The 56,380-nt window shown below is 66.3% G+C and carries 55 protein-coding genes (1 of these 55 cut by a window edge); 27 read left to right on the top strand and 28 right to left on the bottom strand.

All coding sequences use genetic code 11. The features are described 5' to 3' along the window. From alr to rpsF, 6 genes are all read right to left on the bottom strand, one after another. On the bottom strand, positions 1-1,017 hold the 5' portion of the coding sequence (alr, locus tag A3OK_RS0113340) for an alanine racemase (protein ID WP_081631249.1). 93 nt of this gene lie to the left of the window's left edge; 1,017 of the gene's 1,110 nt are visible here — the first part of the coding sequence; the start codon lies at positions 1,015-1,017; its stop codon lies off the left edge, out of view. Positions 1,018-1,157: 140 nt separating this feature from the next. After that, a complete protein-coding gene (locus A3OK_RS0113335) occupies positions 1,158-2,645 on the bottom strand; it encodes a replicative DNA helicase (RefSeq protein WP_019905379.1) in 1,488 nt (495 codons plus the stop codon). A 307-nt stretch (positions 2,646-2,952) separates the two neighbouring features. After that, the gene (gene rplI, locus A3OK_RS0113330) at positions 2,953-3,516 is read right to left on the bottom strand and encodes a 50S ribosomal protein L9 (RefSeq protein WP_019905378.1); all 564 of its coding nucleotides are present in this window, start codon (positions 3,514-3,516) and stop codon (positions 2,953-2,955) included. 69 nt (positions 3,517-3,585) lie between these two features. After that, the gene (locus A3OK_RS0113325) at positions 3,586-4,632 is read right to left on the bottom strand and encodes a DUF2232 domain-containing protein (protein ID WP_019905377.1); all 1,047 of its coding nucleotides are present in this window, start codon (positions 4,630-4,632) and stop codon (positions 3,586-3,588) included. Positions 4,633-4,825: 193 nt separating this feature from the next. Next, positions 4,826-5,107, bottom strand: a complete 282-nt coding sequence (gene rpsR, locus A3OK_RS0113320; protein ID WP_018045049.1) for a 30S ribosomal protein S18 — start codon at positions 5,105-5,107, stop codon at positions 4,826-4,828. A 3-nt stretch (positions 5,108-5,110) separates the two neighbouring features. Beyond that, positions 5,111-5,578, bottom strand: coding sequence for a 30S ribosomal protein S6 (gene rpsF, locus A3OK_RS0113315; protein ID WP_019905376.1), 468 nt, complete (start codon positions 5,576-5,578; stop codon positions 5,111-5,113). Positions 5,579-5,931: 353 nt separating this feature from the next. Here rpsF and A3OK_RS0113305 point away from each other — a divergent pair, with 353 nt between their 5' ends. Next, complete coding sequence (locus A3OK_RS0113305; protein ID WP_019905374.1) at positions 5,932-7,728, top strand: methanol/ethanol family PQQ-dependent dehydrogenase; 1,797 nt, start codon at positions 5,932-5,934, stop codon at positions 7,726-7,728. Positions 7,729-7,732: 4 nt separating this feature from the next. Here the strand turns inward: A3OK_RS0113305 and A3OK_RS0113300 are convergent, their stop codons facing one another. The 3 genes from A3OK_RS0113300 to A3OK_RS0113290 form a co-directional block, all read right to left on the bottom strand. Next, positions 7,733-8,398, bottom strand: coding sequence for an MgtC/SapB family protein (locus A3OK_RS0113300; RefSeq protein ID WP_019905373.1), 666 nt, complete (start codon positions 8,396-8,398; stop codon positions 7,733-7,735). Between the two features lie 134 nt (positions 8,399-8,532). Then, the gene (locus tag A3OK_RS0113295; protein ID WP_026597240.1) at positions 8,533-8,796 is read right to left on the bottom strand and encodes a PepSY domain-containing protein; all 264 of its coding nucleotides are present in this window, start codon (positions 8,794-8,796) and stop codon (positions 8,533-8,535) included. Positions 8,797-8,867: 71 nt separating this feature from the next. After that, on the bottom strand, positions 8,868-9,242 hold the full coding sequence (locus tag A3OK_RS0113290; protein WP_019905371.1) for a PH domain-containing protein: 375 nt from the start codon (positions 9,240-9,242) through the stop codon (positions 8,868-8,870). Between the two features lie 112 nt (positions 9,243-9,354). On the opposite strand from A3OK_RS0113290, the gene A3OK_RS0113285 reads away from it, so the two are divergent. The 14 genes from A3OK_RS0113285 to dxr all read left to right on the top strand — a co-directional run bounded on the left by A3OK_RS0113285 (position 9,355) and on the right by dxr (position 22,438). After that, positions 9,355-10,125: a pyridoxine 5'-phosphate synthase gene (locus tag A3OK_RS0113285; protein ID WP_026597239.1), complete on the top strand. Its 771-nt coding sequence runs from the start codon at positions 9,355-9,357 to the stop codon at positions 10,123-10,125. Beyond that, entirely contained in the window at positions 10,122-10,589 is a 468-nt protein-coding gene (gene acpS / locus A3OK_RS0113280; protein WP_019905369.1) for a holo-ACP synthase, read from the top strand. Before A3OK_RS0113285 ends, acpS begins: the two co-directional genes overlap by 4 nt. Before the next feature lie 60 nt (positions 10,590-10,649). Next, complete coding sequence (gene lepB, locus A3OK_RS0113275) at positions 10,650-11,450, top strand: signal peptidase I (RefSeq protein ID WP_019905368.1); 801 nt, start codon at positions 10,650-10,652, stop codon at positions 11,448-11,450. Positions 11,451-11,461: 11 nt separating this feature from the next. Further along, positions 11,462-12,274, top strand: a complete 813-nt coding sequence (gene rnc, locus A3OK_RS0113270; RefSeq protein WP_019905367.1) for a ribonuclease III — start codon at positions 11,462-11,464, stop codon at positions 12,272-12,274. Next, positions 12,267-13,256, top strand: coding sequence for a GTPase Era (era, locus tag A3OK_RS0113265; protein ID WP_019905366.1), 990 nt, complete (start codon positions 12,267-12,269; stop codon positions 13,254-13,256). Before rnc ends, era begins: the two co-directional genes overlap by 8 nt. A 359-nt stretch (positions 13,257-13,615) precedes the next feature. Beyond that, positions 13,616-14,539, top strand: coding sequence for a methyltransferase (locus A3OK_RS0113260; RefSeq protein WP_019905365.1), 924 nt, complete (start codon positions 13,616-13,618; stop codon positions 14,537-14,539). A 28-nt stretch (positions 14,540-14,567) separates the two neighbouring features. Next, complete coding sequence (locus A3OK_RS0113255) at positions 14,568-15,317, top strand: 16S rRNA pseudouridine(516) synthase (RefSeq protein ID WP_019905364.1); 750 nt, start codon at positions 14,568-14,570, stop codon at positions 15,315-15,317. A gap of 324 nt (positions 15,318-15,641) precedes the next feature. After that, entirely contained in the window at positions 15,642-16,706 is a 1,065-nt protein-coding gene (locus A3OK_RS0113250; RefSeq protein WP_019905363.1) for a 30S ribosomal protein S2, read from the top strand. Positions 16,707-16,828: 122 nt separating this feature from the next. Continuing rightward, positions 16,829-17,752 (top strand): translation elongation factor Ts, encoded by a 924-nt coding sequence (gene tsf / locus A3OK_RS0113245; protein ID WP_019905362.1) that lies wholly within the window; start codon positions 16,829-16,831, stop codon positions 17,750-17,752. 204 nt (positions 17,753-17,956) lie between these two features. Next, on the top strand, positions 17,957-18,679 hold the full coding sequence (gene pyrH / locus A3OK_RS0113240) for a UMP kinase (RefSeq protein ID WP_019905361.1): 723 nt from the start codon (positions 17,957-17,959) through the stop codon (positions 18,677-18,679). Between the two features lie 232 nt (positions 18,680-18,911). After that, a complete protein-coding gene (gene frr, locus A3OK_RS0113230) occupies positions 18,912-19,475 on the top strand; it encodes a ribosome recycling factor (RefSeq protein WP_019905359.1) in 564 nt (187 codons plus the stop codon). Positions 19,476-19,543: 68 nt separating this feature from the next. Beyond that, positions 19,544-20,389 (top strand): isoprenyl transferase, encoded by an 846-nt coding sequence (locus A3OK_RS0113225; RefSeq protein ID WP_019905358.1) that lies wholly within the window; start codon positions 19,544-19,546, stop codon positions 20,387-20,389. Continuing rightward, on the top strand, positions 20,389-21,255 hold the full coding sequence (locus A3OK_RS0113220) for a phosphatidate cytidylyltransferase (protein WP_019905357.1): 867 nt from the start codon (positions 20,389-20,391) through the stop codon (positions 21,253-21,255). Before A3OK_RS0113225 ends, A3OK_RS0113220 begins: the two co-directional genes overlap by 1 nt. Before the next feature lie 13 nt (positions 21,256-21,268). Continuing rightward, positions 21,269-22,438 carry a 1-deoxy-D-xylulose-5-phosphate reductoisomerase gene (dxr, locus tag A3OK_RS0113215; RefSeq protein ID WP_019905356.1) on the top strand — a complete coding sequence of 390 codons (1,170 nt, stop codon included), beginning with the start codon at positions 21,269-21,271 and terminating at the stop codon, positions 22,436-22,438. A 7-nt stretch (positions 22,439-22,445) separates the two neighbouring features. Here the strand turns inward: dxr and A3OK_RS0113210 are convergent, their stop codons facing one another. From A3OK_RS0113210 to A3OK_RS0113200, 3 genes are all read right to left on the bottom strand, one after another. Then, on the bottom strand, positions 22,446-22,925 hold the full coding sequence (locus A3OK_RS0113210) for a DUF2269 domain-containing protein (RefSeq protein WP_019905355.1): 480 nt from the start codon (positions 22,923-22,925) through the stop codon (positions 22,446-22,448). 5 nt (positions 22,926-22,930) lie between these two features. Continuing rightward, complete coding sequence (locus tag A3OK_RS0113205; RefSeq protein WP_019905354.1) at positions 22,931-24,229, bottom strand: SDR family oxidoreductase; 1,299 nt, start codon at positions 24,227-24,229, stop codon at positions 22,931-22,933. Positions 24,230-24,320: 91 nt separating this feature from the next. Continuing rightward, positions 24,321-25,010 (bottom strand): TetR/AcrR family transcriptional regulator, encoded by a 690-nt coding sequence (locus tag A3OK_RS0113200; RefSeq protein WP_019905353.1) that lies wholly within the window; start codon positions 25,008-25,010, stop codon positions 24,321-24,323. Positions 25,011-25,099: 89 nt separating this feature from the next. On the opposite strand from A3OK_RS0113200, the gene A3OK_RS0113195 reads away from it, so the two are divergent. The 9 genes from A3OK_RS0113195 (at position 25,100) to lpxB (ending at position 36,778) form a co-directional block, all read left to right on the top strand. Then, a complete protein-coding gene (locus A3OK_RS0113195) occupies positions 25,100-26,317 on the top strand; it encodes an HlyD family secretion protein (protein ID WP_019905352.1) in 1,218 nt (405 codons plus the stop codon). A gap of 9 nt (positions 26,318-26,326) precedes the next feature. Further along, positions 26,327-27,898, top strand: a complete 1,572-nt coding sequence (locus tag A3OK_RS0113190) for a DHA2 family efflux MFS transporter permease subunit (RefSeq protein ID WP_019905351.1) — start codon at positions 26,327-26,329, stop codon at positions 27,896-27,898. Positions 27,899-28,079: 181 nt separating this feature from the next. Continuing rightward, the gene (gene rseP, locus A3OK_RS0113185; RefSeq protein ID WP_019905350.1) at positions 28,080-29,240 is read left to right on the top strand and encodes an RIP metalloprotease RseP; all 1,161 of its coding nucleotides are present in this window, start codon (positions 28,080-28,082) and stop codon (positions 29,238-29,240) included. 352 nt (positions 29,241-29,592) lie between these two features. Beyond that, entirely contained in the window at positions 29,593-32,175 is a 2,583-nt protein-coding gene (gene bamA / locus A3OK_RS0113180; protein WP_019905349.1) for an outer membrane protein assembly factor BamA, read from the top strand. Positions 32,176-32,223: 48 nt separating this feature from the next. Next, entirely contained in the window at positions 32,224-33,288 is a 1,065-nt protein-coding gene (gene lpxD, locus A3OK_RS0113175) for a UDP-3-O-(3-hydroxymyristoyl)glucosamine N-acyltransferase (protein WP_019905348.1), read from the top strand. Between the two features lie 148 nt (positions 33,289-33,436). Next, positions 33,437-33,901, top strand: coding sequence for a 3-hydroxyacyl-ACP dehydratase FabZ (gene fabZ / locus A3OK_RS0113170; protein WP_026597236.1), 465 nt, complete (start codon positions 33,437-33,439; stop codon positions 33,899-33,901). A gap of 5 nt (positions 33,902-33,906) precedes the next feature. After that, a complete protein-coding gene (gene lpxA / locus A3OK_RS0113165; protein WP_026597235.1) occupies positions 33,907-34,710 on the top strand; it encodes an acyl-ACP--UDP-N-acetylglucosamine O-acyltransferase in 804 nt (267 codons plus the stop codon). Then, on the top strand, positions 34,707-35,591 hold the full coding sequence (gene lpxI, locus A3OK_RS0113160) for a UDP-2,3-diacylglucosamine diphosphatase LpxI (RefSeq protein WP_019905345.1): 885 nt from the start codon (positions 34,707-34,709) through the stop codon (positions 35,589-35,591). Before lpxA ends, lpxI begins: the two co-directional genes overlap by 4 nt. Continuing rightward, positions 35,588-36,778 carry a lipid-A-disaccharide synthase gene (lpxB, locus tag A3OK_RS0113155; protein WP_019905344.1) on the top strand — a complete coding sequence of 397 codons (1,191 nt, stop codon included), beginning with the start codon at positions 35,588-35,590 and terminating at the stop codon, positions 36,776-36,778. The genes lpxI and lpxB overlap by 4 nt, the downstream gene beginning before the upstream one ends. Here lpxB and A3OK_RS0113150 read toward each other — a convergent pair. Further along, entirely contained in the window at positions 36,756-37,022 is a 267-nt protein-coding gene (locus A3OK_RS0113150; RefSeq protein ID WP_019905343.1) for a hypothetical protein, read from the bottom strand. The genes lpxB and A3OK_RS0113150 overlap by 23 nt on opposite strands. Before the next feature lie 175 nt (positions 37,023-37,197). Continuing rightward, the gene (locus A3OK_RS24730; RefSeq protein WP_019905342.1) at positions 37,198-37,962 is read right to left on the bottom strand and encodes a cold-shock protein; all 765 of its coding nucleotides are present in this window, start codon (positions 37,960-37,962) and stop codon (positions 37,198-37,200) included. 393 nt (positions 37,963-38,355) lie between these two features. Here A3OK_RS24730 and A3OK_RS0113140 point away from each other — a divergent pair, with 393 nt between their 5' ends. The 3 genes from A3OK_RS0113140 to A3OK_RS0113130 all read left to right on the top strand — a co-directional run bounded on the left by A3OK_RS0113140 (position 38,356) and on the right by A3OK_RS0113130 (position 40,755). Beyond that, entirely contained in the window at positions 38,356-38,826 is a 471-nt protein-coding gene (locus tag A3OK_RS0113140; protein ID WP_019905341.1) for a response regulator, read from the top strand. Positions 38,827-38,935: 109 nt separating this feature from the next. Continuing rightward, on the top strand, positions 38,936-40,042 hold the full coding sequence (locus tag A3OK_RS0113135; RefSeq protein WP_026597233.1) for a Ppx/GppA phosphatase family protein: 1,107 nt from the start codon (positions 38,936-38,938) through the stop codon (positions 40,040-40,042). Further along, a complete protein-coding gene (locus tag A3OK_RS0113130) occupies positions 40,039-40,755 on the top strand; it encodes an RlmE family RNA methyltransferase (protein ID WP_026597232.1) in 717 nt (238 codons plus the stop codon). The genes A3OK_RS0113135 and A3OK_RS0113130 overlap by 4 nt, the downstream gene beginning before the upstream one ends. A 10-nt stretch (positions 40,756-40,765) precedes the next feature. Here A3OK_RS0113130 and A3OK_RS0113125 read toward each other — a convergent pair whose 3' ends face one another. From A3OK_RS0113125 to coxB, 14 genes are all read right to left on the bottom strand, one after another. Further along, positions 40,766-41,722: a hypothetical protein gene (locus tag A3OK_RS0113125; RefSeq protein WP_019905338.1), complete on the bottom strand. Its 957-nt coding sequence runs from the start codon at positions 41,720-41,722 to the stop codon at positions 40,766-40,768. A 76-nt stretch (positions 41,723-41,798) separates the two neighbouring features. Continuing rightward, a complete protein-coding gene (locus A3OK_RS0113120) occupies positions 41,799-42,176 on the bottom strand; it encodes a hypothetical protein (RefSeq protein WP_019905337.1) in 378 nt (125 codons plus the stop codon). Positions 42,177-42,290: 114 nt separating this feature from the next. Next, positions 42,291-45,116: an EAL domain-containing protein gene (locus tag A3OK_RS0113115; protein WP_245259432.1), complete on the bottom strand. Its 2,826-nt coding sequence runs from the start codon at positions 45,114-45,116 to the stop codon at positions 42,291-42,293. A 395-nt stretch (positions 45,117-45,511) separates the two neighbouring features. Beyond that, positions 45,512-46,807: a pitrilysin family protein gene (locus A3OK_RS0113110; RefSeq protein WP_019905335.1), complete on the bottom strand. Its 1,296-nt coding sequence runs from the start codon at positions 46,805-46,807 to the stop codon at positions 45,512-45,514. A gap of 6 nt (positions 46,808-46,813) precedes the next feature. Continuing rightward, a complete protein-coding gene (thrC, locus tag A3OK_RS0113105) occupies positions 46,814-48,226 on the bottom strand; it encodes a threonine synthase (protein WP_019905334.1) in 1,413 nt (470 codons plus the stop codon). Positions 48,227-48,533: 307 nt separating this feature from the next. After that, complete coding sequence (locus A3OK_RS0113100) at positions 48,534-48,968, bottom strand: DUF4864 domain-containing protein (protein ID WP_019905333.1); 435 nt, start codon at positions 48,966-48,968, stop codon at positions 48,534-48,536. A gap of 112 nt (positions 48,969-49,080) precedes the next feature. After that, entirely contained in the window at positions 49,081-49,857 is a 777-nt protein-coding gene (locus A3OK_RS22735) for an SURF1 family protein (protein ID WP_019905332.1), read from the bottom strand. Next, on the bottom strand, positions 49,857-50,228 hold the full coding sequence (locus A3OK_RS0113090) for a DUF983 domain-containing protein (protein ID WP_196805487.1): 372 nt from the start codon (positions 50,226-50,228) through the stop codon (positions 49,857-49,859). The genes A3OK_RS22735 and A3OK_RS0113090 overlap by 1 nt, the downstream gene beginning before the upstream one ends. 163 nt (positions 50,229-50,391) lie before the next feature. Continuing rightward, positions 50,392-51,243, bottom strand: a complete 852-nt coding sequence (locus A3OK_RS0113085; RefSeq protein ID WP_019905330.1) for a cytochrome c oxidase subunit 3 — start codon at positions 51,241-51,243, stop codon at positions 50,392-50,394. 163 nt (positions 51,244-51,406) lie between these two features. Next, positions 51,407-52,024 (bottom strand): cytochrome c oxidase assembly protein, encoded by a 618-nt coding sequence (locus A3OK_RS0113080; protein ID WP_196805486.1) that lies wholly within the window; start codon positions 52,022-52,024, stop codon positions 51,407-51,409. Positions 52,025-52,077: 53 nt separating this feature from the next. Then, positions 52,078-52,251 carry a hypothetical protein gene (locus A3OK_RS24330; protein WP_019905328.1) on the bottom strand — a complete coding sequence of 58 codons (174 nt, stop codon included), beginning with the start codon at positions 52,249-52,251 and terminating at the stop codon, positions 52,078-52,080. Then, a complete protein-coding gene (locus A3OK_RS0113070) occupies positions 52,248-53,210 on the bottom strand; it encodes a heme o synthase (RefSeq protein WP_019905327.1) in 963 nt (320 codons plus the stop codon). The genes A3OK_RS24330 and A3OK_RS0113070 overlap by 4 nt, the downstream gene beginning before the upstream one ends. Positions 53,211-53,381: 171 nt before the next feature. Next, the gene (ctaD, locus tag A3OK_RS0113065; protein WP_019905326.1) at positions 53,382-55,010 is read right to left on the bottom strand and encodes a cytochrome c oxidase subunit I; all 1,629 of its coding nucleotides are present in this window, start codon (positions 55,008-55,010) and stop codon (positions 53,382-53,384) included. 109 nt (positions 55,011-55,119) lie between these two features. Further along, entirely contained in the window at positions 55,120-55,971 is an 852-nt protein-coding gene (coxB, locus tag A3OK_RS0113060) for a cytochrome c oxidase subunit II (RefSeq protein WP_026597230.1), read from the bottom strand. Positions 55,972-56,380: the final 409 nt, after the last annotated feature.

Genomic DNA, 56,380 nt, shown 5'->3' with positions numbered 1-56,380 from the left:
GTCCACATCAAGGGCATCGCCGATCAGGATGGCGGGTTCGCCGCGTCGGGCGGCCGGCGCATCGGTGACGTCGAGGATGATGAGGTCCATCGAGATCAGGCCGACGATAGGGCAGGGCACCCCGCCGACGAGGGCATGGCCGCGCCCGCTCGCCGCGCGCGGATAGCCGTCGGCATAGCCGACCGAGAGAGTGGCGAGCCGTCTCGGGCCGGCTGCGGTCCAGTACGCGTTGTAGCCGGCGCTATCCCCGGCCTCCACGTCGCGGACCTGGGCGATCAACGCTTCGAGGCGGATAACCGGCCGCATCGGGTTCGGCCGACCGGGGGTCGGGTTGCCGCCGAAGATGGCGTAGCCCGGCCTGAGCAGGTCGTTGGCGATGCCTGCGCCGAGATAGCAGCCGGAGGAATTGGCGAGGGAGCCCGGAATGCCCGGATAAGCGCGAAGAACCCGCCCGAACGCCTCGCATTGGCGCCGGTTGACCGCCTCGTCCGGCCGTTCGGCACTGACGAGGTGACTCATCAGCAGGTCGATCTCGGCACGCGCCAGGATGGGGTCGCCGGCGAGCGCCAGGGCTTCGCTCACGGTGAGACCGAGCCGGTTCATCCCCGTATCGACATGGAGGGCGGCGGCGAGCGGCCGGCCGGCTTCCGCACCGAGGGCCGCCCATTCGTCGAGCTCCTCGCGTGATCCGAGCACCGGACGCAGATCGTGCGCGATCAGGGCCGGCCCGCCGCCGGGGATCAGGCCGTTCAGGACGTAGATGACGGCGTCCGGCAGGACCGACCGGGCGATGATTGCCTCGCTGGCATGGGCGACGAAGAACGTCCGGCAGCCGGCCCGCCACAGGACCGGTGCGACCTCGGCGAGGCCGCAGCCATAGGCATCGGCCTTCACCACGGCGGCGCAGGGAATGTGAGGCGCCTGCGCGCCGAGCCGGCGCCAGTTCTCGGCGATGGCCGAGAGATCGATGGTGAGGCGTGCGCCGTAAGCGGCGGCCTCCGCGTCGATGATCGCCATCGCATTGTCTCGCTTGAGCGCGGTGATCGGTCTTTCCCCGCCGGATATGTGGTGTCGAGAGGCCGCGCGATAGCACGGGCGCTTCCGCACGGTCGATTCGGCTGGCAGGCAAGCGACCTTCGTGCCGGACGAGATGCCGGTCACATCCGGGCGGGCATGCGATCCTCGCTCGCCAGATCCGAGAATCGCGTGATGTTGGCGTCGAACTGCAATTCCACAGTGCCGGTGGGGCCATGGCGTTGCTTGCCGAGGATGACTTCGGCCTTGCCGTGAACGCGGTTCATCTCCGCCTCCCAGGCGAAGAACTCCTCGGTACCTTCGCGCGGCTTCTTGTTGTTGACGTAGTATTCCTCGCGGAACACGAACATCACCACGTCGGCATCCTGCTCGATTGAGCCGGATTCGCGCAGGTCCGAGAGCTGTGGCCGCTTGTCCTCACGGTTCTCGACCTGACGCGAGAGCTGCGACAGGCCGATGATCGGCACCGCCAGCTCTTTCGCCAGCGCCTTCATGCCGGTGGTGATCTCGGTCATCTCCTGCACGCGGTTGTCGCTGCGCTTTCCCGAGCCGGAGAGCAGCTGCAGGTAGTCGATGATCAGGAGGTCGAGGCCCTTCTGCCGCTTCAATCGCCGGGCGCGGGCGGCGAGCTGCGCGATGGAGATGCCGCCGGTCTGATCGATGTAGAACGGGATCGTCTGCATGTCGCGGGCGGCATCGGTGATCTTGTAGAAATCCTCCGGCCGGATGTCGCCGCGGCGGATCTTGTAGGACGGCACGCCCGATTGCTCGGCGATGATACGGGTGGCGAGCTGCTCGGCCGACATTTCGAGGGAGAAGAACCCGACGATGCCGCCGTTCTTGGTCTCGATCCGCCCGTCGGGCTGCTTCTCGCCCCGGTAGGCCTTGGCGACATTGAAGGCGATATTGGTCACCAGCGAGGTCTTGCCCATGGCCGGGCGGCCCGCGAGGATGATCAGATCCGACGGTTGCAGCCCGCCCATCTTGGCGTCGAGATCAGCGAGCCCGGTGGCGATGCCCGAGAGCTTGCCTTCGCGTTGGTAGGCCTTGGCCGCCATGTCCACGGCGGTGGTGAGTGCATCCGAGAATTTCTGGAAGCCGCCATCGTATTTGCCCGATTCGGCGAGCTCGTAGAGCCGGCGCTCGGTCCCCTCGATCTGGTCCCGGGGCGAGGATTCCACCGGCGCCTCGTAGGCACCGTTGACGAGGTCCTCACCGATGGTGATCAGCCGGCGGCGGATGGCGAGGTCGTAGATGGTGCGGCCGTAATCGCCCGCATTGATGACGGTTGTGGCCTCGGCCGCGAGGCGCGCGAGGTATTGCATCACCGTCTGGCCGCCGAGATCGGCATCGCCGAGATAGGTCTTGAGCGTGATCGGGGTCGCGAGCTTGCCGACCTTGATCAGCGAGGCGGCGACCTCGAAGATCTTGCGGTGGACATCCTCCATGAAGTGCTCGGGCAGGAGGAAGTCCGAGATCCGGTAATAGGCGTCGTTGTTGACGAGGATCGCGCCGAGAAGCGCCTGCTCCGCGTCGATGTTATGCGGCGCGACGCGGAATTCCTGCGTGACGCTCTGGAGGTTTGCCGTCAGGGCGTTGGGCAGGGCCATGGGCTGACTCGAGGCTCCGACTTCTTCGACACCGCGCGGCGATCGTCGCCGCGCCACTCCGTTATCCAGCGACCATGACCCAGGCATGGTTAGCCAAGCCTTAGCCGATTCGCGCGTCGCGTCCTCCGCGTCTCCAGCGCGACCACCTTAGGACGGAGTGGTCGGGTCAGAGGAAGCGCGCGCCGGTTGCGAAACGAAAAACGCCTGCCACCCCTCGCGGGATGACAGGCGCCATGCTGGAACAAATGTAGAACCAGTCAACCCCCGAGGGCGACGATCCCCGTTGTCCACCGCTCTCGCGGGCAGCTTATTCGCGGTCGTCGCCGGCTTCGGCCAGGGCCGCACCGACTTCCAGGCCGAGATCGTCGAGGTTGAACGCCTCGCGCTCGGTGGTCGATTCGCCGCGGGCCTGACGCTCAGCCTCTTCGGGGCTACGCGCGACGTTGACGGTGATGGTCACCTCGACTTCGGGGTGCAGCACCACCGGCACGGTGTGCAGGCCGAGCGTCTTGATCGGCTGGTTGAGGGCGAACTGGTCGCGATTGACCGTGAAGCCCTCGGCGGTGACGACTTCCGCGAGATCGCGGGTGGAGACCGAACCGTAGAGGACGCCGGTCTCGCCCGACTGGCGGATCAGGACGAAGCTCTTGCCCTCGAGGGTCTCGGCGACGGCCTGCGCCTCGGTCTTGCGCTCCAGGTTGCGGACTTCGAGCTGCGCGCGCTGCGTCTCGAAATGCTTCTTGTTGCCGGCGGTGGCGCGAAGGGCCTTGCCACGGGCGAGGAGGAAGTTGCGGGCGTAACCCGGCTTCACGTTCACGGTCTCGCCCATCTGGCCAAGCTTGGCGACGCGCTCGAGGAGGATGACTTCCATGATCTCAGTCCTTGTTGAAGTGGTTGGGGTGAAGGGAAAGTCCCGCCCGCGAGACGCGGAAAACGGGGATCAGGCTCGTCCGGCGTCCTCCTTGGAACGGCGCCGGTTGAAGGCGGTGTCGGCGAGGCCGAACATCGTCAGGGCCAGCAGGGCGACGCCCTGCGTGAAGAACAGGATCAGGTAGAGCCCGAACAGCAGGGCGAGGCGGCCGGGCCGGCCACGGCTGCGGTCGTGGAACGCGGCGAGCCCCTGAATGGCGAAGGCCGCCGTCAACGCGCCGATGAGGGCTATTCCGAGCACGCCCGGATAACCGGGTACCAATGCGAGGACGAAAGCCCCTGCGAGAATGCCGAGAACGGGGCGCGGCATCGTCGTGGACGGGATGTCCGGCCAGGGCCGGGGCAGGCGGCCGGAGATCCGGACGATCCGCGCGGCGGCCCAGAGATAGAAGGTCAGGAGGACGGCGAGGCCCTGCGTCGCCAGTCCGGGGGCGATCGCCGCGATGGCGTCCGCGACCGCGTTCTGTTGGTCGGTGCCGGATTCGGCGGGCGGCGTCGCTTCGCGCTCTGCCGGCGTCGAAGGAGTCTCTGCCTGTGTCGAAGGAGTCCCGGGCGGCGTCGAAGGCGCCTCGGCCGGCGCGGCGGCGGGAGGCTTCGGGCGGGCCTGCCCCTGCGTCTTCACCAGCATGCGCGACATCTCGCGAATCTGGCGTTGGAAGGTATCGTAGTTCGGCGAGGCGATGACCGCGATGGCGACGAAGGCGAGGCCCGCCGTCCCAGCGGTCCAGGCGAGGAGTCGCCCGGTCGGGTACCATTCCATCGTACCGTCGGCGTTCGGGCGGCCGAGCAGCGCGAGATAGGCGAGCCACCAGGCCGGCAGCGCCAGATAGGCGAGGAAGCCGAGGCCGAGGAAGGGCTGAAGGAAGGAGAGCGCGACGGCTCCCGTGACGGCGGCGACGAGGGCGGCCTTGTGGCTCCAGCCGAGGCCCACGATCAGAATCGGGAGCGGGGCGAGCAGGTAGAGGACGATCGACAGCATCGTGCCCTTCAGCAGGACGCCGAAGAGGAGTGCGGAGACGAGTCCCGCGCCGATGCCGATACCGAGAAACTGTGCCATCGATTCCGCTGTCCCGCTGTCCCTGGAAAGGGCAGGGTTAGAGGCGAAACACGTCGCCCCAACGACTTCCGGCGTCACATGACGAGCGCCGGAACGAAAAACGCCTGCTGCCGAAGGCCGAGCGAGCGCGACTGAACACCGCCGCACTGGCGGCGGTAGTCCTGGCCCGGCGATGCCGGGCCAGGACGAAGCGTTACTTGATCACGTAGGGGAGGAAACCGAGGAAGCGGGCGCGCTTGATCGCCTGGGCGAGTTCACGCTGCTTCTTGGCCGACACCGCGGTGATGCGCGACGGCACGATCTTGCCGCGCTCGGAGACGTAGCGCGACAGGAGCTTGACGTCCTTGTAGTCGATCTTGGGCGCATTCGCGCCCGAGAAGGGGCAGGTCTTGCGACGACGGAAGAACGGACGACGTCCGCCACCCGCACCGCCACCAGCGGCAGGAGCCGCACCAGGTCCAGCACCGAAACCCATGGCTTAGTTCTCCCCGCCGAAGCTGCGCTCGGGACGGTCGCCGCGATCGCCGCGGTCACCCCGGTCCCGGTCGCCACCGAATCCACCACCACCGAAGCCGTCTTCGTCACGACGACGGCCGCGCTCGCGATCCTTGCGGTCGTCGCGGTCACGCTTCTGCATCATCGCCGACGGCTCGGACTCGAGTTCCTCGACGCGGACGGTCATGAAGCGCAGGACGTCCTCGGAGATCTGCATCTGGCGCTCCATCTCGGCGAGGGCCGCCGGAGGGGCGTCGACGTTGAGGAGCGTGAAATGCGCCTTGCGGTTCTTCTTGATGCGGTAGGCGAGGGACTTGACGCCCCACATTTCGATCTTCTCGACCTTGCCGCCATTGGCTTCGATGACGCCCTTGTAGGTCTCGACCATGGTCTCGACCTGCTGGGCCGTCACGTCCTGGCGCGCCAGGAAGACGTGTTCATAAAGAGGCATAACGGGCCCTTCATAGCAAAAGGGGCCCGACGGCACGGATGTGCGGATGTCGATCGTCGGGCCGGTTCAACGCGTTTCACCCGGCGCCAAGCCCTTCGAGCCGTTTGAAGGCCCGAGCGGTTGATCGAAGGCGGAGACACGGGACGATGGAGCGAACTCCGCATACCGATGGAATCGGCACCGTCCGTTCAGCCCCCAGCCGGAGCGAACGCGAGGTGCGGCGCATAGACGAGTTCGGGCGGGATGGCAAGGATGATCGCGACGACCGCAGCGACAAGGAGGCCAGAGAACCGAGCCGCTTCCGATGATAGAGGAGCCGCTGGAAAGCGCCCATGCCATGTCGAGGATCGCCGATGCGAGGCGGAAACCGAGCCGCACTTCTCCTGTTCTCTCTCTCTGCGTCGGGTCCGGCTTTCGCCGACGAGCCCGTTCTTCAGACGGTCGATTACGCCAACACGCGCTATTCGAAGCTCGACCAGATCAACGCCAGCAACGTGAAGCAGCTGCAGGTTGCCTGGACGTTCTCGACGGGCGTTCTTCGCGGCCACGAGGGTTCTCCTCTCGTCGTCGGCAACATGATGTACGTCCACACCCCCTTCCCGAACATCGTCTACGCCCTCGATCTCGACAAGGACGGCGTGATCGTCTGGAAGTACGAGCCCAAGCAGGACCCGTCGGTGATCCCGGTGATGTGCTGTGACACGGTGAACCGTGGCCTGGCCTATGCCGACGGCGCGATCATCCTGCACCAGGCCGACACGACCGTCGTCTCGCTCGACGCGAAGTCGGGCAAGGTGAACTGGTCCGTGGTGAACGGCGACCCCAAGAAGGGCGAGACCAACACCGCGACGGTTCTTCCGGTGAAGGACAAGATCATCGTCGGCATCTCGGGCGGCGAGTTCGGCGTGAACTGCCACGTCACCGCCTACGACGCCAAGTCGGGCAAGAAGGTGTGGCGCGGCCACTCCCAGGGCCCCGATGCCGACATGATCATGGACCCCGAGAAGACGACGTCTCTCGGCAAGCCGGTCGGCAAGGATTCCTCGCTGAAGACCTGGGAAGGCGATCAGTGGAAGACGGGCGGCGGTTGCACCTGGGGCTGGTTCTCCTACGATCCCAAGCTCGACCTGATGTATTACGGTTCGGGCAACCCCTCGACCTGGAACCCCAAGCAGCGTCCGGGCGACAACAAGTGGTCGATGACCATCTGGGCGCGTAACCCCGACACGGGTGCGGCCAAGTGGGTCTACCAGATGACCCCGCACGACGAGTGGGATTACGACGGCATCAACGAGATGATCCTCACGGATCAGAAGGTTGACGGCCGGACACGTCCGCTCCTCACCCACTTCGACCGTAACGGCTTCGGTTATACGTTGGACCGGAGCACTGGCGAATTGCTGGTGGCGGAAAAATTCGATCCGGTGGTGAACTGGGCCTCCAAGGTCGACATGGACAAGGGCTCCAAGAACTACGGTCGCCCGCTGGTCGATCCGCATTACTCGCCGGAAGCCAAGGACGAGGACGAGACCACGACCGGGATCTGCCCGGGCGCCATCGGCGCCAAGAACGAGGCGCCGGCGGCCTACTCGCCGGAGACGCACCTGTTCTACGTGCCCACCAACCACATCTGCATGAGCTACGAGCCGTTCCAGGTCACCTACACCCCTGGCATTCCCTTCGTCGGCGCCACCGTTTCCCTGCAGCCGCATGAGGGCGATCCCGAGACCGGCCGGTTCATAGCCTGGGACGGCGTCAGGGGTAGAGTCGAGTGGTCGAACACCGAGCCGTTCTCGGTCTGGTCGGGTGCTCTCGCCACCGCGGGCGACGTGGTCTTCTACGGCACACTGGAAGGCTACCTGAAGGCGGTCGATGCACGGTCCGGCCGGGAACTGTACCGGTTCAAGACGCCGTCCGGCATCATCGGCAACGTGACGACCTACGGTCATCGCGGCCGGCAATACGTTGCCGTCCTGTCGGGCGTCGGCGGCTGGGCTGGAATCGGTCTCGCGGCCGGCCTGACCGATCCGGCAGACGGTGCCGGCGCCGTCGGCGGCTATGCCGGCCTGTCGCGCTACACGGCTTTGGGAGGGCAGCTGACCGTCTTCGCTCTGCCGGAATCCCTGCCCCTGCCCAAATCCCGGGACTGACGCCTCACGAGACGCTCGTCACCCCATCGCGGGAGCGGAGCGCCGCCGCGATCTCCTGGAAGCTCTTTGCCGGGATATGCACGTAAGACACGTCGATCGTGTCGATGCCGTCTTCCAGCGTCGGCTGTGCCACGAACTGCACGAGGCGGGAGGCGTAGGATCCTGAAATGCCGCGCAAGCCTTCGATGGTGATCGTACCGCGCTTGGCCGTGATCGTGAGAGTGCGGGTCTGGGTCCGCTCGCGGTAGCGCTCCTCCAGCGGCTTCACGCCGGCGAGGATCAGGAGCACGATCACGGTGGTGGCGGTCGCCGCCACGTAGAGACCGGTTCCGGCTGCGAGCCCGATGGCGGCGACGGCCCAGAGGCCGGCTGCGGTGGTGAGCCCTTTCACCATCTCGCCGCGCAGCATGATCGTGCCAGCGCCGAGGAAGCCGATGCCGGACACGACCTGCGCCGCCATGCGCGAGGGATCGAGGGTGACGTTCGGCGTGCCGAGAATGTCCGAGAACCCGAAGGCCGAGACGATGACGATGAGGCAGGAACCGACGCAGACCAGCATGTGCGTCCGCATGCCCGCCGCCCAGACGAGGCGCTCGCGTTCGAAGCCCACGGCACTGCCGAGCAGCGCCGCGAGCACGAGGCGGCCCAGGATGTCGATGTTGCTGATCACCCGCTGCCTCGCCCGTCCCGATGATGTCGGCCGGTCCTAGGGATGGAGATCGGCGCCGACAATCCCGCGGACAGGCTATTTGCCCGCAGCCAGGCTATGCGCCGACTGCCAAGCCTGTTTGCCCGTTGCCAGACTTATTTGTCGGGCTTCTCGGAAAGGATCGCGCCGGTCTTCGGATCGGCATGGAACTCCATCTTCACGCCGTTCTTCATCCCCTCGCCTTCCCAATGGCCGTCATCCGCCTCGAATTCGGTGATGTCCGTATAGCCGGCGGCCATCAGCTTCTGCTTGACCTGCTCGGCCGGCATCCAATCGGCGCCCGGCTTGTCGGCAAGGGCGATGCCGGCCGAGCCGGCGGTGAGCAGAAGAGCGAGCATTACGGGTTTCAAGGCTTTCATCGATTCCTCCGAAGTTTCGTTTGCCGTCTACCGACAGAACTTCGTTCGTACGGGCCGGTTCCTGCGAAGAATCACCTGAGGGAAGCCGCGATCGCCTGCTGGATTCCGAGGATGTCGGCGCCCCGCTTCAGCGTCTTCCTGATCGGCTCCGGCCGGCCGGAGACCCAGATCGCCAATTCCGAATCGAAGTCGAAGCTGCCCGCGGTCTCGACCGAGAAGCAGGTGATCGCGCGGTAGGGCACGGTCATATAGGCGACCTTGCGTCCGGTCACGCCCTGCTTGTTGACGAGGATCAGCCGCCGGTCGGTGAAGACGATGAGGTCGCGGATCACCCGAAACGCGACCTGCACGGCTTCACCCTGAGTGAGAACGCCCGCGAGCGTGTCGCTCACCTCCTGCGCAGACAGATCGCTGCCATGGCCGAACAGGCCGTCGAGAATTCCCATCGCGTCGCTATCCCGAAAATGCCGCCCTGCCCTTATCTAGGAGCGAGCCGGGCGGGTCGCATCGCCCGCCGAACGCCTTTCCTCGCGGGACGCGCCTGTCGTCCGGAGCCGCATGATGTCCGTCAAAGCTTTCGTTCCCCTTCGTCTCGGTGTGAACATCGACCACGTCGCGACCGTGCGGAACGCCCGTGGCGGCATTCATCCCGATCCGGTCCGCGCGGCGCAGCTCGCGGTGGAGGCCGGTGCCGACGGAATCACCGCGCATCTGCGCGAGGACCGTCGGCATATCCGTGACGCGGATATCGAAGCGCTGATGGCGGGGCTCACCGTGCCTCTCAATTTCGAGATGGCCGCCACCGACGAGATGGTCGGCATTGCGACCCGGTTACGGCCGCATGCATCCTGCCTCGTGCCGGAGAAACGTGAGGAGCGTACCACCGAGGGCGGTCTCGACATCGTCGGGCAGGCGGCCCATCTCGCCCCCCGGATCGCCGCCCTGTCCGCCGCCGGCATCCGCGTCTCGCTGTTCGTCGAGCCCGAAGAGGCGGTGATGGATGCGGCGTTGGGCCTGAAGGCACCCGTCGTCGAGCTTCACACCGGGAGCTATTGCGAAGCCGTCGCCGAGGGCGACAGCGCGCGGGTGGCGCATGAGCTCTCGCGCATCACGCGGGCTGCCACCTACGGCTCACGCATCGGCCTCGAGGTCCATGCCGGCCACGGTCTCGCCCTCGACAGCGTCGGCCCGGTCGCGGCCCTGACGCAACTCGCCGAGCTCAATATCGGCCATTCGCTCATCGGCGAGGCCATCTTCCGGGGGCTGGATCAGGCGATCCGCGATATGCGCGCGGCGATGGACCGGGCACGGTCGGGAGCCGCGGCATGATCGTCGGCATCGGCTCCGACCTCTGCGACATTCGCCGGATCGAGCGTTCGATCGAGCGATACGGCGAGCGCTTCACCCATCGGATCTTCACCGACGGCGAGCGCGCGAAATCGCAGGCCCGTGCCGCCCGCGCGCCGTCCTATGCGAGGCGGTTCGCCGCCAAGGAGGCCTGCGCCAAGGCGCTCGGCACCGGCATGAGCCACGGCGTGTTCTGGCGCGACATGGAGGTGGTGAACCTGCCCGGAGGGGCACCGACCATGCGCCTCACCGGCGGCGCGGCCGAGCGCCTCCAGGCGATGATGCCCGCCGGACATAGCCCCAGGATTCACGTGACGCTTACGGACGATCCGCCGATGGCGCAAGCATTCGTGATCATCGAGGCCTTGCCGTCGCCTCCGTCGTCCCCGATGGCGGATGCTGAGCCGACCACCGCTCGCGTTGCGGCACCCGACCGCATGGTCTAGACCGCCGGTCACCGCCGACAGTCGATCGGGTTCGCGCGTCGAGCCGGAGATTGCAGACAGATGGAACGAGCGCGCGTGGATCACCAGACGAAGCGAGACCTGAGGGCGGCCGATACCGGCGCCTGGGCGAGCATCAAGGAGACGGTCAAGGTCGGCGTCCAGGCGCTGCTGATCGCTCTCGTGGTGCGGACGCTGCTCTTCCAACCCTTCAACATTCCGTCCGGATCGCTGGTGCCGACCTTGCTGGTGGGCGACTACCTGTTCGTGTCCAAATACTCCTACGGTTATTCGAAGTATTCGCTGCCGCTCAGCGAGTACCTGCCCTTCAAGGCCGATGGCCGGGTTTGGGCGGCGGAGCCGAAGCGCGGCGACATCGCCGTGTTCAAGCTGCCGAAGGACAACGCAACCGACTACATCAAGCGCGTGATCGGCCTGCCGGGCGACAAGATCCAGATGAAGGCCGGCATCCTCTACATCAACGACGTGGCGGTGAAGCGCGAGCGCATCGCTCCCTACGAGACCACCGGGCCCTACGGTGAGGAGACGAAGGTCGAGCAATATACCGAGACCCTGCCGAACGGCGTCGTGCATCAGGTGATCGAGCGCGAGGGCGACAACGGCTACTGGGACAATACCGAGCCCTACCTGGTGCCGCCCGGCCGGTTCTTCATGATGGGCGACAACCGCGACAATTCCACCGATTCGCGCGATCTCGCCAATGTCGGCTTCGTGCCGTTCGAGAATTTCGTCGGCCGCGCGGAGATGATCTTCTTCTCCATCGACGAGGGCACGCCGGCCTGGCAGATCTGGCAATGGCCGGCGAAGGTGCGGTGGGGCCGCATCTTCAGCAGCATCCACTAGGAAATCCGAGCGTGGATGAGGAGGCGCGTCCTTCCAGCCGGGCGCGCCGCGCGCCGCGACCCAAGCCCGCCCTGAGCGTGCTGGAGGAGCGGATCGGCCATGCTTTCTCCGATCGGACCCTCCTGTCCCTGGCTCTGACCCATGTCAGCAAGGCCGGTGGCGGCGGCCGGATCGGAAGTTATCAGCGCCTCGAGTTCCTCGGTGACCGGGTGCTCGGTCTCGCCATCGCCGACCTGCTCTACGAGGCCTTCCCCCTTGCGGACGAGGGCGACCTGTCGCGGCGCCTCGCCGGCCTCGTGCGTCGCGAGACCTGCGCCTCGGTGGCGACGGCCTGGGATGTGGGACCCCATCTCGCCCTCGGCCCCGGCGAGATCCAGAGCGGGGGGCGGCGCAACCAGACGATCCTGGCCGATGCCTGCGAATCGATTCTCGGCGCGGTCTTCCTCGATGCCGGGTATGCGGCGGCGAAAGCCATCGTCGATGCGGCCTTCGCGCCCGGCACCGACACGGCGGCGCCGCGCGGGCGCGACGCGAAATCGGCGCTGCAGGAATGGGCCATGGGCCGCGCCCTGCCGATTCCGGTCTATGACGTGGTGGAGCGTTCCGGCCCGGACCATGCCCCCGTCTTCCGGATCGCCGCGCGGGTCGAGGGCCTGGAACCCGGATACGGTACCGGTCCCTCGAAGCGTCTCGCCGAGCAGGAGGCCGCTCGCCTCGTCCTCGACCGCGAGGTTCACGGCGCAGGCCCGCAAGATGATATGAATCCGCGACACGATATGGAGACGTCGGCGGACGTCGGTGAAGAAAGCAGCCCCGATGCCTGACGACCATAACGATATCGACGACGACGAAGACGGCCTTCCCGAGACCGGGGTCCTGCCCGAGATCAAGCCGCTGCCGGTCATGCCCGCCGATGCGAGCGCCGGTTTCGTCGCCCTGATCGGCGTGCCCAATGCCGGCAAGTCGACGCTGCTCAACAGCCTCGTCGGCACCAAGGTCTCCATCGTCTCGCGCAAGGTCCAGACGACGCGGGCGCTGGTGCGCGGCATCGTCATGGAGGGCAAGGCTCAGATCATCCTGGTGGACACGCCCGGCATCTTCGCGCCGAAGCGCCGCCTCGACAGGGCGATGGTGCATTCCGCCTGGAGTGGTGCTGCCGATGCCGACGCGATCTGCCTCCTGGTCGATGCGCGCAAGGGCGTCACCGAGGAGGTCGAGGCAATTCTCGCCCGTCTGCCGGATGTGCGCCGCCCCAAGGCCCTGATCCTCAACAAGATCGACCTGATCCCGCGCGACCGGCTGCTGGCGCTCGCCGCCTCGCTCAACGAGCGCATCGCCTTCGCGCACACCTTCATGATCTCCGCCCTGAACGGCGACGGCATCGACACTCTCAGGCGGACGCTCGCCGAGATGATGCCGGCCGGTCCCTGGCTCTATCCCGAGGATCAGGTCTCAGACGCGCCGATCCGCATGCTCGCCGCCGAGATCACGCGCGAGAAGCTCTACGACCGCCTTCATGAGGAACTGCCCTACCGCTCCACCGTCGAGACCGACCAGTGGGTGGTGAAGAACGACGGCTCCGTGCGGATCGAGCAGACCATCTTCGTCGAGCGTGAGAGTCAGCGCTCCATCGTCCTCGGCAAGGGCGGCCAGACCATCAAGGCGATCGGGCAGGCGGCACGGCGCGAGATCGCCGAGGCGGCCGAGCAGCCGGTCCACCTCTTCCTGCACGTGAAGGTGCGCGAGAACTGGGCCGACGACCCGGCGCGCTATCGTGAAATGGGGCTCGAATTCCCGCGCGGATAGATGTGTCCTTGACGCGGCACAACATGATTCGACGTATCGGATACGTGTCTCTTGCTGCGCTGCCGCATAAACGTGAGTATCGTTCTGCAGAACATCGGCTTTCTCCAAACGTAAGTTAAAGTGGACAGCCTATTCTGCGGAATTCTGCCTCACGGAGGTTGGCAATGACTTGACACGGTGTTGCCAACCGATTCGCTCGATTTTCCAAATTTATCGGATGTGGCGAAGATAGCCTTTCCATGAAGGCCATCGCCGGCTACCAATCGCGGAGCCGGGCTCCATGTCGAGTCGTGGCACCCGATCTTCTTCTCCCAACGCCCTGACCCTCGAGGCGCGCGCGCCGTCGCGCCGGATTCGTCATGATGTCTGCTTCAACCGTCCCGGATGCCGTCTATGGTTCTCCTCCTGTCGAACTCGCCGAAGTCTCCGCCGGTGCGGCCCAACTGTCGCCGCTGATCCCGGGATCGGTGCGCCTCGAGGACATCGCCGAAGGCAGCCTCGAGAGCGTCACCATGCTGGCGCCGGCTGGGACGATCGAGCGCCGCTACGCGCTGTCGCTGTCGCTGCGCGCGCTCCGTCCCGGCGGACGGCTGCGCGCGCTGGCGCCGAAGGACAAGGGCGGCGCCCGTTTGGGCCGCGAGTTGAAGGAGTTCGGCTGCGAGCCGGCGGAGACGGCCAAGCGCCATCATCGCATCTGCGATGTCGCCCGGCCGGCCGCGATCATCGATCTCGCCGAGGTGATCCAGGAAGGCGGTCCCCGGCACATCGACAATCTCGCTCTGTGCACGCAGCCCGGCGTCTTCTCCTGGGACAGGCTCGACCCGGGCACGGCCCTGCTTCTCGCGAATCTTCCGGCCTTGTCCGGCCGTGGCGCCGATTTCGGCTGCGGCATCGGAATCCTCGCCCGCGCCGTCCTCGCCTCCCAGGGGGTGACGGCACTGACCCTGATCGACATCGACCGGCGCGCCGTGGAGATGGCCCGACGCAATGTCGGTGATCCGCGCGCCGATATCCGCTGGGCCGACATCCGCTCGGCCGACGTCGCCCTGGAGCGCCTCGACTTCGTGGTGATGAACCCGCCTTTCCACGATGGCGGGATCGAGGACCGTTTCCTCGGCGAGGTCTTCATCCGCCGCGCCGCCGAGACCCTGCGCCCCGGCGGCACGCTCTGGCTCACCGCCAATGCGCACCTGCCCTACGAGGCGCCGCTGAAGGCCGCGTTCAAGGCCGTCACGCTGAAAGCCTCCGCCGGTGGCTACAAGATCTACGAAGCGCGCAAGTGAGCGTCTGCCGTCAGTTGAGTGTCCGTCGTTGAGCAAGGGCCCGAGTCTCAGGCTCGATCGCCTGCTGGCCAATCTCGGTTACGGCTCGCGCCGGGAGATCGGCCTTCTCGCCAAGGCGGGGCTCATCGTGCTCGACGGCGCGCCGTTGCGCGACGCGAACCAGCGAATCCCGGTGACGCCCGACCTGTCCGGTCGCATGACGGTGGACGGCGAATCCCTCGACCCGCCGCCGGGCCTCGCCCTGATGATGCACAAGCCCCTCGGCGTGACCTGCTCGCACAAGGAGGCGGGTCCGCTGGTCTATGGGCTCCTTCCCGAGCGCTGGCGTCGCCGCGATCCGGCATTGTCCACCATCGGCCGTCTCGACAAGGAAACCTCCGGCCTTCTCCTCCTTACCGATGACGGGGCGCTGCTGCACAGGGTGATCTCGCCGAAATCGAACGTGGCCAAGCGCTACCGCGTCGCCCTCGACCGTCCTCTCAAGGGCGACGAAGTAATGGTGCTGGGAAGCGGGTCGATGCTCCTCGAAGGGGATGACAAGCCTCTCCTGCCGGCGGAGATGGAGGTCGAGGACGAGACCCATGTGGTCGTGACCCTCCACGAGGGCCGCTACCATCAGGTCCGCCGCATGTTCGCGGCACTCGGCAACCACGTCACCGCTCTGCATCGCGACCGGATCGGCGGCCTGACATTGCCGTCCGATCTGGAGGCCGGCGCGTACCGGATCCTCACGGAGGCGGAGATCGGAGCGATCTTCGGCGAGGCTTCCGCAGTCTGATTCGGTCACGCGCCTCGCTTCATTGTCGGTGAGACGACGTCAGGGCGAGGTGGGATGCCGAGCTCGGACGGGGAGGTGTGGCGAGACCCGGGGAGCGTGCTCTGGCCCCGCGCCATCCGCGGTTTTGCCCACTGACCGATCCCGGATGCCATTCTCCACCCACCTTCGATCATCTTGCCTCGGCGGATATCCTCTGCTAAGGCCCCGCCCATTCCACACGCGGAGCCGGCCTCATGCCTGAATGAGGCGTTTCCGGTGGTCGTTCCTCTTTCGAGGACTCGATCGCTTCCTCCGCGGCGGCATCAACCGGAAGAGAACACGATCATGGCCGTTGATTTCACGATGCGTCAGCTCCTCGAGGCGGGCGCCCATTTCGGACACCAGTCTCACCGCTGGAACCCGAAGATGCAGACCTACATCTTCGGTACCCGCAACAACATCCACATCATCGATCTGGCCCAGACCGTGCCGGCGCTTCACCAGGCGCTTCAGGCCGTGAGCGACACCGTCGCCAAGGGCGGCCGCGTGCTGTTCGTCGGCACCAAGCGTCAGGCCGCCGACACGATCGCCGAAGCCGCCAAGCGTTCGGCCCAGTATTACGTCAACTCCCGCTGGCTCGGCGGCATGCTGACCAACTGGAAGACCATCTCGGGCTCGATCGCCCGTCTGCGCAAGGTCGACGAGACCCTCGAAGGTGGTGGCCAGGGCCTCACCAAGAAGGAGCGCCTGATGCTGTCCCGTGAGAAGGACAAGCTCGAGAAGGCGCTCGGCGGCATCAAGGACATGGGCGGCGTGCCGGACCTGCTGTTCGTGATCGACACCAACAAGGAGCAGCTCGCGATCAAGGAGGCCCAGCGTCTCGGGATCCCGGTGGCGGCCATCGTCGACACCAACTGCAACCCGGACGGCATCACCTACGTCGTTCCCGCCAATGACGATGCCGGCCGCGCGATCTCGCTCTACTGCGACCTCATCGCCCGCGCCGCCCTCGACGGCATCTCCCGCGGTCAGGGTTCCAGCGGTATCGATCTCGGCGCCTCCGAGGCCCCCGCTGCCGAGGAAATCCCCACCGAGCAGGCCGCCCTCTCGGTCGAGTCCGGTGCCCTCGATCAGGCCGATGTGGCCGCTCTCGTGGAATCCACCGAGCATTTCGAGCTGCTCTCCGCTCCCCGCGGCGCTCCGGACGACCTGTCCAAGCTCCACGGCGCCGGTCCGCAGATCGTGCAGAAGCTCAACGATGCCGGCGTCTACCATTACTGGCAGATCGCTGCGATGAGCGATGCCGAGGTCGCCAAGGTCGATGCCGACCTGAAGCTCAACGGCCGCATCAGCCGCGACGGCTGGGTCGACCAGGCCCGTGGCTTCGCCGAGGCTGCCGCCACCGCCTGATCGCACAGGCATCCCTTTGACGGGATGCCGCCGCCGACGTCGAACCAATCCACGAAGCCCGGCGCTCACCCTAGCGTCGGGCTCCTTTATCATTTGAGACAGACCCGAAGAGAGGACTCGCCATGGCCAACATCACCGCCGCATTGGTGAAAGAGCTCCGCGAAAAGACCGGCGCGGGCATGATGGACTGCAAGGGCGCGCTGAACGAGACGGATGGCGATATCGAAGCCGCCGTCGACTGGCTGCGCAAGAAGGGCCTCGCCAAGGCTGCCAAGAAGGCCGGTCGTGTCGCCGCCGAGGGCCTCGTCGCCGTCGAATCGTCGGGCCATCACGCCGCCATCGTCGAGGTCAATTCCGAGACCGACTTCGTCGCGCGCAACGACAGCTTCCAGGCCTTCGCCCGGCAGGCCGCCAAGCTCGCCCTCGATACGGACGGCTCGCTCGAAGGCCTCGAATCCGCTCATTTCCCCGGTGGTTCCACCACGGTGAAGGAGTCGCTCTCCAGCCTCATCGCCACCATCGGCGAGAACATGACCCTGCGCCGCGTCGCCAAGCTCGATGTGACCAAGGGCGTCATCGCCTCCTACGTCCATGCCCAGGTCGCCGACGGCCTCGGCAAGATCGGCGTGCTGGTGGCTCTCGAATCCGAGGGTGACGTCGAGGTTCTCTCGACCCTCGGCCGCCAGATCGCCATGCACGTCGCCGCCACGAACCCGGTGGCCCTCGATGCGGCCGGCGTCGACCAGGCCGTTCTGGAGCGCGAGAGCAACATCCTGCGCGAGAAGAACGCCGGCAAGCCGGACCACGTGCTCGCCAAGATCGTCGAGAGCGGCCTGAAGAGCTACTACAAGGAGGTCACCCTCCTCGAGCAGCCCTTCGTCCATGATGGCTCGAAGACGATCACCCAGGTGCTGAAGGAAGCCGAGGGCAAGGCCGGCGCGCCGGTCAAGCTCACCGCTTTCGTGCGCTACGCGCTCGGCGAGGGCATCGAGAAGGAAGAGGCCCCCGACTTCGCCACCGAAGTCGCGGCTGCCGCACGCGGCTGAGACGGTCGGCCCTTCGATTCGGACTTCCCTCGAGACGGGCGGCGGCAGCGATGCCGCCGCCCGTTCGCGTTTGTCGTGCCCCGTTCTCGTTTGTCGTGCGAGAGTCGTCCTGCCCCTCGACCTGCGCGACCGCATTGCGATAGACAGCGGACGCTTGCCATTGGATCGTTCGGCCTTGCGCCGGTGCTTGAGGGGACTGGCGCCATGCCTGAGACCAAACCGTTTCGCCGCGTGCTCGTGAAACTGTCCGGTGAAGCCCTGGCCGCCCCGGATGGATACTGGCTGCATCCGCCGCTGCTGGCTGCCCTCGCCGAGGACATCTCGAAGACGCTCGAGGCGGGATTTCAGGTCGCCCTCGTGGTTGGCGGCGGCAACATGATCCGGGGCGCCCGCATCTCATCGGCGGGCTGGATCGATCGCGCCACCGGCGATTCGCTGGGCATGATCGCCACCGTGATGAATTCCCTCGCCCTCGAGACGGCGCTCAATGCCGCGGGCGTACCGGCACGCACGATGTCCGCCGTGTCGATGCCGACCATCTGCGAGACCTATGCGCGGCAGCCGGCTTTGCACCATCTCGATAAGGGTCAAGTGGTGGTCCTCGCCGGGGGCACCGGGAACCCGTATTTCACCACCGATACCGCCGCCGTCCTGCGCGCTGCCGAGCTGCGCTGCGGGGCCGTTTTGAAGGCGACCCAGGTCGACGGCGTCTACTCGGCCGATCCGAAGAAGGATCCGTCCGCCCTGCGCTATGACCGCCTCACCCATGACGACGCCATCGCCCGCGATCTCAAGATCATGGATACCGCGGCCTTCGCGCTTGCCCGCGAAAGCCGCATCTCCATCGTCGTCGGCTCGATCCATGCCCCGAGTTCGGTCACGGCGATCCTCACCGGCAATGCGCCTTCGACGCATGTGGTGCCCTGACGAGAGGGCAGTCGCCTAGGCGGAGCGGAGACCGTCATGGCTCGCCGCGTGCGATGCCCGTGATGCTCCCCGATGCGCCGAACCGTTCGATCGGGACGCTCGAGCCATCAAATTGGGGCGCCGCGGGCGCGAACGCCATTTGCGACCTATCGGATTTTGGTTCATTGAGGCCGCACGCACGGGCCCCGGCGGCCCGACGCACTTTTCCCTAATTATCGTCGGGACACACAGTATGGCGACCCCAGAGTTCGACCTGAACGACATCAAGCGCCGGATGCAAGGCGCCGTCAGCGCATTGTCGAAGGATCTCGGTTCACTGCGCACCGGACGCGCGACCCCCAGCATCCTCGATCCCATCAATGTCGACGCCTACGGGTCCTCGATGCCGATGGCTCAGGTCGCCACGGTCAGCGTTCCGGAGCCGCGCCTCCTCTCGATCTCGGTCTGGGACCGGAGCATGGTCGCTGCCGTGGAGAAGGCGATCCGTGAATCCGACCTCGGCCTCAACCCCCAGACCGAGGGCCAGACCATCCGCCTGCGCGTGCCCGAGATGAACGAGCAGCGCCGCAAGGAAATGGTCAAGGTCGCCCATAAATATACCGAGGAGGCCCGCGTTGCGGTCCGCCACGTCCGCCGCGACGGTCTCGACCATCTCAAGAAGCTCGAGAAGGACAGCGCCATCAGCGAGGACGATGAGAAGCGTCAGGCCACCGAAGTGCAGAAGGTGACCGACCAGCACATCGCCGAGATCGACGGCGTGCTCGCCTCGAAGGAAAAGGAAATCATGCAGGTTTGAGTTCTCGGATAGATCCGAGTTCTCGGACGCGTGTGGGATTGACGGAATCAGGGACGGGGAGAAGCGCGTTGGGTCGCTCAGAGGGCGCGCGTCAGATCGGGGCATCTGCGGCCGGGGATAGGGAGGCCGCCAGCGTCACGGTCGGCCTCGCCACGCGCGATCCCGCGACGACGGGGTCCGGCCCGGCTCCCGCCCCGCGTCCGGCCCCCCCGGCCCATGTGGCCATCATCATGGATGGCAACGGTCGCTGGGCCGCGCGCCGCGGCTTGCCGCGCGTCGAGGGGCATCGCCGCGGGGTCGAGGCGGTTCGTCGGGCCGTCCGCTCCGCGATCGAACTCGGTATCGGCTACCTGACGATCTACAGCTTCTCCTCGGAAAACTGGCGCCGGCCGCCGGCCGAGATCGCCGACCTGATGGGATTGCTGAAGCTGTTCGTGCGGCGCGACCTCGCCGAGCTTCACGGCAACAATGTGCGGGTGAAGATCATCGGCGCGCGCGAGGGCCTCAGCGCCGACATCGCGGGACTGCTCGACGAGGCCGAGGCGCGCACACGCGGCAATACCGGGCTCACCCTCGTCATCGCGTTCAATTACGGCGGCCGGCAGGAAATCCTGCGGGCGGTGCGGACCCTGGCCCAGGCGGTGGCCGACGGACGGATGAGCCCCGCCGAGATCGGTCTCGAAGCGATCACCCAGGCGCTCGACACCACCGGCATCCCCGACCCGGACCTCGTGATCCGCACCTCCGGCGAGCAGCGCCTGTCGAACTTCCTGACATGGCAGACGGCCTACGCCGAGTACGTGATCGTGCCCGAGTTCTGGCCCGATTTCGATCACGCCTGCTTCCATGCGGCCATCGACGAGTATCATCGTCGCGACCGCCGCTTCGGCGGCCTCAGCGGCAAGGCCGGGTGATGATCGCGCCCGGCGAAGCGGCCCCCGCGCCGCGGCGTGGCCCCCTCGGCGGCCGCGAGTTTCAGCTTCGTACCGCGTCGGCCATCGTGCTGGCGACCATCGTGCTCACCACGCTGTTCGTGGGCGGCTGGGCTTTTGCGGCCATCTGGCTCATCGCCGGCATCGTCGCCGCCGGGGAATGGATCATGATCAGCCGGATCGCACCGGTCCGGGGCGTCGTGGTGCTCACGGCCCTCGCCCTGTCCGGCCTCGCCCTCTGTCTTCGCCTCGATGCCCCGCCCCTGGTCTGGCTGGCGGTCGCTGCGCTCGGTCTCGTCGCCCTTCTCGTGACCGTCCGGGATTCCGCCGGGCGCAGCCGTGTCGCCATTGGCTTCTTCAGCGCGGCGTTGCTGGCCCTGGTTCCTCCGGCCCTGCGCGACGATCCCGCCATCGGCATCTTCGGCCCGGCCTGGATGTTCGCCGTGGTCTGGTCCACCGACATCGTCGCCTACATCACCGGGCGTACCTTCGGCGGACCGAAGCTGATGCCCTCGGTGAGCCCCAAGAAGACGTGGTCCGGCTCCCTCGGCGGTCTGGCGGCCGGCATCGCCGCCGGAACCGGCTTGGTGATCGTCGCCCGCTCTGAGGGCTGGAGCACGCTCGCGAACGCACCCCTCGTCGTGGTCGCCGTCACCAGCGCCGTCGCATCGATCCTGAGTCAGGCCGGCGACCTCGCCGAATCGGCGCTCAAGCGGCGCTACGGCGTGAAGGATTCCGGCCGTTCGATTCCGGGCCATGGCGGTGTCATGGACCGGCTCGACGGCTTCTTTGCCGTGGCCGTGCTGGCTGGCCTCTATCTCGTCGCACACCGCCTGGCCGTGCTCTGAAGGAACCGATCCGTTGAGCCATACCGTCACCATCCTCGGCGCCACCGGGTCCATCGGTCGTTCCACCACCGACCTGCTGGCCCAGCATCCCGAGCGCTTCCGCATCGGAGCCCTCGTCGGCGGTCGCGATGCGGCGGCGCTCGCCAAGCTCGCCCGCGAGATCGGCGCCGATTTCGCCGCCCTCGCCGACGAGAGCCAGGGACCGGCTCTGCGCGAGGCGCTGTCCGGCACCGGCATCGCCAACGGGGCGGGGGAGGGCGCCGTCCTCGAGGCCGTCGCGCGGGATGCGGACATCGTCGTCGCCGCGGTGAGTGGCGCGGCCGGTCTGCGCCCGACCCATGCAGCGCTCCGTCTCGGGCGCACGGTGGCGCTCGCCAACAAGGAGAGCCTCGTCTGCGCCGGCGACGCCTTCATGCGCGACGCCGCGCGATTCAAGGCGACGCTGCTTCCCGTCGATTCCGAGCACAACGCCCTGGCGCAGGCTCTCGGGGATGGGCGCATCTCCGACGTCTCGACCATGACCATCACCGCCTCCGGCGGCCCGTTCCGGACCTGGACGAAGGAGCGCATCGCGGCGGCCTCACCGACCGAGGCGGCGGCTCATCCGACCTGGTCGATGGGCATGAAGATCAACATCGATTCGGCATCGCTGATGAACAAGGGTCTCGAACTCATCGAGGCGCACCATCTGTTTTCCATCGAGGCCGAGCGCCTCGACGTGATCGTGCACCCGCAATCGATCGTGCACGGCCTCATCACATGGCGCGATGGCGCGGTGACGGCGGGCCTCGCCATGCCGGACATGCGTGTCCCCATCGCCCATTGCCTCGGCCTCGGCGACCGCCTGACCATCGAGCGGGGACGTTCGCTCAACCTCGCCGCCGTCGGCAGCCTCACCTTCGAGGCGGCGGACGAGGCGCGCTTTCCATGCCTGCGCATCGCTCGCGCCGCGCTCAAGGATGGCGGTGCCGCGCCGACCGTGATGAACGCCGCCAACGAGATCGCGGTGGCCGCCTTCATTCGCGGCGAGATCGGCTTCTACGGGATCGCGGAACTGGTGGAGAGCGCCTGCGAGCATTTCGCGAGCGAGTATCGTAGCGCGCCCGCCGACGTGGACGAGGCGCTCGCCATCGATGCCCATGTCCGCGACTGGAGCGCGAAGGCCCTGCCTTCCGCCACCTGAGCATCGGTCAGAACAGGGCGAAGCGCGGCTTTGCCGTCATCAGCCACAGGATGGCGAGCATCGCGGTGAAGGCCGGCACGCCGCAAGCGAGCCAGACCCGATACAGCGCGTGATAGCGCGGTGGCAGCGATAGCCCCGTTTCTTCGGCGGCTCTCGCGAGATCACGCAGAGTGATCTGGATCCCGACGACCGGAAGCCAGCACAGGCCGACGACGACGTAGAGGACGAGCGAGAGGGCGACCCATCCCTCCGTCAGGGACCAGCCGATGGCGCGCGCCAGGAGCCACCCCGTCACCGGCTGGAACACGGCCGCGATCGCCGTGAAGATCGTGTCCGCCACGACGACCGTTCCAGCGACGTGAGCGATGAGTCCGGCTCGTCCCGTGCAATCAGCCATCGTCATGAAGAATGCGATGCCGATCCCGGTGCCGAACAGGATCGTCGCGCCGATGACGTGAAGCCAGCGCAAAACATCGATGTGATCCATGGGGTTCAGCGCTCGTCGGCGAGCGCATAGGCGACGAGGGCCAGCATCGCGCCGGGCAGCGTCTTCAGATAGGCGCCCAGCGGATCGAGCCAGAGGCCGGCGGCCAGCGCCGACCCGAGGAAGAGATAGATTCCCGTCATCGCGACCATGCCGAGGGCGGCGAGCGGCATGGTGCGTCTCACCAGGATCGCGAGTCCGAGGACGAGGTCGATGGCGATCCCGGCGAGCACCATCGCCCGCGCCGGGCCCGGTGTGATGCCGTGAGCCGTCATCGCAGCCATCGCCGCATCGAGATGCGCGAGCGCGATCAGGCCCGACAGCCCCCAGAACAGCGAGAGCATGGCCAGGATCGCGGGCTTCAGGAGCCAGAGCCGGCCGAACCAGCGCTCCTGCACCCCGGACGGCATCCTGCGAAGACTCTCCGACAGGGACGAGAGCGGTGCCCCGCCGGCCCGCTCCCAGTCCGTCGGGTCTCCGCCGATGCCGGCTTCGATCTGGCGGAGGGCCATGGTGCGGATGGGCGTCCGCCAACCGAGGCGGCCGACGAGATCGCCGATGCGAAATCCGATGCGCAGGAGCCAGGTTGGCACCGGCAGCGCGAGCACGGCGGGCGGGCGCCCGAGCCAGGCGCGAAAGCCGGCGACGATGTCCGGCAGGACGTGGCCGTGCGCCTCGACGAGGTCGTAGCTCGCACGAGGAGCGATCCGACCTTCGAGCCCGAGGACAGCCGCCTCGGCGACATCGTCGACATGGACGGTCTGGATTGGCCGGTGGCCGCGCATTCCCACGAAGGCGACCGGAATGGAGGCCAGTGCACGGATGAGGCCGGTGGCCCCGTAGGAGAGAGGCGAGAGGACGAGGCCGGGTCGCAGGATCACCCAGTCGAGATCGAGGGCGGCCACGGCAGCGTCGGCCTCGGCCTTGCTGCGCATGAACTCGGTCGGGGCGTCGAGGGAGGCCCCCACCGCCGAGATCTGAACGACGCGCCGGATGCCCATCAGTCGGCAGCATGCGAACAGGGCGCGCATCGCGGTGGCCTGGACGGCGCGGACATCGTCGCGCGGGCCGTCTTGCAGGGCGCCGGAGCAATTCACCACCGCGTCGATGCCCTGCAGCGTCGCGGTCCAATCGGACGGTTCGGTGAGCGTTGCGATGTCGCGCGCGATCCAATCGGCATCGGGTTGGCGCAGGCGTGCCGCGGAGACGTCCCGTCCGAGGCCGGTCACCGCGTGCCCGGCGGCAAGGCAGCGGCTCACGACCGCAGTGCCGATGAGACCATAGCCTCCGAGAACCAGAATTCGCATCGGTGAATGGCCCGCCGCTTCAGTCGCGTATCGGGCCACCATCGCCTGGATTGCCTAAATCATCCGTGACGGTTCGGAGATCTGCGTTGGTTCAAGCCTCGGGACCGTAGGCCGCGAAGAACACACGCATGGCTTCGCTCACGCGGGGGTCGATCTCGGCCTCCGTCACCGGACCGCCCGCGGCAAAGAGCAGGCGCGTCAGAAGACCGGCCTGGCACAGGTGGAGGAAGTGCTTGGCCGCGAGTTCGGTATCCGCCGGTCGAAGTCGGCCCGCCGCGACCTGCCGGTCGAGATAGGCGGTCAGCCTCGCGACGCCCTGCGCCGGTCCGGCCTCGTAGAAGGCTTGGCCGAATCGCGGAAACTTTTCGGTCGCACCGATCACCATGCGGATGATCGCCACATGGTCGGGGCGTATCATGTGAACGAGGTAGCTCCGGCCCAGCCGGGTGAGCACGCCGCGGATGTCCGGATCGTCGGCATCGAGCTGGAACAGGGCCTCGGCGAGACCTCGCTTCTCCTCCAGCGTCAGCGCCTCGAAGAGCGCCTCCTTGCTGTCGAAGTAGACGTAGAGCGTGCCTTTCGAGACGCCGGCCGCCTTGGCGATCTCGCCCATGCTGGCGCCGTCGAAGCCGGATCCCATGAAGACGGTTCGCGCGCCATCGAGGATCTGCCGGCGCTTGTCCGTTTCCGCGAGATTGCGGGCGCTCGTCCTCTCGATCGTTGGGCTCTCCGCCTCGCCTGCCGCCACCGTTTCCTCCGATTGACCGAACCGTTCAGTCATTCTATCTAGAGGGCATTCGCAGTGCCGGTCAATCCGGCGCGGCAATTGACCGAACGGTTCGGTCATTCCTTCTCTGCCGGGACCAACCTATGTCTCTTCGCGACGAAGACGGACACCGCGACGCTTCTTCTGGTGCCGGACATTCGGACGATATCGCTCCCGCGGCCGCGTCGCCGGCAATCCCCGTCGTGGCCGGACCGCCGGTTTCGCCGGTTGCCGAAACCGTCACGCCGGCACCGAAGCGGCGCCCGCTGCGCAAGGCCGTGCTCTTGACCGTCCTGACCCTCGGCCTCGCCGCTGGTGGCTACAAGGGCTACGAGTGGTGGACGGTCGGCCGCTTCTTCGTCTCCACCGACGACGCCTATGTCCAGGCCGATATCTCGATCCTGGCCGCCAAGGTGCCGGGCTATCTCGCCTCGGTGCCGGTGATGAACGGGCAGGCGGTGCACAAGGGCGACGTCATCGCCCGCCTCGACGACGGCGATTACCGCCTCGCGAGCCAGGCGGCGCACGACAAGCTCGGGACCCAGCAGGCGACCATCGCCCGGATCGGCCGGCAGATCGAGGCGGCACAGGCCCAGCTGCTCCAGAGCTCGGCACAGATCGATGCGGCCAAGGCCGATTCGATCCGCGCCGCCGCCGATTACGCCCGGCAGCAGCAGTTGGAGAAGGTCGATTTCGTCGCGAAATCGCGGATCGAGCAGGCCTTGGCCGACCGTAACCGCACCGAGGCCACGGTGAAGGGCGCCGAGGCGGGCCTCGCCATGATGAAGGCCAATGTCGACGTCCTGCGCGCGCAGGCCAAGGAGGCGGAAGGTCTGGCGGCCGAGTTGAAGACCGCCGAGGACAGGGCCGCCCGCGATCTTGCCTTCACCGTGATCCAGGCGCCCTTCGACGGCGTCGTCGGCAACAAGGCGGTGGAAGCGGGCGCCTACGTCTCGCCGGGCTCGCGCATCGCCGCGCTGGTGCCGCTGGAGAGCGTGCGGATCGACGCGAACTTCAAGGAGACGCAGGTCGAGCGGATGCATCCCGGCCAGCATGTCCACATCGCCGTGGACGCCTATCCCGGCCGCGACATCGTCGGCGAGGTCGAATCGCTGTCACCGGCCTCGGGCTCCGTCTTCAGCCTGCTTCCGCCCGACAACGCCACCGGCAACTTCACCAAGATCGTCCAGCGCTTGCCCGTGCGCGTCCGCGTCCCGGCGGACGTGGCCCATGAGGGCCTCCTCCGTCCCGGCCTGTCCGTCACCGTGCGGGTCGATACCCGCGACGGGGGCGAGCCGCTCCGCACGGCCTCCCGGCACTAGGCGCCGATCATGGCCGCCGCTCTCGCCACCTTGCCGGCCGTCGAGCCGCCCCTCGATCGCCGCCGCATGGTGGCGTTCGTGTGCATGGTGTTCGGGATGTTCATGGCGATCCTGGACATCCAGATCGTCTCGGCATCGCTCGCCGAGATCCAGGCCGGTCTCTCCGCCTCGGGCGATGAGATTCCCTGGGTCCAGACCAGCTACCTCATCGCCGAGGTCATCGCGATCCCGCTCTCGGGCTTCCTCTCGCGGGTGATCTCGACTCGGTGGATGTTCGTCGTCTCGGCGGGCGGCTTCACCCTGATGAGCCTGATGTGCGCCACCTCGACCTCGATCAACGAGATGATCGTGTGGAGGGCGCTGCAGGGCTTCATCGGCGGCGGCATGATCCCGACCGTCTTCGCCTCGGCCTTCACGATCTTCCCGCCCTCCAAACGGCCCATCGTGTCGCCGATGATCGGTCTCGTGGCGACGCTCGCCCCGACCATCGGTCCGACGGTGGGCGGCTACCTCACGGACGCCTTCGATTGGCACTGGCTGTTCCTGATCAACGTCGTGCCCGGCATCGTCGTCACGGTCTCGACCTATCTGCTGGTCGATTTCGACGAGCCGAACCTCGACCTGTTCAAGCATTTCGACTGGTTCGGCCTCGCCTTCATGGCCGCCTTCCTCGGCTGCCTCGAATACGTTCTGGAGGAGGGCCCGAATCACGACTGGCTCCAGGACGAGGCGGTCCTCGCCTGCGCCGTGATCTGCGTCGCCGGCGGCATCGCCTTTTTCTGGCGCGCGCTCACCGCGCGGGAGCCCATCGTCGATCTGCGCGCCTTCTCCGACCGCAACTTCGCGGCGGGCTGCATCTTCAGTTTCGTCCTCGGCATCGGCCTCTACGGCCTCACCTACCTCTACCCGGTCTATCTCGGCCGGGTGCGCGGCTACTCGGCCCTGCAGATCGGCGAGACGATGTTCGTGTCGGGCCTGTGCATGTTCGCCACCGCCCCCATCGCGGGCCGGTTCTCGGGCAAGGTCGATCCGCGCATCCTCATGGGGATCGGCTTCACCGGTTTCGCCGCCGGCACCTGGATCGTCACCGGCCTGACCAAGGATTGGGATTTCTGGGAGCTCCTGCTGCCGCAGGTCCTGCGCGGCTGCTCGCTGATGCTGTGCATGATCCCGATCAACAACATCGCGCTGGGCACGCTGCCGCCGGCGCGGATGAAGAACGCCTCCGGCCTCTACAACCTCACCCGCAACCTCGGCGGCGCGGTGGGGCTCGCCCTCATCAACACCGTGCTCAACGACCGCTGGGATCTGCACCTAGCGCGTCTGCACGAGCGCTTCACCTGGACCAACAATGCCGTGCTGGAGCGGCTCGACATGACCCGCCGCCAATTCGATGCCCTCGGGCTCGACGGCAATTCCATGGCCCTGAAGGCGATGATGAACACCGTGAGGATGCAGGGACTGGTGATGAGCTTCACCGACGTCTTCCTGGTCCTCACCTTTCTTTTCCTCGCCATGGCCTGCGCCACGCCTTTGATCCGCCGCCCGCGCACGGCCTCGGCGGCCGGCGGCGGACACTAACAAGAGGGACAGGGAGAATCCCGTGTCGTCCGTGCTCTTAACCTTCCGTTGAGGAAACGGGGGACGGCGTGGCGCCGTGCGACGATCTCGCCGGCCTTGTCCGGTTTGCGTTCGCTCGACCGCGATCCGATCTGCTATGGACGCATGCTGGCCCCTCGCGAGGCCCTGAAGGATCGACGGAATGGACTTTCTGAATTCGATGGGGGGAACGGCCTCCGACTTCTTCGGGTCGGTGATCCCCTTCGTCATCGTGCTCAGCATCGTGGTCTTCGTCCACGAGATGGGACACTTCCTCGTCGGCCGCTGGTGCGGAGTCGGGGTCCACGCCTTCTCACTCGGCTTCGGACCCGAGCTCTTCGGCTTCAACGACCGCCACGGCACACGCTGGAAAGTGTCGGCGATCCCGCTCGGCGGCTACGTCAAGTTCCACGGTGACGCCAACGGCGCCAGCGTCGCCGATCCGGCTGCCCTCGCGCGGATGACGCCGCAGGAGCGCGCGACGAGTTTCCCGGCCCAGAGCCTGGGTAAGCGCGCCGCCATCGTGGCCGCCGGGCCCATCGCCAACTTCCTTCTCGCCATCGTCCTGTTCGCCGGGGCGATCTACTTCGTCGGCCGCTACGAGCTTCCCCCGCGTATCGATGGCGTGATGCCGGGCAGCGCCGCCGAGCGTGCCGGTTTCCAGGCCGGTGACCTGGTCACGTCCATCGATGGGACGCAGGTCACGAACTTCCTCGACATGCAACGCACTGTTTCCGGGAGCGCCGGCGCCAGCCTCGCCGTCACCGTCGAACGTGGCGGCGAGGTCAAGACGTTGAACGCCGTGCCTGACGCGGTGGAGGAGCGCACGCCGTTCGGCAAGCACCGCCTCGGTCGCCTCGGCATCAAGGGACCGAACGGCGCCGACGCGCAGGTCAGACATTACGGCCTCCTCGAGTCCCTTCGTCTCGGCGTGTCGGAGACCTATTTCGTCGTCGACCGGACCATGAACTACCTCGGCAAACTGGTGACGGGCCGTGAATCCGCCGATCAGCTTTCGGGGCCGATCGGCATCGCCCGCGTCTCCGGCGAGGTCGCCAAGGTCGGTGGCGTCGGTGGGCTCATCGGCCTCGTGGCGCTGCTGTCGGTGTCGATCGGTCTGCTCAACCTGTTCCCGGTGCCGCTCCTCGATGGCGGGCACCTGCTGTTCTACGCGTTCGAGGCCGTCCGTGGCCGGCCGCTGAGCGAGAAGACCCAGGAGATCGGCTTCCGGATCGGGCTTGCCCTGGTCCTGTTCCTGATGCTGTTCGCGGCTTGGAACGACATCCTGAACCTCGGCGCCTCATGGTCGGGACGCGGCTCCTGACCCAGGGCTCCATCCGTGGCGGAGGCTCGGCACGTTCCCTCCAGAAGGGTGTGGACTGTTTGCTAAGCGGTTGAATTACTTTGATAATCGAGAAGCCCGCCCGGTATCCTGGGCGGGCTTTTTGCTGCGAATTGACGATTGATTCACCTTATCGAGCGATGAACGGGAACCGTTAAGTGACCGGAAGGCCACGTCTCCCCAAAATCCCCCTCAGAGCCCGGCCCCGAGCGTTTGCTTCGCTTCGGAAACTGGGTAGAAGCTGAGCTGGGACCAGGTGACGGGACGGTCGGACAACGACCGCCTGTCTGCGGGTGCGAACCCGGACTGTTAATAAATAGAGACGGGCGATTACATGATGTCGATGACGGGGAAGCGCCGGCGTAAGTCGGCCGAACAGACCATCGTCCTAGTCGCTGCCGCGGCCGCAGGGCTGGTTCTGGGCGGCACGGCTCAGGCGCAGCAGATCGTCGTCCAGGGTAACAAGCGCGTCGATGCCGACACCATCCGGTCCTACGTGACCGGTACGGCCTCCGGATCTCCCGAAGAGGCCCGCCGCAATCTGTTGGCGAGCGGCATGTTCTCCGACGTGAAGGTCTCGCGCAGTGGCGCCGGGACGCTGGTGACGGTCCGCGAGAATAACATCATCAACCGGGTGGTGTTCGAGGGAAACAAGAAGGTCGAGAAGGCGACGCTCGAAGCCGAGGTCGAGGCCAAGGGCCGCGGCGGCTACAGCGAGGGTGTGGTCCAGGCCGATCTTCAGCGCATTCGCGAGATCTACCGCCGCGCCGGCCGTGGTACCGCCAAGGTCAGCTTCCGCACCGTCGATCTGCCCAACGGCCGCATCGACCTGATCTACGTGATCGAGGAAGGTGACAAGACCGGCATCAAGGCGATCAACTTCGTCGGCAATAGCGCCTATTCCGAGAGCAAGCTGCGCGAGCTGATGAGCTCGTCGGAGATGAACTTCCTCTCCTTCATCAAGACCTCCGACGTCTACGATCCCGATCGTATCACCAACGATCTCGACCTCGTGCGCCGTTACTACCTGAAGAACGGCTATGCCGATTTCCGGGTCGTGAATGCCGATGCGCGCTACGTCGAAGGCGAGGGCGATGCCGGCTGGGTCATCACCGTGTCGGTGGATGAAGGCCAGCAATACACGGTCGGTGCGGTCGCCATCGATTCGCGCCTCCCGGGTGTCGACAAGCAGATCCTCGACGGCGAGGTCCGCTCCGCCATCGGTGACGTCTACAATGCCGAGGATGTCGAGAAGACGCTTGCCGGCGTGACCAATCAGGTCGCTCGCCAGGGCTTCCCCTTCGCCCAGGTCCGTCCGACCGGCCAGCGCGACCGCGCCACGCACACCGTGGCTCTCGGCTTCGTCGTCGAGGACGGTCCCCGCGTCTATGTCGAGCGCATCAACATTCGCGGCAACACACGCACCCGCGATTACGTCATCCGCCGCGAGCTCGATATCACCGAGGGCGACGCCTATAACCGCGTCCTGACCGATCGTGCGGAGCGTCGCCTCAACGGCCTCGGCTTCTTCAAGAAGGTCCGCTTCTCCAACGAGCCGGGCTCCTCGGCCGACCGCGTGGTCATCAACATCGACGTCGAGGATCAGCCCACGGGTTCGTTCTCGGTGGCAGGCGGCTACTCCACCCAGGACGGCATCATCGGCGAAGTCTCGGTCTCCGAGTCGAACTTCCTCGGCCGTGGCCAGTATGTCCGCCTCGCCGGTACGGGTGGCCAGTATTCGCGCGGTGTCGACTTCTCGTTCACCGAGCCGTACTTCCTCGGCTACCGTCTCGCCGCCGGCTTCGACGCATTCTACAAGTACAGCGATCTGACGCGCTACTCGCGCTACGAGACCACCGTCTATGGCGGTCAGCTCCGCGTCGGCCTGCCGATCACGGAAGAGTTCGGCGTCACCCTGCGCTACTCGCTGTACAATACCGAGCTGACGATCCCGAACAGCGTCAAGCGGCCGTATAACGACTGCTCGAACCCGATCCCCGGTTATACGGTCCTCAATCCGGCTGGAACGATCGATCCCGTCTCCGGTCGCAACACCGGCGGTCTGCCGACATATCCGAACTGTGCTCTCGATGGTGAAGCCTCCATCGCGCTCAAGGGTTCGACTGGCAACACGTTGACGTCACTCGCTGGCGTGACTCTGGCCTATTCGACGCTGGACAATCTCGCCCAGCCGCGGAACGGCCTCTATGCCGAGCTGAAGCCTGAAATCGCGGGTCTCGGCGGCGATTCGAAGTTCTTCCGCGTGGCCGGCGACATGCGCTACTACAAGGAGTTCTACGAGGACGTGGTCGGCTTCGCCCGCTTGCAGGGCGGCCATATCTCGGCCCTGACCGACGAAAAGCTGCGCATTACCGACCAGTACTTCCTCGGTCCGTCGCTCGTCCGCGGCTTCGCGCCAAACGGTATCGGTCCGCGTGACGTCGGCAGCGCCGATGCTCGCTCGAACGCCGTTGGCGGTACCACCTACTTCGGCGGCACCCTCGAAGTTCAGTTCCCGATCTACGGTATTCCGCGGGATCTCGGCCTGAAGGGCGCTGTCTTCGCCGATGCCGGTACGTTGTTCGGCTATAACAGCCGGACCCAGTTCGACGTGAACGGCGATGCGGCCATCAACGGTATCGCGCCTGGTGGGGCTTGCGCCTACACCGCGCTCGGAGCCGGAGCGATCACGGTCGAGCCGGAATGCCTGAACGTCCGCGACAAGATGACGATCCGCTCCTCGATCGGTGCGTCGATCTTGTGGAACTCGCCGCTTGGCCCGATCCGCTTCGATTACGCCTACGCCCTGACCAAGGACGAGGGACAGAAGATCTACGACTCGACCGGCAACTTCCTCGGCCGCGTCGGCAAGGATCAGCTTCAGGCCTTCCGCTTCTCCGGCGGCTCGCGGTTCTGACATAAGACGCACGGGCTTCCTTTCTCGGAGCCCGTGCGTTGTCGCATCATGTCTGATCCCGTCTTCTTCGCACCCAGCACGGCCATCAGCCTCGGCGACATCGCCGGGGTTGCTGGCATTTCGCTTCCCGAGGGCGCAGATCCGCTGCTGACGGTCGCCGGCGCCTCTCCGTTGGAGACCGCCGGGCCCCGCGATCTCGCCTATATGGACAATGCCCGCTACGGCGAGATCCTGGCTCAGACCAAGGCTTTGGTCTGCCTCGTCTCGCCGCGCTTCGCGGCCAAGGTCCCCACGACCACCATCGCGCTGGTCACCCGCGATCCGTATCGGATCTATGCCGGCCTCCTGGCCCGCTTCCATCCGGAAGCCATGCGGCCGCTCTCGCAATTCGGGACCGAGGGCGTATCACCGGGAGCCCACGTCCATCCCAAGGCTCGCCTCGAAGACGGCGTGGTCGTCGATCCCGGTGCCGTCATCGGCCCCGGAGCCGAGATCGGCTCGGGTACGATCATCGGCGCGAATGCGGTTGTCGGCCCCGATGTCCGGATCGGTCGTGACTGCTCCATCGGCGCCGGGACGACGCTGGCCTATGCCCTCGTCGGCAACCGCGTCATCCTTCATCCGGGTGCGCGTCTCGGCCAGGACGGTTTCGGCTTCGCCATGGGGCTGGGCGGCCATCTCAAGGTGCCTCAGACCGGCCGGGTCATCGTCCAGGACGATGTCGAGATCGGTGCCAACACCACGATCGATCGCGGCGCGGGTCGCGATACCATCGTCGGCGAGGGCACCAAGATCGATAACCTCGTTCAGATCGCCCACAACGTCGTCATCGGCCGCCACTGCGTCATCGTCTCCGGCGTCGGCATTTCCGGGTCGACCACCCTGGAAGACTACGTCGTTCTCGGTGGCCAGGTTGGCGTGGTCGGGCATTTGCGGATCGGCATGGGCTCGCAGATCGCCGGCTCATCGAACGTCAACCGCGATGTCCCGCCGGGAAGCCGGTGGGGCGGCACGCCGGCCAAGCCCGTGCGCACCTGGTTCCGCGAACTCACCGCCCTCGCGCGTCTCGCGGAAAAGTCGGGACGCGACACGAGCGAGCCCGACAAGGACTGAGCGATAACGGTGCCCGGCCCTGGATTGTCGCCGGCATAGCCCTCCGAGGCTTGCATCGTGTGGCGTTTATGTCGAAGACAACGCTCCACTTTTTGAGGGATGAGGCGGGGCGTCAGGGGCGCCGGCGCGCGATGGGGTTGTTCGATCGATGAGTGACATGCCGAAAGATCTGGGCTCGGCCGACATCCAGAAGATCCTGGAACTTCTGCCCCATCGCTATCCGTTCCTGATGATCGATCGCATCATCGAGATCGACGGGGACCGCTCCTGCATCGGGATCAAGAACGTCTCGTTCAACGAGCCGCAGTTTACCGGGCATTTCCCCGGCCTGCCGGTCTTCCCCGGTGTCCTGCTGATCGAGGGCATGGCCCAGACGGCCGGCGCGATCTGCTGCCAGCACATCAGGACCGATGAGGTGCGGGCCAAGCAGGTCTTCTTCATGACCATCGACAAATGCAAGTTCCGCAAACCCGTCGTGCCCGGCGATACGGTGCGCTATCATATGACGAAGATGAACCAGCGCCGGACGATGTGGTGGTTCCGGGGCGAGGCGCGCGTCGGCGACACCCTCGTCGCCGAGGCCGAGATCGGCGCCATGCTGGTGACGGAGTGAGCGACGTGACCGACATCCATCCGAGTTCCGTCATCGAGGATGGTGCCACGATCGGCGAAGGTGTGCGGATCGGTCCCTTCTGTCATGTCGGACCGGAAGTCGTGCTCGGCGAGGGCTGCGAACTCATCAGCCATGTGGTCGTCGCCGGCCGCACCGGAATCGGCCCCCGCACCAAGCTCTATCCGTTCGCATCCATCGGCCATCCGCCGCAGGACCTGAAGTTTCGCGGCGAGGCCTCCACGCTGACCATCGGTGCCGAGTGCCTGATCCGCGAAGGCGTCACGATGAATCCGGGCACCGCCGGCGGCGGTCTCGAGACGGTCGTCGGCGACAAGTGCACCTTCCTCGCCAATTCCCATGTGGGGCATGATTGCCGGGTGGGCGATGGAGTCGTCTTCTCGAACAACGTCATGCTGGCCGGCCATTGCAGCGTCGGAGATTACGCGATCCTCGGTGGCGGCGCGGCGGTGATCCAGTTCGCCCGCGTCGGAGCCCACGCCTTCGTCGGCGGTCTATCCGGCTTGGAAAACGACTGCATTCCCTACGGTATGGCCCTTGGCAACCGTGCCTATCTCTCGGGCCTCAACATCATCGGCCTGCAGCGCCGGGGCTTCGCCCGCGAGGACATCCATGCCCTGCGACGGGCTTATCGCCTGCTCTTTGCCCCCGAGGGCACCTTGATGGAGAGGGTGGAGGACGTGGCCGCGGAGTTCGAATCGCATCGCGCCGTCGCCGAGATCATCGCCTTCATCCGCGAAGGCGGTAAGCGCTCGATCTGCACCCCGCGCGAGAATCCGGGCTCGGCTTGACCGCATCGTCCCATCCGGCGCCCCTCACCGACGCACGCGCGGTGGAGCGTCTCGTTCTGGTGGCCGGCGCCGGCCGGCTTCCGGAACTGGTCGCCGAATCCCTCGAAAGGTCGGGGCGCTCGTTCCGGGTGCTCGCCATCCGTGGCTTTGCCGAACGGCCGATGCGTGAGCGCGCCGATGCCACGGTCGATCTTCTCGATATCTCCGGTGCCTTGAGGATCCTCGAAGCCTGGGGGCCCGCCTGCGTGATACCGGTTGGGGGTGTCTCGCGTCCCAGCCCCGCCGCGATCCTCAATGCCGCCGCGGCCTTGCGGAATCGCGACGCGCTGAAGGCGATATCGGCGGGAGGGGACGACCGGCTGTTGCGCGGTGCCCTGGTCCTGCTCGAGGATAACGGCCACCGCGTCGTCGGCATCCACGATGTTGCGCCGGACCTGCTGAGTCCCGAAGGACAGCTCGGACGGCTCGCTCCGGATCTCGCCGCGCAGGCATCCATCGCCACGGGCTGCGGCATCCTCGCGGCGCTTGCGACCTACGATGTCGGTCAGGCCATCGTCGTCGCTGCGCAGCGCGCGCTCGCGGTCGAGGGGCCCGAAGGCACCGACCGCATGCTCGCCCGCGCGCGTGCCCTTGGTCGCAGGCCGTTCGGAATGGGAGCGGCGCAGCCGGGCACCGTCTTGGTGAAGCTCGCCAAGACCGGCCAGGATCTGCGTGTCGACCTGCCGGCCATCGGTCCGCGCACGGTGAAGGCCGCCGCCGCCGCTGGCTGCGCCGGGATCGCCATCCAGGCCGGCTACACCCTCATCATCGACAGGGATGCCACGGTGGCAGCGGCCGACCGGGCGGGCCTGTTTCTCATCGGTTTGCGGATCGAGGTATGACGAACAACGCGTCCAGACGGATCTGGCTCGTCGCCGGTGAGGATTCGGGCGACCAGCTCGGTGCCAAGCTGATGCGGGCACTCTCGGATATCTCCGACGGGCAGGTGGCGTTCGGCGGGGTCGGCGGCGAGGCCATGACGGCGGAGGGATTCGTCTCGCTGTTTCCCCTCGATGATGTCGCCGTGATGGGGTATCTGCCCGTCGCAGCCCGCCTGCGGACCCTCCTGCGTCGCATTCGCCAGACGGTGCGCGACATCGTCGAGTCGCGGCCCGACGTGCTCGTCATCATCGATAGCCCCGGATTTACCCATGCGGTGGCGTCACGCGTGCGCAAGCGGCTGCCGAGCCTGCCCATCGTCGATTACGTGTCGCCCAGCGTCTGGGCCTGGAGGCCCTGGCGCGCGGCCAAGATGCGTCCGTTCATCGACCATGTCCTGGCACTGCTGCCGTTCGAGCCCGATGCGCATCGCAGGCTCGGCGGTCCGGACTGCACCTATGTCGGGCATCCGCTGATCGAACGGCTGTCCGAGCTGCGCCCGGATGCGAGCGAGGCGGCTGCGCGCGAGGCGAGGCCGCCGACGCTCGTGATCCTGCCGGGCTCGCGTCGCTCGGAAATCGAGCGGTTGATGCCGGTCTTCGGGGCCACGCTCGATCTTCTCGTCCAACGCCATGGGCCGATCGATGCCGTTCTGCCGGCGGTGACCCGTCATCGCGCCATGATCGAGAGGCTGGCGCTGGCCTGGTCGCACCCTGTGAGGATCGTGCACGGAGAGGCCGCGAAATATGCCGCCTTCCGAAGGTCCCGTGCGGCCTTGGCAGCCTCGGGTACGGTGACCCTCGAACTCGCGCTCGCTGGCGTGCCGATGGTCGTGGCCTACAAGGTATCGCGTCTGGAGGAGGCCGTGGCACGTCGGCTCATTCAGGTCCCGACCATCGTGTTGCCGAACCTGATCCTCGGCGAGAACGCCATGCCGGAATTCATCCAGGCCGAGTGCACGCCGGGGCGTTTGGGCGAGGCCCTGCTTCCGCTTCTCAAGGGCGGCGACGCTCGCGACGCACAACTCCGCTCGCTCCAGCGAATCGATGGTTCGATGCGGCTTGCGGGCGATGACGAACCGAGCCGGAAAGCTGCCCGGATCGTGCTCTCTGCGGCGCGCCCGTCCGTCAGCGCACCGGCAGGGACGTAGCCGCCCGCGGTCTCGCGCCCTTCATCGTCTCCGAAGCCTGCAGGGCACTGGGCGGAAGAGCTCTGTCATCCGCTTCCGTCTTCGATGACAGCGATGACAAGTCCGGAGTTCGGGTGCTCTTGTCGCGCCCGAAAGCGTAGCCGGCATTCACGCCGGCATAGAAACCGGTGAAATCCTCAGCCTTCGCCATGCTGGCGAAAGCCAATGGCAGGCACAGGCTGATCGTCACGAAGACGGCACGCATCACAGCTCCCGACGCCTGAAATAACTGTCTTGCATTGGTTCGTTGCGGAATCCGGCTTCCGGGTCCTGCAACGACGATCACGACGAAAAACGGCGACCCGAAGGCCGCCGTCTTTTATCGCGATCGTCGGAAAGGCTGCGATAAAGCGGCCATTCCGACGATGCTGATGAGCCGATCAGTAATCGGCGTTGATGCTCTGGGCCTCGCGGCCCTTCTGACCATCGATCACGCTGAGCGTGACCTGCTGGCCTTCGGCGAGGGATTCGAGACCGGCGCGCGACAGGGCCGAGCGATGCACGAACACGTCCTTGCCGCCGTCATTGACGGACACGAAGCCGAAGCCCTTGGCCGGATCGTACCACTTCACGGTGCCGGTCATCTCGACCGACGGGCCGCTGGCGAAACGACCACCGCCGCCGCCGGCACCACCACCGCCGAAGCGATCGCCGCCGCCGCCGTATCCGCCGGCACCACCACCGCTGAAGCGGTCGCCGCCACCGAAACCACCGGCGCGGGGCGCGGGAGCGCGACGCGGGGGCTCGGCCTCGGCCGTCGAGGTGTCGACGCTGGTCACGTCGGTGACCTGCGGACCCTTCTGGCCCTGGGCGGTGTGGACTGTCAGGCGCGTGCCGGGAAGGAGGTCCGCATGGCCAGCGGCCTCGACAGCGCGGATGTGAAGGAACGCGTCGCCCGAACCGTCAGCCAGTTCGACGAAGCCGAAGCCCTTCTCCTTGTTGAACCACTTGACCGTCGCGTCGCGCTCCGGTCCAGAGGGAGCGGCTGCTGCACGGGCCGGACCGCGATCGAAACCGCCGCCGCCACCGCCATATCCACCGCCAAAGCCACCGCTCGGGGGTGCCTGATCCGGCCAACGAGGCTCGGCACCACCCTCATCGAAGCCGCGCTTCTGCGGCCCCCTGAAATCACGACCACGTCCCATCGAAAGCTCGCAAAAACCGTCCGCCGACCATCTGTCATCGAATACCGGGTGCGCCCCGTCCCAGACAGGCACTGCACCACACTATCATCACCCTCGGCAGCGGTGACCAAGAATAACGCCATAGTCCTGACTGAATCTCGGCGCTATCGCAAGATGCTTCTCGTCGGACTCTGTAAGGTTCCGCCACTTTCCTGCGGCAGATTACGCAATGGCGCATGTCCCGCGCCTCCGGCCCCCGGTGAGGGGCATTGCGTACAGGATGCGCAAACGCCATTCGCCTGAATGACTTCACCGGCCGAAATTTACGCGGTCGCGTTAGGACAATGCACATCGTTGGGCCGCTAGGCTGCCGCGAGGCGCTCGCAAAAACGAGCGTCCCGGAACCCTTGGCCGATGATCGCAACCCCGTCATTTCCGGATCTGTCGGCCCTCGTCGTGGACGAGAGCCTCTATATCCGCCGAATCGTTCGCGACATGCTGATGCGTGTCGGGATCAAGCGCGTGCTCGAGGCCCCGGACGGTGCCGAGGCCCTCGGTGTGCTCGCCGAGAGCAAACCGGACATCACGATCATCGATTGGGACCTCGCGATCCTGTCTGGCGAGGAGTTCATCCGCCTCGCGCGCACGCCCACCACCTCACCCTCGCCCACGGTGCCGATCATCCTCATGCTGGCGCAGCCGCGCCGCAACGTCGTCGACCGCGCCATCTCGCTCGGCGTCAACGAGATCATCGCCAAGCCGTTCTCGCCGAAGACGCTGTGGTCCCGCCTTGACGAAGTCATCAACCGGCCGAGGCCGTTCTCCCAGGTGAAGAGCCTGCTTCGGCCGGTTCCGAGAATGTCGGCCGCCGGCAAAGCGCTCTGATTCGATCACGGATCGAGGCTTTGCACTGACGCCCAAGCCCTGTAGGCTTCTTATCGAATGATGGCCGACCTATCCGGTCGGGCCACGATCGAGGATGCCGGCAAGGCCGATGAGGGAAGAGAGCGCCGCCATGACGCCGGCCCGCCCCTTGGCTGGCCCGACGCCCCCGAGCGCCCCCGCTTTGCCGGACGCGGGTCGACCGCCGGTCGTGGGCCATCGCCCCGGGCGCCGGAACACCTACGCGGCTCTCGATCTCGGCACCAACAATTGCCGCCTCCTGATCGCCGAACCGGCATCCCACGGTTTTCGCGTGGTCGATGCCTTCTCTCGTATCGTCCGCCTGGGTGAGGGGTTGGGCACGTCTGACCGCCTCAGCGAGGCCGCGGTCGAGCGCACGCTGGAGGCTTTGTGCGTCTGCCGTGCCAAGATGGAGGGGCGTGGTGTCGCCCGCGCCAAGATCATCGCCACCGAAGCGTGCCGGCTCGCCGTCAACGGAGCCGATTTCGTGGCGCGGGTGCGGGACGAGGTCGGGCTCGATCTTGAGATCGTCGACCGGCAGACCGAGGCCTATCTCGCGGTCACAGGCTGCGCGGCCCTGGCCGACCCTTACGCGGAATCGGTCGTCATTTTCGATATCGGCGGCGGTTCCACCGAGATCGCCTGGCTCGACGGTGCCGCGACCAACCCGTCGGCCGACCCGACCCTGCGGATACGCGCCTGGGATTCCCTTCCCGTCGGCGTCGTCACGTTGGCCGAGCGGCACGGCGCGGCAGACGTCACGCGCCTGATGTTCGAGGGCATGGTCGAGGAGGTGGCGGATTTGCTGGCGCGGTTCGCCATTCGGGCCGCGCCCGCGGCCAACGCCCGGCATTTTCATCTCCTCGGCACGTCGGGAACCGTGACGACCCTCGCCGCCATGCACCTGCGGCTGGCGCGCTACGAGCGCCGCCGCGTCGACGGTCTCTGGATGAGCGACGGCGAAGTGAGCGACGCCATCGACGACCTGCTCGACACGCGCCTCGACCAGCGCGCCGACAATCCCTGCATCGGCCGGGACCGGGCCGATCTCGTACTCGCGGGTTGCGCCATCCTGGAGGCGATCCGCCGGGCGTTCCCTTCCGAGCGGCTCCGCATCGCCGACCGCGGCCTGCGCGAAGGGCTTTTGATGAACATGATGCGCGAAGACGGCGTTTGGCGCCGCGGAGGCTACCGTTGACCGACAGACGTGGTGCGGGCGGCGGGTTGCGAGGCGATCTCAAGCAGCGGGTCAAGACGGGGCGCGGTCGTACCGCCTCGCAGAAGCGCTGGCTCGAACGGCAGCTCAACGATCCCTACGTGGCGCGAGCCAAGCGCGAGGGCTATCGCTCGCGCGCGGCTTTCAAGCTTCTCGAGATCGACGAGCGCTTCACGATCCTGAAGCCCAACCAGAAGATCATCGATCTCGGCGCCGCGCCGGGCGGCTGGTCCCAGGTCGCGGCCAAGATCGTCGGCCCGAGCGGCCGCATCGTTGGCATCGATTTGCTCGAGATCGAGCCGATGGTCGGCGTCGAGTTCATCACCCTCGACTTCCTCGATCCCGATGCGCCGAAGCGGCTGATCGACCTTCTCGGTGGTCAGGCCGATATCGTCATGTCCGACATGGCGGCCAATACGACCGGGCACAAGCAGACGGACCATCTGCGCATCATCGGCCTCGCCGAGACCGCGGCGGAGTTCGCCCGCGAGGTGCTGGCGCCGGGCGGGACCTATCTCGCCAAGGTCTTCCAGGGGGGGACGGAGGGGACTCTGCTGGCCGATCTGAAGCGGGACTTCTCAACGGTGCGTCACGTGAAGCCGTCGGCGAGCCGAGCCGATTCCAGCGAACTCTACGTCCTGGCGACCGGTTTTCGCGGCAGTGCCACCGACGGCACGACCGAGGACGACGCCTGACGCGTCCTCGCTATAGGCCCTGTGGGATCAGGATCGGGTAGCACCGCGCGCCGGCGGCGGCGGCCAGCACCTCGACGGCGCCCACGGTGGAGGCGTCACCAGCGACATGCACGACATCGGTCGTCTTCAGCCCGGTGAGATGCGCGGTGAGCGGACCCGGCCGGACGTCCGGCGGGCGCTGTCTCGTCCTATCGGCGACGAGCGTGATCCGTGAGACGCCCGTGGATCGGAGCCAATCCAATGACGGGCGCATGTAGAGGTCGAGGGGGTCACTCGCGCCGGTCACCACCACGATCTCGCGAGTAGGCTCGATGTAGCGCGCCGCCCGCGCGATCGCCCAGATCGGCGCGAAGCCGGTCTCGCGCCCGACGAGCAGCATGCGTCCGCCGCCCGGGCGATAGTAACCGCGACCGACCGGACCCTTGATCTTGACCGGATGGCCGAGGAGGATTTCCTCACCCAGCGCGTGTCCGACCGGATCGCAGGATTGTCCGATGCGCAGGTGGAAGACGAGTTCGTTGAGTTCCGTCGTGCCGTCGAGCCGCAGGGTCGGGCTCACGTCGATCGGTTCAAATCCCTCGAACGTGGCGGTGACCTGGTGGCCGGGCTCGATATCGAGACAGCGGGTGACCGTCACGATCACTTCGACGACATGAGCACCGAGCGGCGCGATCTGCGTGACCGTGCCGACCCGGCGCACTTGGACCGCCGGTCTCACCTCGGCGAAAACAGCTGTATCCGCTGTCTTGGAGGGGCGTGGAAGGGACAGCTTGACCGCTTCCGCACGGTGCACACGCGCCTGGGCGCGACGCGGCGCGGGTCCTGGGCCTTGGCCGAGCAGATAGGACCCGTGCATGCCGTGGGTGGGTGCGATCACGCCGTCGGCGAGGGCGGCTTCGAGCGGCGTATCGCCGGTCGAGACCCGCACGGCCTTGCCGTTGACGACAAGCGAGCAGCGCGCGCTCATGGTCGAGCCTCGAGAGAAGAGAGAAGTCGAAAGGAAGCCGGCACCCGATAGAGCGCACCGACCGATGGCAGAGACCTCAACGGGGTCCGTCGAGCAGCTGGTCGACGAGAGCGGCCCAGCGGTCGCGCACCGCGCAGGCTTCCGGAGACAGGGGCGCAGGCCCCGCGAGACGCTCGACGCTGGCGCGAATAGTCGCGGTCTCTTCCCGCTCCGCCCGCAACACGGCCTTCATCACCATGATCTCGGAGCGCAGACGGGCCACATCCATGGACGGGGCGGTGTCTTCGATCACATCCGCCTGCGGATCGATCGACCGCGCGACCGGTGCGGGATCGGCCCGGTTGGGGGCGGTGTCGATCCGGACCGGTCGCGCTATCAGGCGTCGCACGATAGCCGTGTCGAAACCTTCGCCGAGTCCGAAATCGTCGCCCAATCGCAATGCCGCTTCGGCCATCACGCCCGCCTCCTGTCGAACGGCATACTGTGCCGCGCCATTCGATCCATCTCGACCATCACGATGGGCGATCATGGTTAAAGGAGACTTAATTCAACCGCCGAGGATTCTCTCTCAGGCGGCTTCCGGTGCTGCGCCGACGAGTTGCCGAGCCTGCAGCATCGACATCGGGTCACCGAAGGCGGTGCCCTGCGCGTACTCGCAGCCGAACTCCGCCAAGGCCTGCGCATCGGATTCGTTCTCGGCGCCGTCGGCGATGATCGACAGTCCGAGTTCCTGGGCCATCTTCACGATGGAGCGCAGCATCACCGTCTTTCCCGTCGCCATCTGCCTCACGAACGTCGGATCGATCTTGATCGTGTCGAACGGAAAGCGCTGGAGATAGGACAGGGCCGAGTATCCCGTGCCGAAATCGTCCAGCGACAGGCCCGCCCCGAGGTCGTGGATGCGGCTCAGCATCTGGGCTGCGTATTCCGGGTTCTCCATCACGAGGCTTTCGCCGAGCTCCAGCTTCAGCGAACCTGGAAGCACCCCTGAGCGTGCCAGGATCGTCTTCACGTCATGAAGCAGGTCGTGGCGGAGGATCTGCCGTGACGACACGTTCACGCAGGCGAAGATCGGCGGGTCGACATCGAGGGAGCGTTGCCAGGCGGCGAGTTCGAGGGCGGTCCGCTCCAGGGCGAAGATACCGAGGTTGACGATGAAGCCGCTGTCTTCGGCGATCGGCATGAAGGTCGATGGCGGGATGCGGCCGAGTTTCGGGTGGTCCCACCGCAGGATCGTTTCGAACCCCGCCACCGTGCGGTCTTCCAGGCGGACGACGGGCTGAAACAGCACCTTCATCTCGTTGCGGTCGAGGGCACGGCGCAGATCCGCCTCGAGCATCAGGCGATCGCTGCGTTCGTTGCGCATGTTGGCGCGGAACACTTCCGTGCGGTCGCCGCCGTTGCGCTTGGCCTGGATCATCGCGATCTCGGCGTTCTTGAACACGTCCTCGCGCTTCAGCGCGGCGCCGGTCTCATGCAGGACGATACCCACGGAGACGGTGAGGAAGATCTCGCGGTCGGCATAGGTGATCGGCGTGGCGATGGCCCGGCGGATCATGTCCGTGAAGGCGATGATGCGGTCGGGTTCGCGCTCGGAGAGCAGGATCAGGGCGAATTCGTCGCCGGCGATGCGGGCCAGGGTGTCCTGAGGGCGTAGTAGCCGGCCGAGGCGACGCGACAGGGTCAGCAGGATCGAATCGCCGGCCGATAGACCGATGGCGTCGTTGATCGCCTTGAACCGGTCGATGTCGAGGAGGATCGTCGTCGGCTTCAGTCGCGCATCCTGGCTCGCGAAAGCGAGGGCGGCGTCGAGGCGGTCGTAGAACAATTCGCGGTTGGGCAGCCCGGTGAGGCTGTCATGGATCGCGTCGTAGAGCAGGCGCTCCTCGGCCGTCTTCAATTCGGTGACATCCGAGATTGTGCCGACGATCCGGATCACTTCACCGTCCGGCCCGATCACCGGCCGGGCCTTCAGGCGGTACCAGACATACAAGCCGTCGGTGGAGCGCAGGCGGAAATCGTGGACGATGCGCCCGCGACGCTCCTCGATGACCGTGTCGAGGGCCGCCGAATAGCGATCGACGTCGAAGGGGTGGACGAGGCCGAGCCAATTCGAGGCGGGACCTTCGAGGGCACCGCGCTTCAACCCGAGCTGGCCTTCGATCTCCTGGCCGGCGAAGACCCGGTCTCCCGGCACGTCCCAGTCGAACACCACGTCACCGGCGCCGGTGAGGGCGAGGGCACGGCGCTCGGTATCCGAAACGAGGGAATGGGTCATCCCGCCGCCAGTGAAGGCGTGCTGCATCACCGTGAAGCCGATCAGCATGACGATGAGGACGAGACCGCCGATGAGGGCCGGCTGCACCAGGTCGCTGCCGATCTGGCCGGTGATGGCGAAGCCTGCGGCCACGACCCAGACGAGGAGGAGGAACCAGGTCGGCACCAGCAGGATCGCGCGGTCGTAGCCGTTATGGATGGCGAGATAGACGATCAGCAGCAGGCCGACGCCGGCGACGGCGGCGATCGAGATGCGGGCGACGCCGGCCGCCACCGGCGGATCGAACACCGCGAGGCCGACGAGGCCTGCCAGGAACGCGAGCCAGAAGAACGCCACATGGCCGTAGCGCACGTGCCAGCGGCTCAGGTTGAGATAGGCGAACAGGAAGACGAGGAGCGTCGCCCCGAGTACCGCCTCGGCGGAGGCGCGATAGACCCGTTCCGCGACCTCCGTGACGGGGAAGACCCGCTGCAGGAAGCCGAAATCGATGCAGGCATAGGCGAGCACAGCCCAGGCCAGGGCGGCTGCGGCGGGAAAGATGATCGCGCCCTTCACCACGAAGATGATGGTGAGGAACAGGGCGAGCAGGCCGGCAATGCCGATGATGATGCCCTTGTAGAGCGTCAGGCCGGTCGACTTCTTACGGTAGGCTTCCTGGTCCCAAAGGTAGACCTGCGGCACGTTGGGTCCGTGCAGCTCGGCCACGAACGTGACGGTGGCACCGGGATCGAGGGTGATGACGAACTGGTCGGCCTCGGGGTTCTCGTCACGCTCGGGCCGGATGCCCTGGCTGGCCGTGATCGCCGCGATGCGCGAGCCACCGAGGTCGGGCCAGATCACGCCGGAGCCGACGAGACGGAAATGCGGAGCTACCAGAACCCGGTCGATCTGTTCGTCGGTGTCGTTGGTGAGCGCGAACACCATCCAGTCCGGCCGCGCTCCGCTGTCGCGCGCCTTCACTACGATGCGGCGGACGATGCCATCCTTGCCCGGAGCGGTGGAGATCTGGATCAGGTCCCCGTCCGAGCGGTAGCGCTCGATCATCGGCGTCAGATCGATGGCGGGCGCGTCCAGCGTCACGCGCACGGCTTCGACGGCCCAGGCCGGCGCTCCCATTCCGAGGATGCCGATCAGAAGCGAGACGAAGGCGGAAAGGACGAGAAGGGATCTGCGCAACGGGCGAGTGTTCCGGCCGGGCGGGCTCTTATGATGAATACGGCTCAGCTTGCGGCCCAGTCGTACCGGCGGGGGTATCCACGGGCAAGGCTCGCGGTCTGCCTGGACGTGAGGCACCCACTGCTTCTTGGCGTAGCGCCGAGAGGTTTTCGATCGCGTGCTTTTGCGGCCAAAACAAGCCGGGCGACCCGCTAAGCGGCGGAACCGCACCGTCAACAGCGGCCGATCGGTTCACAAAGCAGCCGAGACGCTGCTTGCGCGGTCAAATCGGCGCACCAATGCCGACGGTCCGTTGCCCTGGTTCGGAAACCTCGCCGCCGGAACCCGATCTGCGCTCAGCTCGCCTGAAGCGCAGCCTTCATCTTCTCCAGCGACGGAAGCTTCTTGATCGGGCCGATGGCGGCGAGCGTCGGAGCGCCCGAGAGCAGGCGCAATCCCGCTGCTCTCACCTCATCCACCGTGACGGCATCGATCTTGGCGATGACCTCCTGCGGCGGAATCACACGGCCCCAGGCCAGCATCTGGCGGGCATTGCGCTCGATCCGGCCGCCGGGTGTCTCCAGGGCCGAGAGCAGGGCGACCTTCACCTGTGCCTTGGCGCGGTCGACTTCGATGGAATCCGCGTCGCGCGCCGCCTTGGCGGTGGCCGCGAGCGTCACGTCGACGAGTTCGGCGAGATCCGAGCCGGAGGTCCCGGCGCCGATGCCGAACAGGCCGCAATCGACGAAGGACCAGTGGAACGCCTGGATCTCGTAGGCGAGGCCGCGCGTCTCGCGCACCTCGTGCCAAAGCCGTGAGGTGAGGCCGCCGCCGAGCACCTGCGCGAACATGTGAAGCGCGTAGTAGCCGTCATCACGGAAGGAGAGACCGGGAAGGCCGAGGACGAGGTTGGCCTGTTCGAGCTTCTTCTGGATCCGCTTCTCGCCGCCGACATAGGTGCCGGGCACCATCTCCGCGGCGACCGTCGCCGGCATGCCGCCGAAATGATTCTGGGCCGCCTCGACGATGGCCTCGTGGGAGATCGCACCGGCGGCGGCGACGACGATCCGGTCCGGAGTGTATTCGCGGGCGAGATAGGCCTCGATCGCAGCGCGATCGAAACTCGCGATGGTCTGCGGCGTGCCGATGATCGGACGGCCGATCGGCTGGTCCGGAAACGCGGCCGCGGTGAAGGCCTCGTAGACCACGTCGTCGGGCGTATCCTCGATGGCGGCGTATTCCTGCAGGATCACGCCCTTCTCGCGCGCGAGTTCGCCCGCATCGAAGACGGAGCGCGTGAGGATGTCGCCGATGACGTCGAGGGCGACGCCCGCATCCTCGCCGAGCACGCGGGCCGTGTAGCTCGTGCCCTCCGCGCTGGTGGCGGCGTTGATGTCGCCGCCGACATTCTCGATGTCCTCGGCGATGCGCCGGGCCGAGCGGGTCTCGGTGCCCTTGAACGCCATATGCTCGATGAGGTGGCTGAGCCCGCCCTCTTCGGGGCGCTCATGACGGGAGCCGGCGCCGACCCAGACGCCCAGGGTGGCCGTCGCCACGCCCGGCATCGTCTCCGTCGTGACGGTGATGCCGTTGGGCAGGCGAGAGACCTTCAGGCCGGGGGAGGCGCCATGAGTCGCGAAATGCTGGTTCATGCTGTCTCAATTCCCCGCCGTGATGCGTGAATGTCCGCGAATGAAGGCCTCCACCGCAGACTGATCGTTGGCGACGCGCGTGAAGCGCTCCTTTCGATCCAGCAGGTCAGCGAGGTGCGGCGGCAGGGCGGGGCGCAGGCCGCCCGTCGCCTGCGAGACCGCATCCGGAAACTTGGCGGGGTGGGCGGTCGAGAGGGCCACCACGGGAGTGCGGCCGTCCTTCTCCAGAAGGCGCCGGCCCGCATGCACGCCGATGGCGGTGTGCGGATCGATGACCATGCCGATATCCCGGTAGACCCGCGCGATCTCGGCCACGACGGCCTCTTCGGGTACGGAGGCCGCGTCGAACTCATCGCGGACGGTCTTCAACACGGCCTCGTCGAGGGTGAAGCCACCGGATTGCTTGAGCCCGGCCATGAGGCGCGAGAGGCTCGACGCGTCGCGGCCCAAGGCCTCGAACAGCAGGCGCTCGAAATTCGACGAGATCTGGATGTCCATGGACGGCGACGTGGTCGGAAGGACGCCGCGGACCTCGTAAGACCCGTGTTCCAATGTACGGGCCAGGATGTCGTTTGCGTTGGTGCCGATCATCAGGCGGTCGATGGGCAGGCCCATGCGCTTGGCCACCCACCCGGCGAGGATGTCGCCGAAATTGCCGGTCGGCACCGCGAAGGAGACCGGCCGGTGCGGTGCGCCCAACGCCACGGCGCTGGTGAAGTAATAGACCGCCTGCGCCGCCACCCGCGCCCAGTTGATCGAATTGACGCCGGACAGCCGCATCTCGTCGGCAAAATCCGCGTGCTGGAACAGGGCTTTGACGATGTTCTGGCAATCGTCGAAATTGCCGTCGATGGCGATGGCATGGACGTTGTCCGCACCCACCGACGTCATCTGGCGGCGCTGCACCTCGGAGACGCGGCCATGCGGGAAGAGGATGAAGATGTCGACCTGATCGAGGCCACGGAACGCCTCGACGGCGGCGCTGCCGGTGTCGCCGGAGGTGGCGCCGACGATGGTGGCGCGTGAGCCGCGCGCCCTGAGCACGTGGTCCATCAGACGCCCGAGGAGCTGCATCGCCACGTCCTTGAACGCCAGCGTCGGACCGTGGAAGAGTTCCAGCAGGAACAGGTTGTCGTCGAGCTGTACCAGCGGGCACACAGCCGGGTGGCGGAAGGTGGCGTAGGATTCCTCGATCATCCGGTCGAGATCGTCATCCGCGATCTCGCCATCGATCAGCGGCCGCAGAACGAGCTTGGCCGCATCCGCGTAGCGCTGTCCGGCCAGACCGGCGATCGCCTCGCGGGAGATCTGGGGCCAGCTCTCGGGCAGGTAAAGACCGCCGTCGCGGGCAAGGCCGGCGAGGAGAGCATCGGAAAAGCTGAGGGGCGCCGCGGCGCCGCGGGTCGAGACGTGTAGCAAAGAGGCCTCCGGGAAGGCGCCCCGTCTACACGATGTGGGTGACGCTGTCGAAAACAGATGGCGTCCCGCGAAAACACGCGGCGACCTTCATCGATCGCCGGACGACCCGCCTCCGGCTGAGCGGGAATCACCGGAGGTATATGATGCGCCTCCCTGCCAGCCTGCGCCCGCATCGGACCCGCCCGAGGAGAATGCGAGCCCGCCGCGCCGTTGAGCCGTGCACGGCATTTCGTCACAAGGCGGACGACTCAGCCGACGACAGCGGCCCCTGCGAAAGAACGGAGCGAGAATGGCAGCCAGAGCGGCGTCATGCGGCGCTTCCCGGTGCCTTGACGAGACGGCAGCCGCTGATCCGCCAGGCCCCGTCGGTCTGTTTCTGGAGACTGTAGAGCGCCATCCAGTCGACGCCGTTCTCGTCTTGCAGCTTCACGCCTAAGGCGAGCTCGTTCTCGCCGTCCTCCTCGACCCGGTCGATGCTGAAGCTGCGGGCCCGGTAGACGGCGGCGTACCCTTTCCGAACCATCTCGATGAAGGTGTCGGGCGAGGCGAACATGCCCTGGATCGCGGGCGCGGCCTGGGCATAGGCGGTGGCCGCATCGTCCTTCCGGAAGGCTTCGATCTGGCGCTCCACCGTCGCCCTGGCTTCCGACTTCGCGGCTTCGTCGGCGGCATGGGCGGGAAACGGAGTTTCCGCGAAGGCAAGACAGGTGAGGGCGATCAGCAGGGAGAAGACGGCGCGCATGGACCACACTCCGCAATCGGGGACGACCAGAAGCAGGATAGTGCGACGCTTCCGGTCGACAAGAGCGGAGTATCTCCTCCGCCGGACAGGTCCAGCAAGATATCGGCCAGCCTCAGGTCGACGGATCCTTCACCGTCGCGTCATTGTCTTCCGAGATGCGTTTCCAGGCGAACACACCGAACACGCCGATGAGGCAGGCCGCGATGCCGAACCAGGTGAAGGCGTATTGCAGGTGGTTGTTGGGCAGGTCGATGCGAAGTTGCCCTCCCTTCGGCCAGCCGCCCGGATTGGCCGTGGCATCCGCCTCGACGAGATAAGGCATGACGGTCAGGCCCTTCGCCGCAGCGATCCCGTCGATGTCGCGATGGAACCACTCGCCCTTGGCCGGCTCCGGCGGCGGCACGAACATGGTCCGCACCTCGGGACCGCGCAGCATGCCTGTGATCGTGGTCGATCCCGTGATCTGGCCCGACGACCGGCGGGTTGCATCCTTCAGCTCGGTCGGAACGAAGCCGCGGTTGATCAGGACGAGGCTGCCGTCATCGTCCCGCTTCAGAGGAGTCAGGACATAATAGCCCTGCAGTGCGTTGCCGGGCACGGCGCCCGCCGCGAGCCCATGGACCAGCGTTTCCTGGTCGTTAAGGAGCGTGCCCGTCACCCGCACCCGCTCGAACTCGTCGCGTGCCGCATCCCAATCGCCCCGGGCGGGGAGTGGAGCGGGCGGATCGATCCGTGAGCGGGCAACGATGCGGCCGATCAGGGCTTCCTTCTCGCCCTTGCGCTGCAACTGCCAGATTCCGAGGCTCAGCAGGATGGCGAGGCAGATCAGCGAGACGATGGCCGGGGCGGCCAGAGACCGCACGGCGCCAGGGCGAACATCCGTCGACATCAGCGGAAGCGCCCCTCCTCGGCCTTATTGGCGAATTGGAGGGCTGCCAGCAGCCCCTTCAACGGGCGCACGAGCAGCAGGCTGAGCCCGACCGACAGGGTGATGGCGATGACGGCGTGGACCCAGATCGGCGGCTCGAAGGTGATTTCGAGCCAGAGCGCCAGCCCGACGACCACGATGCCGACGATGGACATGACGAAGAAGGCCGGACCGTCGCCGGCATTGAAGGTCGAATAGTCGAGGCCACAGACCTCGCAGGACGGTCGGAAGGTCAGGAAACCATCGAACATCGCGCCTTCGCCGCAGCGAGGACAGCGGCAGCGCAATCCGGTCGGGATGGGCGGTGGTAGCGGCCGTGGTTGGTTCACGATGCATGCTCCTCGGCGACCGACATGTCCGCCTGTCGCCGGATATGGGAAACCGAGCGAGCCATGGCACGAAAAAGGGCGGCTTGCGCCGCCCTGTTTCTCATAGCTGTGTCGCTTCTCGCCGGAATCGCATCCCGCCGCGCATCGTCCCGAAGGGACGGATGCGTCAGTGAGCCGCCGAGCCGGCGCCCCAGACGTAGATTGACGCGAAGAGGAACAGCCACACCACGTCGACGAAGTGCCAATACCAGGCGGCGAACTCGAAGCCGAGATGCTGCTTGACCGTGAACTGGCCGAGATAGACGCGGTAGAGGCAGATCGCGAGGAAGATCGTGCCGATGATGACGTGGGCACCGTGGAAGCCCGTCGCCATGAAGAAGGTCGCCGAATAGATGCTGCCCGAGAAGCCGAAATGCGCGTGGCTGTACTCGTAGGCCTGGCAGGCGGTGAACAGCACGCCGAGAATGATCGTGAGCCACAGACCGTATTTCAGGCCCTTGCGGTCGTCGTGCAGCAGGGCGTGGTGAGCCCAGGTGATCGTCGTGCCGGAGGTCAGCAGGATCAGGGTGTTGAGCAGCGGCAGGTGCCAGGGATCGAACGCCTCGATGCCCTTCGGCGGCCAGGTACCGCCAGTGAAATCCAGGCGCGTGGTCTGGATCGGGTCGGCGGTGTAGAGGGCCGCCTCGAAATAGGCCCAGAACCACGCGGCGAAGAACATCACCTCGGAGGCGATGAACATGATCATGCCGTAGCGGTGGTGAAGCTGGACGACGCGGGTATGGTCGCCGGCATTCGCCTCGTGGACGACGTCACGCCACCAGGAGAACATGACGTAGAGCACGCCGATCGTGCCGGCGCCGAAGATGTAGGGGCCGGGGGTGAGCGTGCCGATCTGCAGGCTCTTCATCCAGAACACGGCGCCGAAAGCCATGAGGAAGCCGGAGAAGGCACCCAACAGCGGCCAAGGGCTCGGGCTCAAGATGTGGAAATCGTGATTCTTGGCGTGCGCCTCGGCCATCTGAACTCTTCTCCTCACCCGGGCCATGTACCGCGAGCGGCTATGACCTTCTGAATGTTCGGCTACACCGGAACCCTTAATCGGGACGGCGCCGTGTTGTCACGCTTGAGACCGTAAAATTCTGGCGCATCGAAAATGCGTCGCGCCAAAATATTTGACGGCCTCAAAAATTCGATTTCGCTCCCCGACCGTCCGCCGTCGCGAGCGCGGCCGTAGGCTGGCCGTTCTTCGAGGCGAAATAGGTATAGGAAAGGGTCATCTCTTGCAGATGCGCCGTATTCGAATCCGCCCGCACCGCAGGATCGATGTAGAAGACCACCGGGAAATCCATCGTCTCGCCCGGCTGGAGCGTCTGCTCGTTGAAGCAGAAGCACTGGATCTTCACGAAGAAGCTACCCATCAGGCCAGGCTGGACGTTGTAGGTCGCGATCCCCGTGGACGGCGTCGTGCCGGTGTTCTTCACGCGGAAGAACACCGTCTTGGTCTCGCCGAGGCGCGCCTCGATCTTCGGCGTCTCCGCGATGAAGCGCCAGGGCAGCGTCGAGGAGACGTTGGTGTCGAAATGGACGACCATGCTGTCGTCCGTGGCGACCTCGGTCGGTGCGAGCCCGATCCGTGGCGTACCGTCATAGCCGGTCGCCTTGCAGAACATGTCGTAGAGCGGCACCGACGCGAAGGCGAGACCGATCATGCCGAGCGCCAGACCCGCGCAAGCGAGGGCGGTCACCGAGGCCTTGCGGTTCGTCTGGCTGCTCGACCTCCCGGTCGTCTTGGGGGGCATGTCGCTCATGATGACTTCCGACTTGTCGGCGCGAACCATCCGGTTCGGCGGCGTCACAGGGGGCGGTTGAGGATTTGCGGTCCGAGCTTCGCGATCGTCAGGACGTAGAAGATCGTCACGAGGGCGAAGAGCACGGCGGCGATGGCGATGGAGCGCTTGCGCTGACGTTGCAGCTCTTCCGGCGTCAGCCGCCGGGGCGGCGTGGATTTCTCCGGCATCGAGGTCATGCGAGCACCGGGCGGAACAATCCGAGACCCTGTTCGGCGAGCACGGCCGAGAACAAGAGGAACAGGTAGAGGATCGAGAAGCCGAACATGCCGAGGGCGGCCTTTCGCTCGGCCTCGCCCTCGCGGTTGCGGAAGACGTGAACGCTGAAGGCCAGCATCCCGAGACCGCCGATGAGGGCGGTGACACCGTAGAGCCAGCCGCCGAAACCGAGGAACACGGGAGCGAGACCCACCGGGAAGAGGACGATTGAGTAATAGATGATCTGGCGGCGAGTGGATTGCGGCCCGGCGACGTTCGGCATCATTGGGATGCCGGCCTTGGCGTACTCGCCGGCCTTGATCAGGGCGAGGGCCCAGAAATGCGGCGGCGTCCAGATGAAGATGATGAGAAACAGGACGATCGATTCGATGCCGACCGAACCGGAGACGGCGGCCTGACCGATCATCGGGGGGAGGGCGCCCGCTGCGCCGCCGATGACGATGTTCTGAGGCGTCGCCCGCTTCAGCCACATGGAATAGACGACCGCGTAGAAGACGATCGTGAAGGCCAGCAGCGAGGCGGCGAGCCAATTCGAGGCAAGGCCGAGAACCAGGACCGATCCAACCGACAGCACGATGCCGAAGGCGAGGGCTTCGCCGGGCTGGATGCGGCCGCCGGGAATCGGGCGGGTCGCGGTGCGGGTCATGACCGCATCGATATCGGCGTCCCACCACATGTTGAGGCAACCCGAGGCGCCGGCGCCCACGGCGATCATCAGGAGCGAGATCACGCCGACGACGGGCTGGATGTGAACGTGCGAGACCACCATGCCGACGAGGGCGGTGAAGATCACGAGCACCATCACGCGCGGCTTCAGGAGCGCGAAGAAATCCGAGACTTCGCCGCCCACCATCATCGGTGCGGGCGCGAAATCTTGAGGCTCGGCGCCAGCGGAGACGCTGTTCGACAGGCTCGTCATGGGTACCCGATGCTGTTGTCGGTCTGGACAGGGTCCGGATCACGCCGTTTCTGGCGCCGCCCTTTGCGGGATGTCCCTCCGCTCGAGGGGCATCCGGTAAAGAGCGAGGACCGCTCTCGCGGTCCTCGCAATCCGTAGGGTCGTTCTAGAACAATCTAGAACAACCGCAATTCAGTGGCCGTGCTCGTCGACGATGGTGGGAAGCGTCTCGAACTGGTGGAAGGGAGGCGGGGAGGAAAGCGTCCATTCGAGAGTGGTCGCACCTTCGCCCCAGGGATTGTCGGCAGCGCGGACCTTCGAACGGAAGGCGATGACGACGCCGATGAAGAACACCACCATGCCGAGAGCGAAGATGTGCCCGCCCCAGGTGGAGACCTTGTGCCAGCCGGCGAAGGCCTCCGGATAGTCGGCGTAGCGACGCGGCATGCCGGCCAGACCCAGGAAGTGCATCGGGAAGAACAGGACGTTCGCGCCGATGAAGGCCAGCCAGAAGTGCAGCTTGCCGGCCCATTCCGGAATGACGTAGCCGGTCATTTTCGGGAACCAGTAGTAGACGCCGGCGAAGATGATGAACACGGCGCCGAGCGACAGGACGTAGTGGAAGTGCGCCACGACGTAATAGGTGTCGTGCAGGTACTTATCGACCGCCGAGTTCGCGAGCACGACGCCGGTGACGCCGCCGACCGTGAACAGGAAGATGAAGCCGACAGCCCAGTGCATGGCGGCGGTGAAGCGGATCGAGCCGCCCCACATCGTCGCGATCCAGGAGAAGATCTTCACACCGGTGGGCACCGCGATGACCATGGTCGCGAAGACGAAATAGGATTGCGTCTGGAGCGACAGGCCGACGGTGTACATGTGGTGAGCCCACACGACGAAGCCGACGACGCCGATGGCGACCATGGCGTAGGCCATGGCGAGGTAGCCGAAGACCGGCTTGCGCGAGAAGGTCGAGATGATGTGCGAGACGATGCCGAAGGCCGGCAGGATCATGATGTAGACTTCGGGGTGACCGAAGAACCAGAACAGGTGCTGGTAGAGCACCGGATCGCCACCGCCGGCCGGATCGAAGAAGGTCGTGCCGAAGTTGCGGTCGGTGAGAAGCATCGTGATCGCGCCGGCGAGAACCGGGAGCGACAGCAGCAGCAGGAACGCGGTCACCAGCTCGGCCCATGCGAACAGCGGCATCTTGTGCAGGGTCATGCCCGGCGCGCGCATGTTCAGGATCGTGGTGATGAAGTTGATCGCGCCGAGGATCGAGCCGGCTCCGGACAGGTGGAGGGCGAAGATCGCGAAGTCGACGGACGGGCCGGGATGGCCGACGGTGGAAAGCGGCGGATAGACGGTCCAGCCGGTTCCGGCGCCGGTCGTCCCCGGTGCGCCTTCGACGAACAGCGAGCAGACGAGGCTCGCGAAGCCGGCGACGGTGAGCCAGAACGAGATGTTGTTCATGCGCGGGAACGCCATGTCCGGCGCGCCGATCATGAGCGGCACGAACCAGTTGCCGAAGCCGCCGATCAGGGCCGGCATCACCATGAAGAACACCATGATGAGGCCGTGGCCGGTCACGAACACGTTGTAGGTGCCGGGATTCGAGAAGTACTGCAGGCCGGGCTCTTCCATCTCCATGCGGATGCCGAAGGAGAGGAACGCGCCGATGATGCCCGCGCAGAACGCGAACAGCAGGTAGAGGGTGCCGATATCCTTATGGTTGGTCGACAGGAACCAACGGGAGAAGAAGGACGGCGTATGAGAGGCGTGGGCGTCGTGATGCCCTGATTGTGCTGCGGCGGATGCCATCGATGCAGACCCTGTTCAGGTTTCTCTAAATCTCTCGATTTGCGAATGGACCGGACCCGGTGAAGGGTCCGATCCGGCCGATGCCGTCAGCCGGCGTCGGCAAAAGCCCTTACTTGGCTTGCGCGAATTTCGAACCGTCGTCGAGGCGGGCGAACTTGGTCTTCCCCTCGACGAGCCAGGCCGCATAGGCCTCTTCGCTCACGACCTGCACGGTGATGGGCATGTAGGCATGGCGTGCGCCACAGAGTTCCGAGCACTGACCGTGATAGGTGCCCTCACGCTCGGCCTTGAACCAGAACTGGTTGAGGCGGCCGGGGATCGCGTCGATCTTGAAGCCGAAGGACGGCATCGCCCAGGAATGCAGCACGTCGGCTGCGGTCACCTGGATCTTCACGATCTTGTTGACGGGAACGACCATGTCGTTGTCGGTGCCGAGCAGCTTGGGCTGCTTGTCTTCGTCGATATTGGCGTCGAACGTGAAGCCGCCGCCGTTTTCCACGGCGGGGTACTCGTAGGACCAGTACCAGGCATGGCCGATCACCTTGACGATGACATCGGCCTTCGGATCGGAGAGCTGCGTGCGCAGCAGGCGGAACGAAGGAATGGCGACCGCCACCAGGATCAGGACCGGGACGATCGTCCAGGCCACCTCGATCATGGTGTTGTGAGTCGTCTTGGACGGGACCGGGTTCGCCTTCGCGTTGAACTTGAAGACACAGTAGATGATCAGGCCCAGCACGAAGGCCGAGATGCCGAAGGAGAGCCAGTGCATCCCCTGCTCGAACGTGTGGATGTCCCGCGCGTTCTCAGTGACGGCGACCTGACGGTCCATCTGCCACGGCTCGGGCTGGCCGATGCCAGCCGCCAGGGCAGCGGAGGATACGAGGGTGGTGCCGAGCGCAGCAAGAGCGCCCGCAGCAAGTCCCCATGATGACCGATGTTGCGCCTGCGTGGTCCGCATGTGCCTCTCGTGGCTCCCCTTAGTAGCGTTCTTCGTCGTCCCGAAGCGTCTTGCGACTTTTGGCGTCGCGCGCAAGTCCCAAGCTTGACGGGACAAGTCGTTGCTCAACGGGAAAGGCGGACCTCGGGCTTGAAATCCGGGCCGCCATTGCCGGTGTCAGACCACATGGACGCCGATGGCGCAACCGCAACAGCGTCGCATGGACGTGCCTATCCCCGGAGTGCGGCTGGGTGGGAAGCGGCGTTCCAAAGGGAATTCAAAATGAATTTTCCTCCGGCCGAACTTAAATTTGTCTTGCCGCGTGCTTCGGAGTCGAATTGCTCGCCAGTATATCGCCTTTTCCGCTATGGAGGGCCGTCGGTCGCACGACCTCGACGCGTGAGGTCTCTGCGAGGGACGGACTTCAGGG

Origin of the sequence: Methylobacterium sp. 77 (assembly GCF_000372825.1) — a bacterium.
GTDB lineage: Bacteria > Pseudomonadota > Alphaproteobacteria > Rhizobiales > Beijerinckiaceae > Methylobacterium.
This window is presented reverse-complemented; position numbering and strand designations above follow the sequence as displayed.

Bases quoted from the DNA above. Each gene is read 5' to 3' on its own strand.
- A3OK_RS24330 (WP_019905328.1), bottom strand. From the start codon at position 52,251: ATGACCTCGATGCCGGAGAAATCCACGCCGCCCCGGCGGCTGACGCCG.
- A3OK_RS0113295 (WP_026597240.1), bottom strand. From the start codon at position 8,796: ATGAAAGCCTTGAAACCCGTAATGCTCGCTCTTCTGCTCACCGCCGGC.
- lpxB (WP_019905344.1), top strand. From the start codon at position 35,588: ATGACGAACAACGCGTCCAGACGGATCTGGCTCGTCGCCGGTGAGGAT.
- A3OK_RS0113305 (WP_019905374.1), top strand. From the start codon at position 5,932: ATGCGAGGCGGAAACCGAGCCGCACTTCTCCTGTTCTCTCTCTCTGCG.
- A3OK_RS0113210 (WP_019905355.1), bottom strand. From the start codon at position 22,925: ATGGATCACATCGATGTTTTGCGCTGGCTTCACGTCATCGGCGCGACG.
- A3OK_RS0113150 (WP_019905343.1), bottom strand. From the start codon at position 37,022: ATGCGTGCCGTCTTCGTGACGATCAGCCTGTGCCTGCCATTGGCTTTC.
- A3OK_RS24730 (WP_019905342.1), bottom strand. From the start codon at position 37,962: ATGGGACGTGGTCGTGATTTCAGGGGGCCGCAGAAGCGCGGCTTCGAT.
- A3OK_RS0113080 (WP_196805486.1), bottom strand. From the start codon at position 52,024: ATGCCCCCCAAGACGACCGGGAGGTCGAGCAGCCAGACGAACCGCAAG.
- frr (WP_019905359.1), top strand. From the start codon at position 18,912: ATGGCGACCCCAGAGTTCGACCTGAACGACATCAAGCGCCGGATGCAA.
- rplI (WP_019905378.1), bottom strand. From the start codon at position 3,516: ATGGAAGTCATCCTCCTCGAGCGCGTCGCCAAGCTTGGCCAGATGGGC.
- A3OK_RS0113135 (WP_026597233.1), top strand. From the start codon at position 38,936: ATGAGGGAAGAGAGCGCCGCCATGACGCCGGCCCGCCCCTTGGCTGGC.
- A3OK_RS0113325 (WP_019905377.1), bottom strand. From the start codon at position 4,632: ATGGCACAGTTTCTCGGTATCGGCATCGGCGCGGGACTCGTCTCCGCA.
- rpsF (WP_019905376.1), bottom strand. From the start codon at position 5,578: ATGCCTCTTTATGAACACGTCTTCCTGGCGCGCCAGGACGTGACGGCC.
- A3OK_RS0113205 (WP_019905354.1), bottom strand. From the start codon at position 24,229: ATGCGAATTCTGGTTCTCGGAGGCTATGGTCTCATCGGCACTGCGGTC.
- lpxD (WP_019905348.1), top strand. From the start codon at position 32,224: ATGTCTGATCCCGTCTTCTTCGCACCCAGCACGGCCATCAGCCTCGGC.
- rseP (WP_019905350.1), top strand. From the start codon at position 28,080: ATGGACTTTCTGAATTCGATGGGGGGAACGGCCTCCGACTTCTTCGGG.
- A3OK_RS0113285 (WP_026597239.1), top strand. From the start codon at position 9,355: ATGATGTCCGTCAAAGCTTTCGTTCCCCTTCGTCTCGGTGTGAACATC.
- ctaD (WP_019905326.1), bottom strand. From the start codon at position 55,010: ATGGCATCCGCCGCAGCACAATCAGGGCATCACGACGCCCACGCCTCT.
- A3OK_RS0113125 (WP_019905338.1), bottom strand. From the start codon at position 41,722: ATGAGCGCGCGCTGCTCGCTTGTCGTCAACGGCAAGGCCGTGCGGGTC.
- A3OK_RS0113070 (WP_019905327.1), bottom strand. From the start codon at position 53,210: ATGACGAGCCTGTCGAACAGCGTCTCCGCTGGCGCCGAGCCTCAAGAT.
- rpsR (WP_018045049.1), bottom strand. From the start codon at position 5,107: ATGGGTTTCGGTGCTGGACCTGGTGCGGCTCCTGCCGCTGGTGGCGGT.
- A3OK_RS0113085 (WP_019905330.1), bottom strand. From the start codon at position 51,243: ATGGCCGAGGCGCACGCCAAGAATCACGATTTCCACATCTTGAGCCCG.
- A3OK_RS0113140 (WP_019905341.1), top strand. From the start codon at position 38,356: ATGATCGCAACCCCGTCATTTCCGGATCTGTCGGCCCTCGTCGTGGAC.
- bamA (WP_019905349.1), top strand. From the start codon at position 29,593: ATGATGTCGATGACGGGGAAGCGCCGGCGTAAGTCGGCCGAACAGACC.
- lepB (WP_019905368.1), top strand. From the start codon at position 10,650: ATGGAACGAGCGCGCGTGGATCACCAGACGAAGCGAGACCTGAGGGCG.
- acpS (WP_019905369.1), top strand. From the start codon at position 10,122: ATGATCGTCGGCATCGGCTCCGACCTCTGCGACATTCGCCGGATCGAG.
- A3OK_RS0113260 (WP_019905365.1), top strand. From the start codon at position 13,616: ATGATGTCTGCTTCAACCGTCCCGGATGCCGTCTATGGTTCTCCTCCT.
- A3OK_RS0113115 (WP_245259432.1), bottom strand. From the start codon at position 45,116: ATGGGAGCGCCGGCCTGGGCCGTCGAAGCCGTGCGCGTGACGCTGGAC.
- A3OK_RS0113190 (WP_019905351.1), top strand. From the start codon at position 26,327: ATGGCCGCCGCTCTCGCCACCTTGCCGGCCGTCGAGCCGCCCCTCGAT.
- A3OK_RS0113200 (WP_019905353.1), bottom strand. From the start codon at position 25,010: ATGACTGAACGGTTCGGTCAATCGGAGGAAACGGTGGCGGCAGGCGAG.
- pyrH (WP_019905361.1), top strand. From the start codon at position 17,957: ATGCCTGAGACCAAACCGTTTCGCCGCGTGCTCGTGAAACTGTCCGGT.
- A3OK_RS0113110 (WP_019905335.1), bottom strand. From the start codon at position 46,807: ATGAACCAGCATTTCGCGACTCATGGCGCCTCCCCCGGCCTGAAGGTC.
- A3OK_RS0113120 (WP_019905337.1), bottom strand. From the start codon at position 42,176: ATGGCCGAAGCGGCATTGCGATTGGGCGACGATTTCGGACTCGGCGAA.
- A3OK_RS0113250 (WP_019905363.1), top strand. From the start codon at position 15,642: ATGGCCGTTGATTTCACGATGCGTCAGCTCCTCGAGGCGGGCGCCCAT.
- A3OK_RS0113220 (WP_019905357.1), top strand. From the start codon at position 20,389: ATGATCGCGCCCGGCGAAGCGGCCCCCGCGCCGCGGCGTGGCCCCCTC.
- A3OK_RS0113100 (WP_019905333.1), bottom strand. From the start codon at position 48,968: ATGCGCGCCGTCTTCTCCCTGCTGATCGCCCTCACCTGTCTTGCCTTC.
- A3OK_RS0113195 (WP_019905352.1), top strand. From the start codon at position 25,100: ATGTCTCTTCGCGACGAAGACGGACACCGCGACGCTTCTTCTGGTGCC.
- tsf (WP_019905362.1), top strand. From the start codon at position 16,829: ATGGCCAACATCACCGCCGCATTGGTGAAAGAGCTCCGCGAAAAGACC.
- fabZ (WP_026597236.1), top strand. From the start codon at position 33,437: ATGAGTGACATGCCGAAAGATCTGGGCTCGGCCGACATCCAGAAGATC.
- coxB (WP_026597230.1), bottom strand. From the start codon at position 55,971: ATGCGGACCACGCAGGCGCAACATCGGTCATCATGGGGACTTGCTGCG.
- A3OK_RS0113335 (WP_019905379.1), bottom strand. From the start codon at position 2,645: ATGGCCCTGCCCAACGCCCTGACGGCAAACCTCCAGAGCGTCACGCAG.
- era (WP_019905366.1), top strand. From the start codon at position 12,267: ATGCCTGACGACCATAACGATATCGACGACGACGAAGACGGCCTTCCC.
- A3OK_RS22735 (WP_019905332.1), bottom strand. From the start codon at position 49,857: ATGTCGACGGATGTTCGCCCTGGCGCCGTGCGGTCTCTGGCCGCCCCG.
- A3OK_RS0113290 (WP_019905371.1), bottom strand. From the start codon at position 9,242: ATGGGAATTCTCGACGGCCTGTTCGGCCATGGCAGCGATCTGTCTGCG.